At 70.5% G+C, this 56905-nt stretch carries 51 protein-coding genes, 1 tRNA gene and 2 pseudogenes (1 of these 54 only partly in view); 21 read left to right on the forward strand and 33 right to left on the reverse strand.

All coding sequences use genetic code 11. The features are described 5' to 3' along the window. From ABZ910_RS25110 to ABZ910_RS25135, 6 genes are all read left to right on the forward strand, one after another. A protein-coding gene (locus ABZ910_RS25110) for a phosphatidylglycerol lysyltransferase domain-containing protein (protein ID WP_361369035.1) crosses the window boundary here: on the forward strand, window positions 1-166 show its final stretch. The gene continues 1721 nt to the left of window position 1, outside the view; only the last 166 of its 1887 coding nucleotides appear in the window; the start codon falls outside the window, past its left edge; its stop codon occupies window positions 164-166. Between the two features lie 96 nt (window positions 167-262). Further along, window positions 263-1171, forward strand: a complete 909-nt coding sequence (gene folP, locus ABZ910_RS25115; RefSeq protein ID WP_361369037.1) for a dihydropteroate synthase — start codon at window positions 263-265, stop codon at window positions 1169-1171. Continuing rightward, complete coding sequence (locus tag ABZ910_RS25120) at window positions 1168-1671, forward strand: nuclear transport factor 2 family protein (protein WP_361369039.1); 504 nt, start codon at window positions 1168-1170, stop codon at window positions 1669-1671. The genes folP and ABZ910_RS25120 overlap by 4 nt, the downstream gene beginning before the upstream one ends. Window positions 1672-1920: 249 nt before the next feature. Next, entirely contained in the window at window positions 1921-2280 is a 360-nt protein-coding gene (gene folB / locus ABZ910_RS25125; protein WP_361369041.1) for a dihydroneopterin aldolase, read from the forward strand. Next, on the forward strand, window positions 2277-2888 hold the full coding sequence (gene folK, locus ABZ910_RS25130) for a 2-amino-4-hydroxy-6-hydroxymethyldihydropteridine diphosphokinase (RefSeq protein ID WP_361369043.1): 612 nt from the start codon (window positions 2277-2279) through the stop codon (window positions 2886-2888). Before folB ends, folK begins: the two co-directional genes overlap by 4 nt. Window positions 2889-2990: 102 nt before the next feature. Continuing rightward, entirely contained in the window at window positions 2991-3479 is a 489-nt protein-coding gene (locus tag ABZ910_RS25135; RefSeq protein ID WP_361369045.1) for a DUF3180 domain-containing protein, read from the forward strand. Between the two features lie 42 nt (window positions 3480-3521). On the opposite strand, the gene folE is transcribed toward ABZ910_RS25135, so the two are convergent. The 6 genes from folE to dacB all read right to left on the reverse strand — a co-directional run bounded on the left by folE (window position 3522) and on the right by dacB (window position 11093). Further along, on the reverse strand, window positions 3522-4127 hold the full coding sequence (gene folE, locus ABZ910_RS25140) for a GTP cyclohydrolase I FolE (RefSeq protein ID WP_361369046.1): 606 nt from the start codon (window positions 4125-4127) through the stop codon (window positions 3522-3524). Window positions 4128-4255: 128 nt separating this feature from the next. Next, entirely contained in the window at window positions 4256-6295 is a 2040-nt protein-coding gene (gene ftsH, locus ABZ910_RS25145) for an ATP-dependent zinc metalloprotease FtsH (protein WP_361369048.1), read from the reverse strand. 186 nt (window positions 6296-6481) lie between these two features. Continuing rightward, window positions 6482-7042: a hypoxanthine phosphoribosyltransferase gene (gene hpt / locus ABZ910_RS25150; RefSeq protein WP_361369050.1), complete on the reverse strand. Its 561-nt coding sequence runs from the start codon at window positions 7040-7042 to the stop codon at window positions 6482-6484. 76 nt (window positions 7043-7118) lie between these two features. Beyond that, window positions 7119-8144, reverse strand: a complete 1026-nt coding sequence (gene tilS / locus ABZ910_RS25155; RefSeq protein ID WP_361369052.1) for a tRNA lysidine(34) synthetase TilS — start codon at window positions 8142-8144, stop codon at window positions 7119-7121. Window positions 8145-8338: 194 nt separating this feature from the next. Continuing rightward, a complete protein-coding gene (locus ABZ910_RS25160; protein ID WP_361369054.1) occupies window positions 8339-9463 on the reverse strand; it encodes a zinc-dependent metalloprotease in 1125 nt (374 codons plus the stop codon). A 130-nt stretch (window positions 9464-9593) separates the two neighbouring features. After that, window positions 9594-11093, reverse strand: a complete 1500-nt coding sequence (gene dacB, locus ABZ910_RS25165; protein WP_361369155.1) for a D-alanyl-D-alanine carboxypeptidase/D-alanyl-D-alanine-endopeptidase — start codon at window positions 11091-11093, stop codon at window positions 9594-9596. 175 nt (window positions 11094-11268) lie between these two features. Between dacB and ABZ910_RS25170 the strand changes: the two genes are divergently transcribed. Next, window positions 11269-11760, forward strand: a complete 492-nt coding sequence (locus ABZ910_RS25170; protein ID WP_031115900.1) for an inorganic diphosphatase — start codon at window positions 11269-11271, stop codon at window positions 11758-11760. Window positions 11761-11889: 129 nt separating this feature from the next. Then, a complete protein-coding gene (locus ABZ910_RS25175; RefSeq protein WP_361369056.1) occupies window positions 11890-13560 on the forward strand; it encodes a threonine/serine exporter family protein in 1671 nt (556 codons plus the stop codon). 8 nt (window positions 13561-13568) lie between these two features. Here ABZ910_RS25175 and ABZ910_RS25180 read toward each other — a convergent pair whose 3' ends face one another. Together ABZ910_RS25180 and ABZ910_RS25185 are read right to left on the reverse strand one after the other, a co-directional pair. Beyond that, a complete protein-coding gene (locus ABZ910_RS25180) occupies window positions 13569-14600 on the reverse strand; it encodes a VTT domain-containing protein (protein ID WP_361369058.1) in 1032 nt (343 codons plus the stop codon). 167 nt (window positions 14601-14767) lie between these two features. Continuing rightward, window positions 14768-15529: a MerR family transcriptional regulator gene (locus ABZ910_RS25185; RefSeq protein WP_361369060.1), complete on the reverse strand. Its 762-nt coding sequence runs from the start codon at window positions 15527-15529 to the stop codon at window positions 14768-14770. 125 nt (window positions 15530-15654) lie between these two features. Between ABZ910_RS25185 and ABZ910_RS25190 the strand changes: the two genes are divergently transcribed. After that, window positions 15655-16938, forward strand: coding sequence for an ion channel protein (locus tag ABZ910_RS25190; protein ID WP_361369061.1), 1284 nt, complete (start codon window positions 15655-15657; stop codon window positions 16936-16938). Between the two features lie 36 nt (window positions 16939-16974). Then, complete coding sequence (locus ABZ910_RS25195; RefSeq protein ID WP_361369063.1) at window positions 16975-18387, forward strand: glutamate decarboxylase; 1413 nt, start codon at window positions 16975-16977, stop codon at window positions 18385-18387. 162 nt (window positions 18388-18549) lie between these two features. Here ABZ910_RS25195 and ABZ910_RS25200 read toward each other — a convergent pair whose 3' ends face one another. Together ABZ910_RS25200 and ABZ910_RS25205 are read right to left on the reverse strand one after the other, a co-directional pair. Next, entirely contained in the window at window positions 18550-20010 is a 1461-nt protein-coding gene (locus ABZ910_RS25200; protein WP_361369065.1) for an aldehyde dehydrogenase family protein, read from the reverse strand. Window positions 20011-20090: 80 nt separating this feature from the next. Next, the gene (locus tag ABZ910_RS25205; protein ID WP_361369157.1) at window positions 20091-20915 is read right to left on the reverse strand and encodes a helix-turn-helix transcriptional regulator; all 825 of its coding nucleotides are present in this window, start codon (window positions 20913-20915) and stop codon (window positions 20091-20093) included. A gap of 353 nt (window positions 20916-21268) precedes the next feature. On the opposite strand from ABZ910_RS25205, the gene ABZ910_RS25210 reads away from it, so the two are divergent. Beyond that, complete coding sequence (locus tag ABZ910_RS25210) at window positions 21269-21745, forward strand: ATP-binding protein (RefSeq protein ID WP_361369066.1); 477 nt, start codon at window positions 21269-21271, stop codon at window positions 21743-21745. 126 nt (window positions 21746-21871) lie between these two features. On the opposite strand, the gene ABZ910_RS25215 is transcribed toward ABZ910_RS25210, so the two are convergent. From ABZ910_RS25215 to ABZ910_RS25230, 4 genes are all read right to left on the reverse strand, one after another. Beyond that, window positions 21872-22138: a DUF397 domain-containing protein gene (locus ABZ910_RS25215; protein WP_361369068.1), complete on the reverse strand. Its 267-nt coding sequence runs from the start codon at window positions 22136-22138 to the stop codon at window positions 21872-21874. A 174-nt stretch (window positions 22139-22312) separates the two neighbouring features. Continuing rightward, window positions 22313-22777: an SRPBCC domain-containing protein gene (locus ABZ910_RS25220; protein WP_361369070.1), complete on the reverse strand. Its 465-nt coding sequence runs from the start codon at window positions 22775-22777 to the stop codon at window positions 22313-22315. Then, window positions 22774-23127, reverse strand: a complete 354-nt coding sequence (locus tag ABZ910_RS25225; protein WP_361369071.1) for a metalloregulator ArsR/SmtB family transcription factor — start codon at window positions 23125-23127, stop codon at window positions 22774-22776. The genes ABZ910_RS25220 and ABZ910_RS25225 overlap by 4 nt, the downstream gene beginning before the upstream one ends. A gap of 34 nt (window positions 23128-23161) precedes the next feature. Further along, window positions 23162-23533 carry a VOC family protein gene (locus ABZ910_RS25230; protein ID WP_361369072.1) on the reverse strand — a complete coding sequence of 124 codons (372 nt, stop codon included), beginning with the start codon at window positions 23531-23533 and terminating at the stop codon, window positions 23162-23164. A gap of 307 nt (window positions 23534-23840) precedes the next feature. On the opposite strand from ABZ910_RS25230, the gene ABZ910_RS25235 reads away from it, so the two are divergent. After that, window positions 23841-24296, forward strand: coding sequence for a hypothetical protein (locus tag ABZ910_RS25235; RefSeq protein WP_361369074.1), 456 nt, complete (start codon window positions 23841-23843; stop codon window positions 24294-24296). Between the two features lie 201 nt (window positions 24297-24497). Beyond that, on the forward strand, window positions 24498-25028 hold the full coding sequence (locus tag ABZ910_RS25240; protein WP_361369159.1) for a DUF4232 domain-containing protein: 531 nt from the start codon (window positions 24498-24500) through the stop codon (window positions 25026-25028). Window positions 25029-25083: 55 nt separating this feature from the next. Here ABZ910_RS25240 and ABZ910_RS25245 read toward each other — a convergent pair whose 3' ends face one another. After that, a complete protein-coding gene (locus ABZ910_RS25245) occupies window positions 25084-26229 on the reverse strand; it encodes a DUF2786 domain-containing protein (protein ID WP_361369076.1) in 1146 nt (381 codons plus the stop codon). A 173-nt stretch (window positions 26230-26402) separates the two neighbouring features. On the opposite strand from ABZ910_RS25245, the gene ABZ910_RS25250 reads away from it, so the two are divergent. Next, complete coding sequence (locus ABZ910_RS25250; protein ID WP_361369078.1) at window positions 26403-28091, forward strand: bifunctional 3'-5' exonuclease/DNA polymerase; 1689 nt, start codon at window positions 26403-26405, stop codon at window positions 28089-28091. Between the two features lie 65 nt (window positions 28092-28156). Here ABZ910_RS25250 and ABZ910_RS25255 read toward each other — a convergent pair whose 3' ends face one another. The 12 genes from ABZ910_RS25255 to bldG all read right to left on the reverse strand — a co-directional run bounded on the left by ABZ910_RS25255 (window position 28157) and on the right by bldG (window position 46001). Beyond that, on the reverse strand, window positions 28157-29488 hold the full coding sequence (locus tag ABZ910_RS25255) for an MFS transporter (RefSeq protein ID WP_361369079.1): 1332 nt from the start codon (window positions 29486-29488) through the stop codon (window positions 28157-28159). A gap of 135 nt (window positions 29489-29623) precedes the next feature. Continuing rightward, window positions 29624-29700, reverse strand: a tRNA-Thr gene (locus tag ABZ910_RS25260). Window positions 29701-29817: 117 nt separating this feature from the next. Further along, window positions 29818-31425, reverse strand: a complete 1608-nt coding sequence (locus ABZ910_RS25265) for an alpha/beta hydrolase (RefSeq protein WP_361369081.1) — start codon at window positions 31423-31425, stop codon at window positions 29818-29820. 167 nt (window positions 31426-31592) lie between these two features. After that, window positions 31593-32798: a DNA polymerase III subunit delta' gene (locus ABZ910_RS25270; RefSeq protein ID WP_361369083.1), complete on the reverse strand. Its 1206-nt coding sequence runs from the start codon at window positions 32796-32798 to the stop codon at window positions 31593-31595. 85 nt (window positions 32799-32883) lie between these two features. Then, window positions 32884-36114: a dTMP kinase gene (tmk, locus tag ABZ910_RS25275; RefSeq protein WP_361369085.1), complete on the reverse strand. Its 3231-nt coding sequence runs from the start codon at window positions 36112-36114 to the stop codon at window positions 32884-32886. A 114-nt stretch (window positions 36115-36228) separates the two neighbouring features. Then, entirely contained in the window at window positions 36229-39084 is a 2856-nt protein-coding gene (topA, locus tag ABZ910_RS25280; protein WP_361369087.1) for a type I DNA topoisomerase, read from the reverse strand. Window positions 39085-39328: 244 nt separating this feature from the next. Beyond that, window positions 39329-39526 carry a hypothetical protein gene (locus ABZ910_RS25285; RefSeq protein ID WP_361369089.1) on the reverse strand — a complete coding sequence of 66 codons (198 nt, stop codon included), beginning with the start codon at window positions 39524-39526 and terminating at the stop codon, window positions 39329-39331. Window positions 39527-39835: 309 nt separating this feature from the next. After that, the gene (locus ABZ910_RS25290) at window positions 39836-41356 is read right to left on the reverse strand and encodes a class I SAM-dependent methyltransferase (protein ID WP_361369090.1); all 1521 of its coding nucleotides are present in this window, start codon (window positions 41354-41356) and stop codon (window positions 39836-39838) included. 145 nt (window positions 41357-41501) lie between these two features. Then, window positions 41502-42065, reverse strand: a complete 564-nt coding sequence (locus ABZ910_RS25295) for a small secreted protein (RefSeq protein WP_361369092.1) — start codon at window positions 42063-42065, stop codon at window positions 41502-41504. 212 nt (window positions 42066-42277) lie between these two features. Next, window positions 42278-44683, reverse strand: coding sequence for a sodium-translocating pyrophosphatase (locus ABZ910_RS25300; RefSeq protein WP_361369094.1), 2406 nt, complete (start codon window positions 44681-44683; stop codon window positions 42278-42280). 332 nt (window positions 44684-45015) lie between these two features. Further along, window positions 45016-45447, reverse strand: a complete 432-nt coding sequence (locus tag ABZ910_RS25305) for an ATP-binding protein (protein WP_361369095.1) — start codon at window positions 45445-45447, stop codon at window positions 45016-45018. Between the two features lie 212 nt (window positions 45448-45659). Continuing rightward, a complete protein-coding gene (bldG, locus tag ABZ910_RS25310) occupies window positions 45660-46001 on the reverse strand; it encodes an anti-sigma factor antagonist BldG (RefSeq protein ID WP_003975386.1) in 342 nt (113 codons plus the stop codon). Between the two features lie 82 nt (window positions 46002-46083). On the opposite strand from bldG, the gene ABZ910_RS25315 reads away from it, so the two are divergent. Next, window positions 46084-48705 (forward strand): DEAD/DEAH box helicase, encoded by a 2622-nt coding sequence (locus tag ABZ910_RS25315; protein ID WP_361369097.1) that lies wholly within the window; start codon window positions 46084-46086, stop codon window positions 48703-48705. Here ABZ910_RS25315 and ABZ910_RS25320 read toward each other — a convergent pair. The 6 genes and pseudogenes from ABZ910_RS25320 to ABZ910_RS25345 all read right to left on the reverse strand — a co-directional run. Next, a pseudogene (locus tag ABZ910_RS25320) lies at window positions 48677-49069 on the reverse strand (Rv3654c family TadE-like protein); the annotation flags it as partial. The gene ABZ910_RS25315 and the pseudogene ABZ910_RS25320 overlap by 29 nt on opposite strands. Further along, complete coding sequence (locus ABZ910_RS25325; protein WP_361369098.1) at window positions 49066-49398, reverse strand: TadE family type IV pilus minor pilin; 333 nt, start codon at window positions 49396-49398, stop codon at window positions 49066-49068. The pseudogene ABZ910_RS25320 and the gene ABZ910_RS25325, both read right to left, overlap by 4 nt. Window positions 49399-49420: 22 nt before the next feature. Continuing rightward, window positions 49421-49648 (reverse strand): DUF4244 domain-containing protein, encoded by a 228-nt coding sequence (locus ABZ910_RS25330; protein WP_361369100.1) that lies wholly within the window; start codon window positions 49646-49648, stop codon window positions 49421-49423. Between the two features lie 78 nt (window positions 49649-49726). Then, window positions 49727-50512 carry a type II secretion system F family protein gene (locus tag ABZ910_RS25335; protein ID WP_361369102.1) on the reverse strand — a complete coding sequence of 262 codons (786 nt, stop codon included), beginning with the start codon at window positions 50510-50512 and terminating at the stop codon, window positions 49727-49729. Continuing rightward, window positions 50509-51381, reverse strand: coding sequence for a type II secretion system F family protein (locus ABZ910_RS25340; protein WP_361369161.1), 873 nt, complete (start codon window positions 51379-51381; stop codon window positions 50509-50511). The genes ABZ910_RS25335 and ABZ910_RS25340 overlap by 4 nt, the downstream gene beginning before the upstream one ends. Further along, window positions 51371-51748 (reverse strand): annotated as a pseudogene (locus ABZ910_RS25345) (ATPase, T2SS/T4P/T4SS family); the annotation flags it as partial. The pseudogene ABZ910_RS25345 and the gene ABZ910_RS25340, both read right to left, overlap by 11 nt. 58 nt (window positions 51749-51806) lie before the next feature. Here ABZ910_RS25345 and ABZ910_RS25350 point away from each other — a divergent pair. The 6 genes from ABZ910_RS25350 to ABZ910_RS25375 all read left to right on the forward strand — a co-directional run bounded on the left by ABZ910_RS25350 (window position 51807) and on the right by ABZ910_RS25375 (window position 56810). Then, window positions 51807-53348: a recombinase family protein gene (locus ABZ910_RS25350; protein WP_361369104.1), complete on the forward strand. Its 1542-nt coding sequence runs from the start codon at window positions 51807-51809 to the stop codon at window positions 53346-53348. Between the two features lie 160 nt (window positions 53349-53508). After that, window positions 53509-53688 carry a hypothetical protein gene (locus ABZ910_RS25355; RefSeq protein WP_361369106.1) on the forward strand — a complete coding sequence of 60 codons (180 nt, stop codon included), beginning with the start codon at window positions 53509-53511 and terminating at the stop codon, window positions 53686-53688. A 264-nt stretch (window positions 53689-53952) separates the two neighbouring features. Beyond that, entirely contained in the window at window positions 53953-54354 is a 402-nt protein-coding gene (locus ABZ910_RS25360) for a hypothetical protein (RefSeq protein ID WP_361369108.1), read from the forward strand. Window positions 54355-54817: 463 nt separating this feature from the next. Further along, a complete protein-coding gene (locus ABZ910_RS25365; RefSeq protein WP_361369110.1) occupies window positions 54818-54994 on the forward strand; it encodes a hypothetical protein in 177 nt (58 codons plus the stop codon). Window positions 54995-54996: 2 nt separating this feature from the next. Next, window positions 54997-55245 (forward strand): hypothetical protein, encoded by a 249-nt coding sequence (locus tag ABZ910_RS25370; RefSeq protein ID WP_361369112.1) that lies wholly within the window; start codon window positions 54997-54999, stop codon window positions 55243-55245. A gap of 239 nt (window positions 55246-55484) precedes the next feature. Next, complete coding sequence (locus ABZ910_RS25375; protein ID WP_361369113.1) at window positions 55485-56810, forward strand: phage major capsid protein; 1326 nt, start codon at window positions 55485-55487, stop codon at window positions 56808-56810. The last annotated feature ends 95 nt before the right edge of the window (window positions 56811-56905 follow it).

A 56905-nucleotide genomic window follows, 5' to 3' on the forward strand; every position in this document is an offset into this window, starting at 1 on the left:
CGTCAACCTCGCCCTCCCCCTCCCCCGCTTCCTGCGCCGCCGCCTCTCCACCGGCCGCCCGTGCGCCCACGTGCCGACAGAAGGGCACGTACGCGCGACGGAGGGCTCCGTACCGGAGACGGAGGGTGACACGCGGGAGTCGGAACAGGGCATACGGGCGGCGTGACCCGGCCGGCGGGCGGCACGCTTCGGACGCCTGGACCGCAGCCCCCCGCCCGGCCCGCGCGCTCTCGCGCCCCGGCCCGGGGCCTACGCTGAACTTATGAGCAACAAGAGCGGGCGCGGCCGAGTGGCGGGCCTTCCGGCATGGGATCGCTGTGCGGTCATGGGCGTCGTGAACGTGACCCCCGACTCCTTCTCCGACGGCGGCCGCTGGTTCGACACGACAGCCGCCTGCAAGCACGGCCTCGATCTGGTCGCCGAGGGCGCGGACCTGATCGACGTGGGCGGTGAGTCGACCCGCCCCGGCGCCACCCGTGTCGACGAGGCCGAGGAACTGCGCCGCGTCATCCCCGTCGTCCGCGGCCTCGCGGCCGAGGGCGTCACCGTCTCCGTGGACACCATGCGCGCCTCGGTCGCCGAGCAGTCCCTCGCCGCCGGCGCCGCCCTCGTCAACGACGTCAGCGGCGGCCTCGCCGACCCGGCGATGATCCCCGTGGTCGCGGCCGCCGGCGCCCCCTTCGTCGTCATGCACTGGCGCGGCTTCCTCGAGGGCGGCAACGTCCCGGGCCGGTACGACGACGTCGTCGGCGAGGTCCTCGACGAGCTGCACGCGCGCGTGGAGGCCATCCTGGAGGGCGGCATCGCCCCCGACCGCATCATCGTCGACCCCGGCCTCGGCTTCTCCAAGGAGGCCGAACACGACCTGGCCCTGCTCGCCCACCTCGACCGCCTGCACGCCCTGGGGCACCCGCTGCTCGTCGCGGCGTCCCGCAAGCGGTTCCTCGGCCGGGTCCTGGCCGGGCCCGAGGGAGCGCCCCCGCCGGCCCGGGAGCGCGACGCCGCCACGGCCGCCGTCTCCGCGCTCGCGGCGCACGCCGGAGCGTGGGCGGTACGCGTCCATGAGGTGCGCGCCACGGCGGACGCCGTACGGGTCGCACGGGCGGTGGAGGAGGCGCGCGCGGCGCAGCCTGGCGCACCGGGCGCGCACGCCCCCGAAGGAGCCCGGTGACCGCCCCGCACACCGATGTCGAACAGGTCGAGCTCGCCAACCGGGCCTTCTACGAGGCGATGGAGCAGGGCGACTTCGAAGAGCTGTCCTCGCTCTGGCTCACCCCGTCCGACCTGGGCGTCGACGAGGAGTACCACGACCCGGCCGACGCCGGCGTGGTCTCGTGCGTGCACCCGGGCTGGCCGGTGCTCACCGGCCGCGGCGAGGTCCTCCGGTCGTACGCGCTGATCATGGCGAACACCGACTACATCCAGTTCTTCCTCACCGATGTGCATGTCTCCGTCACCGGCGACACCGCCCTGGTGACCTGCACCGAGAACATCCTCAGCGGCGGCCCGGCCCCCGAGCGCGGCCAGGAGCTCGGCCCCCTCGTCGGCCAGCTCGTCGTCGCCACGAACGTGTTCCGCCGCACCCCCGTCGGCTGGAAGATGTGGTCGCACCACGCGTCCCCCGTTCTGGCCGAAAACGGTGAGGACGAGGACAACGACACACCTGCCTGAGTGGGTAGACGGCCCGCAGGGACCAAGAAGTGGTTGGAATCACGAACACCCGGGTAAGTGCGGCTACCGACCCATGAGCCGCCGGGTTCGCCAGGGGAAACGAGCGATGAACCCTCCTGGCCCCGGGCCGGACCCACGCCCCCGGGGCCCGGTCCTGTCAGTGCCCGCAGGTAGATTCGTGTATGGCAGACGTGCCGTACGCAGGCGGTACGAATCGGCCGTCAACGACGATTGCAGGAGTGATTTCGCGTGGATCGTGTCGCGCTGCGCGGCCTGAAGGCTCGCGGGCACCACGGTGTGTTCCCCAAGGAACGCGAGGAAGGCCAGACCTTCATCGTGGATCTGGTCCTCGGCCTGGACACCCGAGCGGCCGCGGCCGACGACGACCTGACGAAGACCGTGCACTACGGCATCGTGGCCGAGGAGGTCGTGGCCGTCGTCGAGGGCGAGCCGGTGAACCTCATCGAGACCCTCGCCGAGCGCATCGCACAGACCTGCCTGAAGCACGAAGGCGTCCAGGAGATCGAGGTCTGCGTCCACAAGCCGGACGCCCCGATCACGGTCCCCTTCGACGACGTGACCGTCACCATCACCCGGAGCCGAGTATGACTGCCTCGTTCACCGAGGGTCACAGCGACCCGACCGTACAGCCGGTGCCCGCCTCCGTCGTCGAGAAGGTCGACGCCGCCGATACGACGCTGCAGAACCCCAAACGGGCCGTCGTCTCCCTCGGCTCCAACCTCGGCAACCGCCTGGAGACCCTCCAGGGCGCCATCGACGCCCTGGAGGACACCCCGGGCGTGCGCATCAAGGCCGTCTCCCCGGTGTACGAGACGGAGCCGTGGGGCGTCGAGCCCGGCAGCCAGCCGTCGTACTACAACGCGGTCGTGGTCCTGAAGACCACGCTCCCCCCGTCCTCCCTCCTGGAGCGGGCGCACGCGGTCGAGGAGGCCTTCCACCGCGTACGGGACGAGCACTGGGGCCCGCGCACCCTCGACGTCGACATCGTCGCGTACGCCGACGTCGTCTCCGAGGACCCGCACCTCACCCTCCCCCACCCGCGCGCCCACGAGCGCGCCTTCGTGCTGGCCCCCTGGTACGACGTGGACCCGCAGGCGCTGCTGCCCGGCCGGGGTTCGGTGTCGGATCTGCTCGGCGTCGTCACCCGCGCCGGTGTGGCGGCCCGCATGGACCTGGAACTCCGGCTGCCCGAGTAGTCGTTAAGGTCGACACGACCACTGCGAGACGACAACAGGACGGACGGGCCCACGGACGTGGGCCCTTCACCACGCCCGGTCCGGGGGAGCTGAAGGAACACCGTGAAAGAGCTGCGCATCAGGCTGCTGGTCGGCGTGTTCGTCATGGCGGGGGTGCTGTCCTGGGCGGCCGCCCGCCTGTGGAACGCGGTGGGGTCGCTCCCCAGCGTGCCCCTGGCCGCCCCCATCGTGCTCGCCCTGATCGCCGTGGTCCTGTTCTCCACGGCGCTCTCGCTGCGCGCCCGGCTGAAGGCCCAACGCGAGCGTCGGCCCGACGCCAAGGGGGTCGACCCGATGATGGCCGCCCGCGCGGTCGTCTTCGGCCAGGCCAGCGCCCTGGTCGCCGCCCTCGTCTCCGGCATGTACGCCGGGGCGACGGTCTTCCTCCTGGAGCTCCTCGACCTCCCGGCCCGCCGGGACCAGGCCTTCTACGCCGGGTTCTCGGTCGTGTCCGGCATCGCCGTCATAGCGGCCGCCCTCTTCCTGGAGCGGGTGTGCCGACTCCCCGAGGACGACGACAAGGACCACCCGGGGGCGGAACCGGCGGCGTGATCCAGCGCCCCCGCTCGCCCGCCCCCGACGGTCATCGGGTGATCAGCGCGCCAGTATCAGGCTCATCGCCTCGGAGCGGGTCGTAGCGTCCCGCAGCTGGCCGCGCACCGCCGACGTGGTGGTCTTGGCGCCGGGCTTGCGGATGCCGCGCACCGACATGCACATGTGCTCGGCCTCGACGACGACGATCGCGCCCCGGGCGTCCAGGATCTCCATGAGGGAGTCCGCGATCTGGGTGGTGAGCCGTTCCTGCACCTGCGGACGGCGGGCGAAGACGTCCACCAGGCGTGCCAGCTTCGACAGGCCCGTGATCTTGCCGGTCTCGGCCGGGATGTAGCCGACGTGCGCCACGCCGTGGAACGGCAGGAGGTGGTGCTCACAGAGGCTGACGATCTCGATGTCCTTCACCAGGACCATCTCGTCGTGCCCCAGGTCGAACGTCGTCGTCAGGACGTCCTCGGGTTCCTGCCGAAGCCCCGCCAGAAGCTCCCGGTACGCCCGTGCCACCCGCGCCGGCGTCTCCCGCAGACCCTCGCGCTCCGGGTCCTCCCCGACTGCGATCAGGAGTTCGCGTACGGCGTTCTCGGCTCGCTTCTCGTCGAACTCGCCGATGATTCCTTCGCCGTCCAGCGTCACCGGGTCGGTCATGTGGTGCCTCGTTCCGTGTTCCGGGGTCTCTCACGTGCGGGTATGCGGAAATGCCGCGCCCCCCAGGCTAGAACCTGGGGGGCGCGGCATACATTCCGAGCCGGGTATCAGCACCCGGGCCGGCGGGGTCAGCTCTCGGTGCGGTCCTCGGGGGACTTCTCCGTCAGCGGAGTGGCCTCCGTCGCTGTGGACTTCACCGTGCTGATCGCGGGCGTGACGCCGTTCGCACCGTTGGTCAGTGCCAGCTCCTTCGGGGAGAGCACCGGCGGGCGGGTCGACGGCGTACGGCGCGAGGAGCCGGTCCACGCAGGCCGCGGCGGGCGCTTGACGATCGGGGCGAAGATCTCGGCGATCTCCTCCTTGCCGAGCGTCTCCTTCTCCAGGAGGGCCAGAACGAGGTTGTCGAGGACGTCGCGGTTCTCGACCAGGATCTCCCAGGCCTCGTTGTGCGCGTTCTCGATGAGCTTCTTGACTTCCTCGTCCACCAGAGCGGCGACCTCTTCCGAGTAGTCGCGCTGGTGAGCCATCTCACGTCCGAGGAACGGCTCGGTGTTGTCGCCACCGAACTTGATCGCACCCAGGCGCTCGGTCATGCCGTACTGGGTGACCATCGCGCGGGCCGTGGTGGTGGCCTTCTCGATGTCGTTCGCGGCGCCCGTGGTCGGGTCGTGGAAGACCAGCTCCTCGGCCGCGCGGCCGCCCAGCATGTAGGCCAGCTGGTCCAGCATCTCGTTGCGGGTCGTGGAGTACTTGTCCTCGTCCGGCAGCACCATCGTGTAACCGAGGGCGCGGCCGCGGGACAGAATCGTGATCTTGTGGACCGGGTCGGAGTTCGGGGAGGCCGCCGCGACCAGGGCGTGACCGCCCTCGTGGTACGCGGTGATCTTCTTCTCCTTGTCCGACATGATCCGGGTCCGCTTCTGCGGGCCCGCGACCACACGGTCGATCGCCTCGTCCAGCATCTGGTTGTCGACCAGCTTCTTGTCGCTGCGGGCCGTGAGCAGCGCCGCCTCGTTCAGCACGTTCGACAGGTCGGCACCGGTGAAGCCCGGCGTGCGGCGGGCGACCGCGGCCAGGTCGACGTCCGGGGCGACCGGCTTGCCCTTCTGGTGGACCTTGAGGATCTCCAGACGGCCCTGCATGTCCGGGCGGTCGACCGCGATCTGGCGGTCGAAGCGGCCGGGGCGCAGCAGCGCCGGGTCGAGGATGTCGGGACGGTTGGTCGCGGCGATGAGGATCACACCGCCCTTGACGTCGAAGCCGTCCATCTCGACGAGCAGCTGGTTCAGCGTCTGCTCGCGCTCGTCGTGACCACCGCCGAGGCCGGCGCCGCGGTGGCGGCCGACCGCGTCGATCTCGTCGACGAAGACGATCGCCGGGGCGTTCGCCTTGGCCTGCTCGAACAGGTCACGGACCCGGGAGGCACCGACACCGACGAACATCTCGACGAAGTCGGAACCGGAGATCGAGTAGAAGGGGACCCCCGCCTCGCCGGCGACAGCGCGCGCGAGCAGGGTCTTACCGGTGCCGGGCGGGCCGTAGAGCAGCACACCCTTGGGGATCTTGGCACCGACGGCCTGGAACTTGGCCGGCTCCTGCAGGAACTCCTTGATCTCGTGGAGCTCCTCGACGGCCTCGTCGGCACCCGCGACGTCCGAGAAGGTCGTCTTGGGGGTGTCCTTGGTGATGAGCTTGGCCTTGGACTTGCCGAAGTTCATGACCCGGGAGCCGCCGCCCTGCATCTGATTCATCAGGAACAGGAAGACGACCACGATGAGGACGAAGGGCAGCAGGGAGAGCAGAACGCCGACGAACGGGTTCTGCTTGGACGGCGAGACGGTGTAGCCGTCCGGGATCTGCTTGTCCTGGTACTTGTTCTGGAGCGTGCCGGCGATGGTCACGCCCTGGTCGCCGATGTAGCTCGCCTGGATCTTCGAGCTGCCGTCGACCTTCACACCGTTCTTGAGCGTGACCTTGACGGTCTGCTCGTCACCGGTGGTCAGCTTCGCCGACTCCACCTTGTTGTCGTTGATCGCGGCAATGACCTGGCCGGTGTCCACCGTCTTGTAGCCGCCGGACGAGCCGACGACCTGCATCAACACGACCACGGCAAGGACGGCCAGCACGATCCACATGACCGGCCCACGGAAGTATCGCTTCACGTCCATCCATACGGAGCGGTGTCGCCCCGTCCCTCCTGCCATAGTGAGTTTGATAAGACAGTTCTTCTGACGGTACCCCAGCATCGTGGCGCGAAGCGGCACGGACGGCTGGCAATCCCGTCTCTGCATGCTTCAACGGCGCAGAACCCGCTGGGGTTCCCGATCGTCCGACGGGCTTGGGCCCTCCGGGACTCAGCCGCCGTAGACGTGGGGCGCGAGCGTACCCACGAACGGCAGGTTGCGGTACTTCTCCGCGTAATCCAGGCCGTAGCCGACCACGAACTCGTTCGGGATGTCGAAGCCGACCCACTCGACGTCGATGGCGACCTTGGCGGCCTCGGGCTTGCGCAGCAGCGTGCACACCTTCAGGGAGGCGGGCTCGCGGGAGCCGAGGTTGGACAGCAGCCAGGACAGGGTCAGGCCGGAGTCGATGATGTCCTCGACGATCAGGACGTGCTTGCCCTTGATGTCGGTGTCGAGGTCCTTGAGGATCCGCACGACGCCGGAGGACTGGGTGCCCGCGCCGTACGAGGACACGGCCATCCAGTCCATGGTGACGGGGGTGGACAGCGCTCGGGCGAGGTCGGCCATGACCATGACCGCGCCCTTGAGCACGCCCACGATCAGCAGGTCCTTGCCCGCGTACTCCGCGTCGATCTTCGCGGCCAGCTCGGCCAGCTTCGCGTCGATCTCTTCCTTGGTGATGAGCACCTGCTGGAGGCCGGCACCCATGTCTTTCGCGTCCACCCGCATCACTTTCGGTCGTCCCGCACTTACGGCCACGGGCTGCCCGCTCCGCCGTCGGGGGTCCCTCCGGAGGATCGGGATTTCAGCCTTGCCGAATCACCAGTCTGCCACCCTGACGCTGGGCGACGACTTTGCCGGGGAGATTGATGGCCCCCTGACCGCGCCAGCCGGTGATCAGCCGGTCGACTTCCTCGATGTGGCGGGCGAACAGCGAACCGGCCGGGGCGCCGGCCTCGATGGCGGCGCGGCGCAGGATGCGGCGGCGCACGGCGGGCGGCAGCGCGAACAGCTTGGCGCACTCCAGCAGGCCGGTCGCGTCGCGGACGGCGACCTCGGCCTGGCCGGCCCAGGCGTCGAGGGCGTCGGCGTCGTCGCGGGAGAGCTGGGCCGTGCGGGCGAGGGCCTCGACGACGCCCTTGCCGAGGGCCTTCTCCAGGGCGGGCAGGCCCTCGTGGCGGAGCCGGGAGCGGGTGTAGGCGGGGTCGGCGTTGTGTGGGTCGTCCCACACCGGGAGCGACTGGACCATGCAGGCCTTGCGGGCGGTCTGCCGGTCGAGGTGCAGGAAGGGACGGCGATAGCGGCCTTCGGCCCCCGAGACCGCGGCCATGCCGGACAGGGAGCGGATGCCGGAGCCGCGGGCGAGACCCAGCAGGACGGTTTCGGCCTGGTCGTCCCGCGTATGACCGAGCAGGATCGCGGTGGCGCCGTGGCGGGCGGCGGCGGCGTCGAGAGCGGCGTAGCGGGCGTCGCGGGCGGCGGCTTCGGGCCCGCCGTCGCGGCCCACGGTCACGGCGGTGGACTCGACCGGGTCGAGACCGAGTTCACGCAGGCGCAGGACCACTTCCTCGGCGCGCACGTCGGAACCGGACTGGAGGCCGTGGTCGACGGTGATGCCGCCGGCGCGGATGCCGAGCTTGGGGGCTTCGAAGGCGAGGGCGGAGGCCAGTGCCATGGAGTCGGCGCCGCCGGAGCACGCCGCGAGGACGAGCGGGAGCGGGGGGCGCTCGGGCGCGGCGCCCGAAGCGGTGGGGTTGTGTTCGCTGAGGATGTCGTGAAGGACGCGGCGGACCGCCAGGCGTATCGCCGCGACCGCAGGATGGGGACCCATGTCCGGTTCCCTTCATGAAGTTTTCGGGGGGTGGAGGCCCGAGGTCGGTCACTCAGAGTGTGTAGATGGTGACAGAAGCGGGCCGTTCCACGAGCATTGCACGCCTATCCATGGCTCACGGTCCCTCGGACGGGTGATTGGAGGGGCGTTCCCCTGCCGTCGGCCGGATTCGGTTCACGACGTCCGCGTACGGTTCACGACTCCGTCCTGCGATGCACCCGCGCGATCCAGTCCGCCGGTTTGGCGATCTCCGCCTTCGTCGGCAGGGTGTTCGGGGAGGTCCACACGCGGTTGAAGCCGTCCATGCCGACCTGGTCGACGACGGCTCGTACGAAGCGCTCCCCGTCCCGGTACTGCCTGAGTTTGGCATCCAGACCGAGCAGCTTGCGCAGGGCCATGTCCAGGCGGGAGGCACCCTTGGCGCGACGCTGCTGGAACTTCTCGCGGATCTCGGCGACGCTCGGCACGACGTCCGGGCCGACCCCGTCCATCACGAAGTCGGCGTGGCCCTCCAGCAGGGACATCACGGCGGTGAGGCGGCCCAGGATCTCGCGCTGGGCCGGCGTCTGCACGAGCTCCACGAACGAGCGGCCGCCGTTGTCCTCCTCGCCCTCGGGGCGCCCGCCGGCCAGCGACTGGGCGGCTTCGCGGATGCGTTCCAGGACGGTCATCGGGTCGACGTCGGTCTCCGCCAGGAACGACTGGATCTCGCCCTCGAGGTGGTCGCGCAGCCAGGGCACCGCGGTGAACTGGGTGCGGTGCGTCTCCTCGTGCAGGCACACCCACAGGCGGAAGTCGTGGGGCTCGACGTCGAGTTCGCGCTCCACGTGGACGATGTTCGGCGCGACGAGCAGCAGCCGGCCGCCGCCGTTCCCACCCGTCGGCAGGTCGCGGGCGGCGGGGGCGAAGGTCTCGTACTGGCCGAGGACGCGGGAGGACAGGAAGGACAGCAGCATGCCGAGCTCCACGCCGGTGACCTTGCCGCCGACGGCGCCGAGGACCGCGTTGCCGGGGCTGCCGCCGCGCCGCTCCTGCATCTTGTCGAGCAGCGGTTTGAGGATCTCCCGGAAGCCGGCGACGTTCGCCCGGACCCAGCCGGGGCGGTCGACGACGAGGACGGGGGTGTCGTGGGTGGCCTCGGTGCCCATCCGGGTGAACTCCCGGACGTGCTCCTCCGAGGTCTTGGCGTGCCGACGCAGCTCGGCGACGACGGCCCGGGCCTCGTCGCGGCTGACCTCGGGGCCCGGTCGTACGAGCCGTGTCGCGGTCGCCACCGCGAGATTCCAGTCGACCATCTCGGTGCCACCGATGCTCGTCATGCGTCAACCGTACGTGAGCGTTCCCGCTGGGGGCAGGCCGTCGGGGCCGGTGGGGCCAGGGGCGCGTCGCGAGGCGTGAGCGCCTCTGACGGCGCGCCCCGCGGCGCCCCTGGCCGCTGGTGGTGGGCGGCTACCGGCAGCCGCAGGCGGCCAGCTCGGTGGCCGTGCGGTCCAGAGCCGTCTGCGCCGCTATCGGGTTCGCCGTGCCCGATGCCAGGAAGGCGAACGCCAGGAGGCGGCCGTCGTGGTCGACCACCGTCCCCGCCAGGGAGTTGACGCCCGTCAGCGTGCCCGTCTTCGCCCGTACTAGGCCCCCCGCGCCGTCCGTGTAACGGGTGGCGAGGGTGCCGGTGAAGGCGGCCACGGGCAGCCCCGTGAGGACGGGGCGCAGGCCGGGGCGGTCCGGGTCGCCGGCCTTGACCAGGAGGGCGGTGAGGAGGTCCGCCGTCAGCCGGTCGTCGCGGTTCATGCCGCTGCCGTCGTGGAACCGGGCGCCGGACACGGGAAGGCCCAGCTTCTTCAGCTGGGCGGCGATCGCCGCCGCTCCGCCGTCGAAGCTCGCGGGGCGGCCGGTCGCGGCGGCCGTCTGGCGGGCCAGCGCCTCGGCGATGTCGTTGTCGCTGTTGGTCAGCATGCGCTCGACCAGGGCGGAAAGCGGGGGCGAGGAGACGGTGGCGAGGGTGGCGGCGCCCTTGGTGGCCTTGGAGGGGCCGGGGGGCGTCGCCTTGATCCCGGCGTCCTTGAGGAAGCCCGTGAACCTCCGGGCCGCGTCCGCCGCCGGGTCGGCCACCCGGGCCGCCGGGCCGTGGAAGGAGTCGTCCGTGCGGCCCTCGTCCGCCGACAGGGCACTGACCGGGGCGAGGTTGTCGTTGACGCCGACGGGGTGGAGTGCGGGCCCGGCGTACAGGGAGGTGTCGTACGACAGGGTCGCCTGGTGGATGCCGCGTCGCCGCAGTGCCTTCGCCGTGCGGTCCGCCAGCGTGCGCAGGCTCGCCCAGCCGTCGGCGTGCTCGTGCGCCGTGAGGGTGGGGTCGCCGGCGCCGACCAGCACGATCTTCCTGGTGCCGGGTTCGAGGGCGACCCGGGTGGTGAGGCGGTGGTCCGGGCCGAGCGCGGAGAGGGCGGCGACCGCCGTGGCGATCTTCGTGGTGGAGGCGGGCGTCAGGCCCTTGCCGGCGCCCGTGCCGTACAGCCGCCTGCCGGTCGCCACGTCGACGACGGCCGCCGTGTGGGAGCCGCCGAGCGCCGGGGCGTTCAGAAGCGGCCCCAGGACATCCGCGAGCGGCTTTCCGCCCGACACCGGCTTCGGGGGGCTCGCGGCCCGGCCGAGGCCGGCCAGGACGGCGGCGGCGCTGGGGACGGGCCGTGACATGCCGGGCTCCGTGCCGAAATCGGCGTCGTGATCTGCGCCACCCACCCGCTCCAGGGCGGCGGCCCGGTCCCGCTCGGCCGTACGCTGGCCGGTGACGTCCCAGGGGCCGACGGCGCCCACCACACCGGCGGCCAGCGCCATACCGGCGGTGGCGGCCACCGCGGTGTACTGCCAGGTCCTCGCGGCCGAACCCCCGGGAAGCCGCGTGAGCTGCGGTTTCACGGCCCGGGTCAGCCATGCGACCGGCGGTCTCGCCATCGCTGCGGCCCGTGCCAGACGCGGTCGTACGGCTTCGGCGATCCGCACCGCATGCGGTCTCACGGCTCGCCAAGGCCCCAGCTCCGGCACGACCACCAGCCCCTTTCGCGATCACACACCTGCGTGAGGGACACTTAACCACCAGAACTATGTGTTGATCATGGAGGAGCCACCGGTGGAGTTCGACGTCACGATCGAGATCCCTAAGGGTTCGCGGAACAAGTACGAGGTGGACCACGAGACCGGCCGGATCCGCCTGGACCGTCGCCTCTTCACCTCGACCGCCTACCCGACCGACTACGGCTTCGTCGAGAACACTCTCGGCGAGGACGGCGACCCGCTGGACGCGCTGGTCATCCTGGACGAGCCGACCTTCCCGGGCTGCCTCATCAAGTGCCGTGCGATCGGCATGTTCCGGATGACGGACGAGGCGGGCGGCGACGACAAGCTGCTGTGCGTTCCGGCCACCGACCCGCGTGTGGAGCACCTGCGCGACATCCACCACGTGTCGGAGTTCGACCGCCTGGAGATCCAGCACTTCTTCGAGGTCTACAAGGACCTGGAGCCGGGCAAGTCGGTCGAGGGCGCCAACTGGGTCGGCCGCACGGACGCCGAGGCGGAGATCGAGCGGTCGTACAAGCGCTTCAAGGAGCAGGGCGGTCACTGACCCCCACAGACCCTTTTCGCAAACGGGCCGCGCTCCTCGATGGGGGGAACGCGGCCCGTTTGCGTGTCCACGTGCACACCACGCGCATACTGATGCGTAAAGAATGTTCGTTCAGGGAGCGTTGCGAAAGTGACGGAGGCGGAGGACCGCAAGCCTCGGTCGGACGAGGCGAAGGGCACGTTCGATTCCGAGATCACGTCCGAGTTCGCCATTCCGGAGGGACTGGTCGTCCCTAAGTCCGGTGGCGAGCCCGAGACGACGTCGGAATTCACCGTGCCGGAGGGGCTCGACACCCGGCAGCCCCCGGTGGTCGAGCCGGAGAGCTCGGCGTTCAGCATGCCGAGCACCTACAGCACCCAGGACGCCCCGGTCGCGATCACACAGACGACCAACATCCTGGCCATCAACCTGACCAAGGACGCGCCCTGGCAGGACCGCATGCGCACGATGCTGCGCATGCCGGTGGCGGAGCGGCCGGCTCCGGAGCTGGTGCACAAGGTCGAGGAGGGCGGCCCCGCCGTCCCGCGCGTGCTCGACCTGACCCTGCGTATCGGGGAGTTGCTGCTCGCGGGCGGTGAGGGCGCCGAGGACGTGGAGACCGCGATGTTCGCGGTCTGCCGGTCGTACGGGCTGGACCGCTGCGAGCCGAACGTCACCTTCACGCTGCTGTCGATCTCGTACCAGCCGTCCCTGGTGGACGACCCGGTGACGGCGTCCCGGACGGTGCGCCGGCGCGGCACCGACTACACACGCCTCGCGGCCGTCTTCCAGCTGGTCGACGACCTGACGGACGCGGAGACGCACATCTCGCTGGAGGAGGCCTACCGGCGGCTCGCGGAGATACGCCGTAACCGGCACCCCTACCCCGGCTGGGCGCTCACCGGGGCGACCGGGCTGCTGGCCGGTTCGGCCTCCATCCTCGTCGGCGGTGACGTGGTCGTGTTCGTGGCGGCCGCGCTGGGCGCGATGCTCGGCGACCGGCTGGCGTGGCTGTTCGCCGGACGCGGGATGCCGGAGTTCTACCAGTTCACGGTGGCCGCGATGCCGCCGGCCGCGATCGGGGTGGCGCTCTCGCTCGCCGAGGCCGACGTCAAGGCGTCCGCGGTCGTCACCGGTGGACTCTTCGCGCTGCTGCCCGGACGGGCGCTGGTGGCGGGCGTGCAGGACGGCCTGACCGGCTTCTACATCACCGCGGCCGCGCGCCTGCTGGAGGTCATGTACTTCTTCGTCGGCATCGTCGTCGGGGTGCTGCTCGTCCTGTACTTCGGCGTGAAGGTGGGCAGCACGCTCAACCCGGACGCCGCGCTGGACATCCCGCAGCGGCCGCTGCTGCAGATCGCGGCGTCGATCCTGCTGTCGCTGGCCTTCGCCGTGCTGCTCCAGCAGGAGCGGGTCACCGTGCTGCCCGTGGCGCTCGGCGGCGGTGTCGCGTGGTCGGTGTACGGCGCGATGCACTTCGTCGCCAACATCTCGCCCGTGCCGTCCACGGCGGTGGCGGCCGGGCTGGTGGGACTGTTCGGACAGCTGCTGTCGCGGTACCAGTTCGCGTCCGCGCTGCCGTACACGACCGCCGCCATCGGGCCGCTGCTGCCCGGTTCGGCGACCTACTTCGGGCTGCTGTCCATCGCGCAGAACAGGGTCGACGAGGGGCTCGTGTCACTGGCCACGGCCGCCTCGCTCGCCATGGCCATCGCGATCGGCGTCAACCTCGGTTCGGAGATCTCGCGGCTGTTCCTGCGGGTTCCCGGCGCCGAACGGGCCGCCGGGCGCAAGGCCGCGAAGCGCACGAGGGGTTTCTGAGGCCGGACCTACTGACGGCCGTACGGGTACTGCTGCGGGTAGCCACCCTGCTGCTGGGACCCGTACGGCTGCTGCTGGTCGTATCCCTGCGGGTACTGCTGCGGCTGCTGAGGCTGCTGCTGCGGGTACTGCTGCCCGTAAGGCTGCTGCTGCGGCTGTCCGTAAGGCTGCTGCTGCTGCGGCTGCTGCCCGTAGTGCCGGCCGTAGCCGTCGTCGGATCCGGACTCGTAGGACGGCTGCTGCGGACGGCCGCCGTACGGCTGCTGCTGCGACTGCTCGTACGGACGCTGCTGGGGCTGCTGCGGACGGCCGTACGGCTGCTGCTGCCGGGGCTGCTCGTGCGTCGGCTCGATGCGGCGCAGCTGGGTCGTGGCGTCGTCCATGGCCGGGGCCTCGGGCTGCCGGGCCGTCGGGTTCTTCCTCTCCTTGGAGCGCGCCCGCAGGAACTCGATGATGATCGGGATCACCGAGACGAGGACGATCAGGATGAGGATCGCCTCGATGTTCTTCTTGACGAAGTCGATGTTGCCCAGCCAGGAGCCGAGCAGGGTCACGCCCGCGCCCCACATCGTGCCGCCGATGACGTTGAAGAGCAGGAACGAGCGGTACTTCATGCCGCTGACGCCGGCGATGATCGGCGTGAACGTGCGCACCACGGGCACGAAGCGGGCCAGGACCAGGGACTTCGGGCCGTACTTCTCGAAGAACTCGTGCGCCTTGGTGACGTTCTCCTGCTTGAAGAGGCGGGAGTCCGGCCGGTTGAACAGGCTCGGTCCGACCTTCTTGCCGAACATGTAGCCCGCCTGGTCGCCGAGGACCGCGGCGAGGCAGATGAGACCGACCGCACCCCACAGCGGGAAGTCCAGCTGGTGGGAGGTGATCAGCAGGCCGCAGGTGAACAGCAGCGAGTCACCGGGCAGGAAGAAGCCGATGAGCAGGCCGGACTCGGCGAAGACGACGAGGAGCAGGCCCCAGATGCCGTAGGTGTCGAGTAGGTAGTTGGGATCCATCCAACTCGGGCCGAGGGCGAGCGTCGTCACGGTTCCGGGCTCCTGAGGGGTGAAGGCGGCTGCGGTGGCCGGGTGAGCCGCACAAAGCTACCAACGCATTGTGACCGCCTCGGGTTCCACCGGTGTCTCCAGGATGCACGGGGGGCCGACGGCGTCAAAGCCGGGGCCCGCCCGGCAAGCAGGCCCGCGCGGTGGGACTACGCCGTGTGACGGGCGGCGTTCGCCAGGATCGCCTCCCTCAGGTAGGCGGCCAGGCCCGGCCTGATCTGCTCGTACGTGGAGGCGAACCGTTCGTCCGCCACGTACATCTCGGCGAGCCCCTGGTGGATCTCGTACGTGCAGTCGTAGAAGTTGCGGCTGATCTGCCGTCGGTGCTGCTCGGCCAGCTCCATCGCCGACTCGGACGCGGGGTCGACCTCGGCGTCCATGAGGGCGGCGAAGGCGTTCGTGTTGCCCGCGCCCTCGGCCTTGATGCGCAGCCAGTCCTCCTTCGTGTACGAGGCGACCCTGCGCTGCGACTGCCGGTACGGCTCGGTGTCGCCCCAGCGGCGCCGGGACTCCTCCTCGTACCGGTCGGGGTCGTACGCCCCGAACACCTCGAACTTCTCCTCCGGCGTGAGGTCGATGCCCATCCTGCGTGCCTCCATGGCGTGCTCCACGGCCGCGGCCATCTTCTGCAGCTTCTCGATCCGGGCGGTCAACAGCTCGTGCCGGCGGCGCAGGTGTGCGCGCGGGTCCGCGTCCGGGTCGTCGAGCAGGGCCGCGACCTCCTCGAGCGGAAAGCCGAGCTCCCGGTAGAACAGGATCTGCTGCAGCCGGTCGAGGTCGGCGTCGCTGTAGCGCCGGTGGCCCGCGTGGCTGCGCTCGCTCGGGGCGAGCAGGCCGATGTCGTCGTAGTGGTGCAGTGTGCGCACCGTCACTCCGGCGAATCCGGCGACCTGTCCCACGGAGTGGCTCACGTCTCCGCTCCCTTCTCGGTACGCCTCCACGCTGCGGCCTCACGCCACGTGAGGTGCAAGTCCCGTACGGCCGTGCGGCGCGCACTCGAGATGTTGCGCCCGTTTTGCCCGCTTATCGTGGGCCCGTGGCCCAGGACACCGCGCCGCAGGCGCCCACCGCTCCGGGGACTCCGGCGCGGGCCCTGCTGCCGCTGATCCTGCCCGCCCTGGTCGTGGGAGTGGCGGCCGCCCTGCTCTTGATCGGGGTCAGCACGGCGGCCGAGGAGCTCCAGCACGTGCTGTGGCAGAACCTGCCCGACGCGCTGGGCATCGGCCGCTACTCCGTGCTGTGGATGTTCGTCATGCTCATCGCGACCGGCATCGCGGTCGGCCTGGTGGTGTGGAAAGTGCCGGGCCACGCCGGACCCGACCCGGCGACCCTCGGGCTCGACGCACCCACCTTCCCGCCCGTCGTCGTGCCGGGCCTGCTGCTGGCCACCGTCCTGATGCTGGCGGGCGGCCCGAGCCTCGGCCCGGAGAACCCGATCATCGCCGTGAACGTGGCGCTCGCGGTATGGCTCGGCACCAGGCTCGTCCCCCGGCTTCGGGGCGCGCCGTGGGCCGCGCTGGCGGAGTCGGCGACCATCGGCGCGCTGTTCGGTACGCCGGTGGCGGCGGCGCTGGTCATCTCGGAGGCGCTGGCCGGGCATCTCATGCGGGGGCGGCTGTGGGACAACGTCTTCGCGCCCCTGGCGGCGGGGGCGGCCGGCGCCCTCACGACCGCGCTGGTGGCCCGTCCGAACTTCGATCTCGGTCTGCCCCGGCTCGACCGCACGGACGGGGGCGACCTGCTGGCGGCGGTCGTCGTCGCGACGGCCGCCGCGCTGCTCGGCATGTGCGCCATCTACGCCTTCCCCTACGTCCACCGCGCCTTCCAGCGGCTGCGGCACCCGATGCTGATGCTTCCCGCGGGCGGAGTGGTCCTGGGCGGGCTGGCCGCGCTGGGCGGCCATCTCACGCTGTTCAAGGGGCTGGAGGAGGTCGCGACGCTGGCCCGCAGTCCGGACGGCTGGACGGCGGGGCAGTTCGCCACGATGGCCGTGGTGAAGCTGGCCGCGATGCTGGTCGCCGCGTCCTGCGGATTCCGGGGCGGCCGGATCTTCCCGTCCGTCTTCGTCGGCTGCGCCCTCGGCCTGTGTGCGCACGCCCTGGTGCCCGGCGTCCAGCCGGCGGTGGGCGTGGCGGCGGGCGTCCTCGGCACGCTCCTGGCCATCACCCGGCAGGGCTGGGTGAGCCTCTTCACCGCCGCCGTACTCGTCGCGTCCCCCACGATCCTGACCCTGTTGTGCATCGCCTCGCTGCCGGCCTGGCTGCTGGTGACGGGCCGCCCGCAGATGCAACTGCGGTTCGACGGGGCACCCGTCCGATAACCGCCCGGCCGCTCCCGACCCCCAGGAGGTACCTCCATGCCGCTCCACAAAGGCCCCCAGGAGCACGACGAAAGACCCATGTCCGTCAACCCGTTCTTCGGGGAGGCCAACCCGATCACCGGCATGACCGAGGCCCCGCCCACGCACCGGCTCCCGGACGGCCCGACGGCGCCGACGACGGCCGCCCAGGTGGTGCACGACGAGCTGATGCTGGACGGCAACGCCCGGCTGAACCTGGCCACCTTCGTCACCACCTGGATGGAGCCGCAGGCCGGGCAGCTGATGGCCGAGTGCCGGGACAAGAACATGATCGACAAGGACGAGTACCCGCGCACCGCCGAGCTGGAGCGGCGCTGCGTGGCCATGCTCGCCGACCTGTGGAACGCGCCCGATCCGGCGGCCGTCGTGGGGTGTTCGACGACCGGCTCCAGCGAGGCGTGCATGCTCGCCGGCATGGCGCTGAAGCGGCGCTGGGCCCACCGCAACGCCGACCGCTACCCGGGCCGTGACGCGCGGCCCAACCTGGTGATGGGGGTCAACGTCCAGGTCTGCTGGGACAAGTTCTGCAACTTCTGGGAGGTCGAGGCCCGCCAGGTCCCCATGGAGGGCGACCGCTACCACCTGGACCCCGAGGCCGCGGCCGCGCTGTGCGACGAGAACACCATCGGGGTCGTCGGCATCCTCGGCTCCACCTTCGACGGGTCGTACGAGCCCATCGCCGAGCTGTGCGCGGCCCTGGACGACCTCCAGGAACGCACGGGGCTGGACATCCCCGTGCACGTGGACGGCGCGTCCGGTGCCATGATCGCGCCGTTCCTCGACGAGGATCTGCAGTGGGACTTCCGGCTGCCGCGCGTGGCGTCGATCAACACCTCGGGGCACAAGTACGGCCTGGTCTATCCCGGCGTCGGCTGGGCGCTGTGGCGGGACAAGGAGGCGCTGCCCGAGGAGCTCGTCTTCCGCGTGAACTACCTGGGCGGCAACATGCCGACCTTCGCACTCAACTTCTCCCGGCCGGGCGCCCAGGTGGTCGCGCAGTACTACACCTTCCTGCGGCTGGGCCGCGAGGGCTTCCGCGCCGTACAGCAGTCCACCCGGGACGTCGCGCGCAACGTCGCCGAACGGATCGAGGAACTGGGCGACTTCCGGCTGCTGACCCGGGGCGACCAGCTGCCGGTGTTCGCCTTCACCACCACCCCGGACGTGACGGCGTACGACGTCTTCGACGTGTCCCAGCGGATGCGCGAGTGCGGCTGGCTGGTGCCCGCGTACACCTTCCCGCCCAACCGGGAGGACCTGTCGGTGCTCCGGATCGTGTGCCGCAACGGCTTCTCCACCGACCTCGCCGATCTGTTCGTCCAGGACCTGGCCCGCGCGCTGCCGGAACTGCGCCGCCAGCCGCATCCGCTGCCCCGGGACAAGGAAGCGGCGACCGGGTTCCACCACTAGGGACGGCGCATCAGGCTGCCTGTTCTGCCTGCTCCATGGTCACCGGGGTGCGTCCGGGAGCGGGAAGGTGTCGTCGAGGCGTACACGCCGCGGGCCCTCGCGGTCGTCTTCCGTCCGCAAGGGCCCGACACAGCCGAGAACTTCAGATACAGCGGAGAACTTCTAGAACGGGAACGGGCTGCGCCCGTGCTGCACCGAGATCCACTTCGTCGTGGTGAACGCGTCCAGCATCGTCTCGCCGTTCAGACGGCCGATGCCGGAGTGCTTCTCGCCGCCGAAGGGGACGATCGGCTCGTCGTGGACCGTGCCGTCGTTCACGTGGAACATGCCGGTGTCGATCTGCTTGGCGAAGTTCACGCCGCGCTCGATGTCGCCGGTGTGGACGGCGCCGCTCAGGCCGTACGGGCTGTCGTTGACGATGCGGACGGCCTCCTCCTCGCTGTCGAAGGGGAGGAGGAAGACGACCGGGCCGAAGACCTCCTGCCGCAGCAGCGCCGAGTCGGCGGGGACGTCCGTCAGGACGGACGGCGCGACCAGGTTGTCGGTGGTCGTGCCGTGCACCAGGGCGGTCGCGCCCTCGGCGATCGCCTGCTCGACGACGGCCGAAACGGCGTCCGCCTGCGAGGAGTTGATGACCGGGCCGATCACGGTGGCCGGGTCGCTCGGGTCGCCCGTCTTCATGCCGCGCACCTTGGCGGTGAACTTCTCGGTGAAATCGTCCGCGACCGAGCGGTGCACGAGCACCCGGTTCGCGGCCATGCAGGCCTGCCCCTGGTGGACGAACCGGCTGAAGACCGCCGCGTCGACGGCGTAGTCGATGTCGGCGTCGTCGAGGACCACCAGCGCGTTGTTGCCGCCGAGTTCGAGGACCGAGCGCTTGAAGTGCGAGGCGCAGACGGTGGCGACGTGGCGGCCGACCTTGTCGGAGCCGGTGAAGGAGATGACCTTCGGGATCGGGTGCTCGATGAAGGTGTCGCCGATCTCCGCGATGTCGGTGACGACGACGTTGAGCAGGCCGGCCGGGAGGCCCGCGTCCTCGAAGATCTTCGCGACCAGGGTGCCGCCGGTGATCGGGGTGTTCTGGTGCGGCTTGAGGACCACGCCGTTGCCGAGCGCGAGGGCCGGGGCGACCGACTTGATCGAGAGGAGGAAGGGCACGTTGAACGGGCTGATGACGCCGACGACGCCGACCGGGACGCGGTAGACGCGGTTCTCCTTGCCGTCGATCGGCGACGGGACGATCTTGCCCTCGGCGCTGAGCGCCAGGTGGATCGCCTCGCGCAGGAACTCCTTGGTGATGTGGAGCTCGAACGCCGCCTTCATGCGCGTGCCGCCCTGCTCGGCGACCATCACCTCGGCGATCTCCTGCTCGCGCTCCTCGACCAGCCGCAACGCCTTCTCGAAGACGGCCCGGCGGGCGTACGGATTGGTCGCCGCCCACTGCTTCTGGGCACGGGCCGCCGCCTGGTAGGCCTGATCCACCTCGTCGATCGTGGCTATGGTGATGGACGCCAGCTTCTCGCCGTCGTACGGATTGAAGTCGATGATGTCCCAGGAGCCGGTGCCCGGGCGCCACTCGCCGTCGATGTACTGCTGAGCCAGGTCGGTGAAGTAGGACGACATGTGACCCCTCAATCCCTAGCAGACGCCCGATCGACTCTGATCGGCTCCAAGGCATGATGATCCGTCATCGTACTTGTGTTTCAAGAGAGTTGAAGGAGTCCGCGCAGGAGATCTCGGCTCTCCGCGGGGCCGGGGCTGTCCTGCTGGAGCTCCTTCAGCGCCTTCTCGTACTGGGTGACGTCCTCGCGCTTGTCCAGGTACAGCGCGCTGGTGAGCTGCTCCAGGTAGACGACGTCCGACAGGTCGGACTCCGGGAAGCTGAGGATCGTGAACGCGCCGGACTCGCCGGAGTGGCCGCCGAAGCTGAACGGCATGATCTGCAGGCGCACGTTGGGCCGCTCGGAGATGTCGATCAGGTGCTGGAGCTGCTCGCGCATCACCTCGCGGTCGCCGTACGGGCGGCGCAGGGCGGCCTCGTCCAGGACGACGTGGAACTCCGGCGCGTTCGCGGAGTCCAGATGCTTCTGCCGCTCCAGGCGCAGCGCCACGCGCCGTTCCACGTCCGCGTCGCTCGCGCCCTTCATACCGCGCCGGACGACCGCGCGGGCGTACGCCTCGGTCTGCAACAGGCCGTGCACGAACTGGACTTCGTACGCGCGGATGAGGTGGGCCGCGCCTTCCAGGCCGACATAGGTGGGGAACCAGCTCGGCAGCACGTCCGAGTAACTGTGCCACCAGCCCGCGACGTTGGCCTCGCGGGCGAGGGAGAGGAGCGACTTGCGCTCCATCTCGTCCGTGATGCCGTACAACGTCAGCAGATCCTCGACGTCCCTCGTCTTGAAGCTCACCCGGCCCAGCTCCATCCGGCTGATCTTCGACTCGGATGCGCGGATCGAGTAGCCCGCCGCCTCACGCGTGATCCCCCGTGCTTCCCGCAGCCGCCTGAGTTGCGAGCCGAGCAGCATGCGCCGCACCACCGATCCGGGCTCTCCCGCGCTCACGTTTCGCCAGCCTCCCCAACCGATTCCGATGCCGCAGTCTGCCACTAAAACACTTCGAGCAGTACTCGTCCGGTTACGGAAACGGAAGGACGACGAAGTTTCCGTGCAGGTAGACGCAAGAAGAAGGTGAGCCACGTACATGAAGGGTGACGGAAAAAGGCCCAGAAGCGGTACGAGAGGGTCCAATTCGGCCGCGTGCACGTGCATCTGCCCTTGCATCTGCTGTGCGCATCCGAAACCATGGTCCCGCGCCACCGCTGCATCGCAACGACCGCGAATTCCCGGGAGTGCCTCGCATGGGGACGAATGGATCGACCATGCTCGAGCCGTTACGGCAGGGCCTTCCGCCACTGGACCCCACCACCGTGTCCAACGCCGCCTCCTGCGCCCTGCCCGCCCGCTACGAAGCGGTGCGCGAGGCCCGGGGATTCACCCGCAGAACGCTCGACGAGTGGGACGTCGGCGACCGCTTCGACGACATCTGCCTGGTCGTCTCCGAGCTGGTCACCAACGCCCTGCGGCACGCACTGCCGGGCGACGGCGGCCATCTGCAGCAGCAGACTCCCGCCGTACGCCTTCACCTGCTGTGCTGGAGCGACCGGCTGGTGTGCGCGGTACGCGACCCCAGCCACGACACCCCGGTCGCCCGCACCTCGGAGGACTTCTCGGCGGAGTCGGGCCGCGGCCTGCTCCTCGTCGGCTCCTTCAGCGACAGCTGGGGCTGGTACCCGCTCGCGGGCAACCTGGACGGCAAGGTCGTCTGGTCGTTGTTCCGGCTCCCGCCGGCAAAGTAGCGGAATACGGCACCTTCTGACACCGCGCTTCTACGCGCGTTCCCGTGGGCGGCGTACGAGGCCGGTGGGTGGCCGTGTTCCGACGGCTGCCGGTTCGCCTGCTCGGCCGTCCGTCGGCACTTCGGCTCAGCCGGCTATCAGGTGGTCGAACTCGCCGTCCTTGACGCCGAGCAGCATCGCCTCGATCTCCGCGCGCGTGTAGACCAGCGCGGGGCCGTCCGGGAAGCGGGAGTTGCGCACGGCCACGTCACCGCCGGGCAGCCGGGCGAACTCCACGCAGGAGCCCTGCGAGTTGCTGTGCCTGCTCTTCTGCCAGGCCACGTCCAACTGCGTGGCGGCCATGCCGTTGTACACCTCGTACCCCCCGTACACGCCCTCAACGTCGCGGTCCACAGGTCGCTCCCCGGTGGTGCACTGGCTGATGTGGCCATTGTTGCTGCGGTCAATTGATGATGCTGTGGTCAACTGACCCGGATCATAGCGGCGTTCACATGCAGATGCATGAGCAGATGCACGTGCACGCGCGGTGTTCCTCCGGTTACAGCCTTGACAGCCTCGCCGACTCTCCTACCTGAGCCGTTCCAGCGTGTGCCCCAGAGCTCGCAAGACATGCCCGCGCCAGCCCCCGTTCATGATCGTCCGCGCCGTCATCTGCGCCGGATCGTCCGGATCGAATCCCTCGTGCACCAGGAAGAGACGCGTTCCGCGCCCCTCCTGCTCCAGGGTCCACGTGATGGTCCAGTCCACGGGATTGGCCGGATCCGCATCCGCCCACCGGACGGACAGCATCCGCCCGTCGTCGTAGGCGAGAACCCGCACGTCCACGACGCCGGAGAAGCGGGAGTTCGGGCGCGGCACCGAGGTCATCCGGTACCGGTGCCCGACCTCCAGGCGGAAGTCCTCGGCGCCCGGCATCTGCCACTGCGCGAGCAGCTCGGGCTCGGTCAGGGCGCGCCAGACCTTGGCCGGCGGGTGGGGCAGGAACTGGTCGACGCGGATGACGGTGAGGTCGTCCTCGGGATCGGTGGTCATGCCGGATCCTCGTCGGGCATACGGTCGAGGAGCGCGCCGAGCCCCTTCAGGCGGTCGCGCCAGAACCGCTCGTACGGATGGAGCCAGTCCTGAACGTCTGCGAGCGGGGCCGCCTCGAGGCGGTAGATGCGCTGCCGGCCGGAGCGCTGCTCGGAGACGAGGCCGGCCTCCCGGAGCACCCTGAGGTGTTCCGAGAGGCTGGGGCGGCGCATGTCGAAGTGGTCGGCCAGGTCCTGGACGGGCTGCGGCCCCCGCTCACGCAGCAGCCGCAGGACCTCGCGGCGCGTGGCGTTGGCGAGCGCGGCGAAGACGCGGTCCTCCGCGGCGGCTCCGACCCCGGTCGTGGTCATCCGTCCCTTCCTGCCTGCCTGACTGCGCACCTGCCTACGAACGAGCCTCCGTGAGCAGCATCAGGCGGTTGCCGTCGGGGTCACGGAAGGAGGCCATCCGGCCCCACGGGAGGTCGTCCGGACCCTGTACGGCGACACCGGCCTCGGCGAGCCGCGCAGAGTCGGCGTCGACGTCGGTCGTGACCAACATGATCCCCCGGGTCGAGCCGGGCTCGAAATCGCCCATGCCGGGACCGGACAGCGTGAAGACGGTCTGCGCACCCTTGGGAGCGACCTGGAGCCACCGACCCTGGGGCATGTCGAGGTCGGCGGTGACCTCGAAGCCGAGGACGTCCCGGTAGAAGCGCAGGGCACGGTCCTGGTCGGTGACAGGGAGCGTGACGAACGAGGCGTGGGTGATGTTCATGCCGACGACCATAGGTAGGCGATTGCCTACGCGTCAAACGTAGGGAGTTTCCTACCTGTGTCGTGAAGATGTGGGGGAGGGACCGGATTCCCGTCCGACGTACGGAAGTCCTCCCGATGAGTCACTGGTAGCTTGCTGCGGTCGTTCCGGACGACGGGCGGCCGGCAGACGGCCGACAGAGGGCAGACCGGCTACAGCTTGGGAGCTTCCAGTGACTTCGGCGACTACCAGGATGGCGACTTCGAGGACGGCGACCCGAAGGGTTGCGCCTACGAGGGCGGCGGCTACGAGGGTGCGCGTCGCGGCCATGGCCGCGGGTCTGGCGGGCGCGCTCGCGCTGACCGCGTGCAGTGGTGGCGGTGACTCCAAGGGCGACTCCTCGTCCGGTCCCGGTGCCTCCACGACCGCGACCGCGAGGGCCGGTGGCAGCGGTGCACCGACGTCCGCCGCCGGCTCCCTGCAGGGCAGCTGGCTCGCCACGACCGGTGGCAAGGCCGTGGCCCTGGTGATCACCGGCAAGCGGGCCGGGCTCTTCGCGACCGGCGGGACCGTGTGCAGCGGCACCGCGGGCGACGAGGCGGGCATGCGGATGCTCCACCTGACCTGCACCAACGGCAGCAAGGACCGGGCAAGCGGAATGGTCGGCTCCGTGAACGGGGCGAGCATGCAGGTCAACTGGTCCGGCAAGCTGGGCAAGGAGACCTTCACCAAGGCCGAGGGCGGGAAGCTGCCTTCGGGGCTGCCGACGACGGGCCTCGGGTAGCCGACGGGACTCGGGCCGCAGTCGGGCCGCAGAGCGACAGGCCCCGAGCCGTAGAGGTCGTAGGCGTCGTAAAAAGCCTTGTGGGGCGCACGCGTAGTAAACAGAGGGGCGCGCAACCGGGTGTCCGCGCCACGCGTGATGATGCTTGAACACCGTCATGACCTCGACGGCCTCGACGACCTCGACAGGACACCCACGCACATGCGCGTCATTCCGCTCACCGTCACCGCCCTCACCGCCGCCCTCGTCCTGACCGCCTGCGACGGCGGCGGTGGCAGTGGGAACGGTGGCAGCGGCAACACCAAGGACAGATCGGCCTGCAAGATCGGCTCGGTCTCGGTACAGATCGGTTCGGCGAGCGTGGCCCCGGCCGCCGGCGACACGGGCGAGGTGCCCGTCAGCATCACCAACCAGAGCGCCCCGTGCACCCTGAACGAGTTCCCCGGCGTCGGCCTCCACCAGGGCGGCAGCGCGGCGACCCTTCCGGCCCTGAAGGGCGCGAAGCCGCAGAAGCTGAAGCTCGCCAAGGGCGACTCCGCGTCGTTCACCATCACCTATGTGCGCGGCAAGGCGGGCGACAAGGCGAGCCTGGACGCCAAGACCGTGCGGATCGGCCTGCCCGGCTCCGACGCCACCCAGTCCTTCCCTTGGTCGTACGGCCCGGTCGCCGGCACGGGCTCCGCCGACCACCCGAACGCCTCCGTCAGCGCCTTCCAGCAGCCGGGCGACTAGCCGACACGACAAGCGGGCGCGACCGGCCGCCGACCGGGCCGTCGCCCGCCAGGGCTCACTCCAGGCGGGGGCGGGCCCTGACCTGTGCCCGGTCCGCCGCCTGCATGCCTTCCGTCCAGCCCGCCGCGTCGCTCACCCCGCGCAGGCGGGCCGTGGTGGTCTCCGGGAACATGCGCTCCGCGCGGTCGGTGACGGCCACTTCGCGGGTCGCCAGGACCGGGAGCAGGTCCTGGGTGACCTGGGTCTCGGCGGCGGCCGCGAGGCGGTCGCCGACGCGGTGGGCGTAGGCCGCCAGGAAGGACTGCCGGAAGGTCTTGGTCCGCTTGCGGCCGCCCGCCCTCTGAACCGCCTCCGCCTTCGTCATCGCGTGCGTGGCCTGCACGAGGAGCGAGGTGTAGAGGAGTTCGACCACCTCGAGGTCGGGCTCGAAGCCGACGATCGTGGAGAAGCCGAGGGGTTCGTTCCACACGGCACGGCAGTGGTTCGCGGTGGCGACCGCGTCCAGCAGCACCGCCTTGGCCTGCTCGTACGGCGACTCGACACCGATCCGGCAGGCGCCCGGGGCGTCCGGCGCGGGCGCCTGGGCCGCGAGCAGCGCCTCGTCGATGCTGTGCCGGGCCATCAGCTCCTGCGCCTTGGCGCTCAGCGCCTCCGCCTCGTCCGGATACCCGGTCGCCTCCGCCTTGGCGAGCAGCGCACGGATGCGGGTCAGCATGCGGGAGGCGGCCTGGTGCCCCGCGCGCGCGGGCGCCTGTCCGCTCGCGTGCGGCCGCGCGTTCGAGGGCTCCTCCAGCGGCTCCAGGACGGGCAGGCGCAGCAGCAGTCGGTACAGCTCCAGTACGGCGGTCGCGTGCGAGAAGCGGTCGGCCCCGCGTGCGGGAGCGGCCGGGAGGGCGGCGAGCTGATCGGTCCAGCGGCGCCCGCGCGGACGGTCGCCCGGCACCTGGGCACGGATCAGCTCCGCGGCCAGGCGGACGTGTTCGTCGTCCAGTTCGCGCCGCACGATCCGTACGACGTCGGCGGGCTGCCAACCGCGCCGCCAGGCCGCCGCCACGAACTCCTCGCCCCGCCGCGCGAGTTCGGCGTCCGCGGCGGGGTCGGCCGCGAGGAGGGACGCGCCCGTGTCGAGGCCGGAATCGGTGTCGTCGTAGAGGGCGGCCTGAAAGGCTCGCTCCACGGTCGTGGTCGTACTGCTGCTCACCCGTCGATCGTGTCACGTACCGCCGACAACGGTCCGCCACTGTCCACAGCCTGTGGAAAACATTGAGGCAGACCCGACCGCACGTCTGGTCGCCGGACCGGCCCGCTGGACCCACTGAAGGATAAAACAGCAGGTCACCATGCATTGTCAGTCCTGCCTGCCAGACTCACGACATGGCCGAACGATGGGCAATCGCTCCGGCCGAGGACGGCGGCGTGGAGCTCGCCCCCCTCGGTCCGGACGGGCTGCCCGTCGGGCCGGTGCGGCGAGAGCCCGATCTCGCCGGGGCGGTACGGGACCGACCGGAGGTGACGCGCTGGGTGTGGCGGTCGACCCCCGAGGTCTATCCGCGTCTGCTCGCCACGGGGGTGCGAGTGGAGCGGTGCTACGACGTCGAGGACGCCGAGACACTCCTGCTCGGCCACGAGGGGCGATGCGGCGAGCCACGCTCGGCGGCCGCCGCTCTGGCCCGGCTGCGCGGCGGCCCCGTACCGCCCGATCCTCCGCTGCGCTCCGCCGAACCGGGCGCGCAGTCCCCGCTGTTCGAGCCGCAGGGCACCACCCGCCTGCCGCTCGCCGACCTCCTCGACGTCTATGCCGAACAGCAGCGACGGCACGACCGGACCGCCCACCCCGACCGGATGCGGCTGCTGACCGCCGCCGAGTCGGCGGGCATGCTCGTGGCGGCCGAGATGAACCGCTCGGGCCTGCCCTGGAGCGCGGACGTCCACCGGGAGCTGCTGCGCGGCCTGCTCGGCGAGCGGTACGCGGGCGGGGGTGAGCCGCGTCGCCTCGCCGAGCTGGCGGACGAGGTGTCGGCCGCGTTCGGCCACCGGGTGCGACCGGATCTGCCCGCCGACGTGGTCAAGGCCTTCGCGCGGGCCGGGATCAAGGTCGGCTCCACCCGCCGATGGGAGATCGAGTCCCTCGACCACCCGGCCGTGAAGCCACTGCTGGAGTACAAGAAGCTTTACCGGATCTGGGTGGCGCACGGCTGGTCCTGGCTGCAGGACTGGGTGCGGGACGGGCGGTTCCGGCCGGAGTTCCTCGCGGGCGGGACGGTCACGGGACGCTGGGTGACCAACGGCGGGGGTGCGCTGCAGATCCCCAAGGTGATCCGGCGGGCCGTGGTCGCCGACCCGGGCTGGCGGCTGGTGGTGGCCGACGCCGACCAGATGGAGCCCCGCGTCCTGGCGGCGATCTCCCGCGACCCCGGCCTGATGGAGGTGGCGGGGCGCGAGAGCGACCTCTACCAGTCCGTCTCCGACCGCGCCTTCTCCGGCGACCGGACCCAGGCCAAGCTCGCGGTGCTCGGCGCGGTCTACGGCCAGACCTCCGGCGACGGTCTGAAGAACCTCGCCGCGCTCAGACGCCGCTTTCCCAAGGCGGTGGCGTACGTCGACGAGGCGGCCCGGGCCGGCGAGGAGGGACGCCTGGTGCGGACGTGGCTGGGGCGCACATGCCCGCCGGTCGCCGGGGCGGGTGAGGACGCGGCGGAGGAAGCGGGCATCCCGGTGGGGAACGACGAGCCCGACGGCCGCCCATGGACACCGGGTTACGCCTCTACCAACGCTCGCGCCCGCGGCCGCTTCGCCCGCAACTTCGTCGTCCAGGGCAGCGCCGCCGACTGGGCCCTGCTGCTGCTCGCGGCACTGCGGCGGACCTGTGCGGACCTGGCGGCCGAGCTGGTCTTCTTCCAGCACGACGAGGTGATCGTGCACTGCCCGAAGGAGGAGGCCGAGACGGTCGTCGCCGCGATCCGCGCGGCGGCGGACCTCGCGGGGCGGCTGACGTTCGGCGAGACACCGGTGCGGTTTCCGTTCACCACGGCGGTGGTGGAGTGCTATGCGGACGCCAAGTGACGAGGGGGCTCGTGACAAGGCTGGTGAACGGGGCGAGTGACAGGGCTGGTTGAGACCTGGCCGGCTCAGCCCGCGGAGTCGAGGCGCCCCGCCTGACTGCCAGTCACCGATACACCCTCGTCCGCGACGGCCTCGCCCCCGACGGGCCGGGCCTCCCCCACCCGGGGCGCCCGTCGCACCGTACGGTTGCCCGCGGTCAGCAGCGCGAGCAGCAGGAGCCAGCCCGAGAACAGCAGCACCACGCGGTCCGCGCCCAGGGCGGAGACCAGGGCGCCGCCGACCAGCGTGCCGATCGACATCGCGCCGAAGACGAGCGTGGAAACGGCGCTGGTGACCCGGCCCTGGAGGGCGTCCGGGGTGATGGACAGCTGGTAGCTGGTGAGCGCCACCGTACAGACGGGCCTGACCAGTGACTCCAGGGCCGCCACCACGCCCAGCAGCAGCGGATCGGAGGCCACGGCGTACAGCGGGAAGGCGAGCGCCACGACGCCCATGGCGATCACTGCGATCCGGCCGAGCGGGAAGCGCCTGATGATCCGGTCCGAGAGCGCCGAGCCGACCAGCGCGCCCACGGCGGCACCGCTGAAGATGAGGCCGATCTCGGTGGAGTCGGCGCCGACGCCCTTCGCCAGCATGATGATGACCAGGTATCCGGCGCCATAACGCAGGTTGTCGGCGGCCTGGACGAACGTCAGGAAGCGGATCACCGGCTGCCGCCCGACCCAGCCCACCCCGTGCCGTATCTCCTCCGTCAGCGCACGGAGTGTCAACGCCGGGCGTTCACCGGCTTTCTCGCGCTCCTGCTGGAACTCGGCGCGGACGAACCGCAGGGAGACCGCCGAGACCAGGAACGAGAGCCCGTCCACGAGGAACGGCACGACCCGGCCCAGCCCGTACAGCGCACCGGCGATCGACGCGCCCACGATGCGCAGCGTGCTGGACATCGACTGGAAGAGGCCCAGGGCGGCCGGAAGCTGCTCCGCAGCCACCACGTTGGGCAGCGCCGCGGTGTCGGCGACCTGGAAGAAGGTGCCCAGGACGCCGGTCGCCAGGGCGACGACGTACAGGTGGGCCATGGTGAGCCGGTCTCCCCACAGGGCCACGACGACGCTGAGGACCAGCAGCCCCCGCCCCACCTCGCACCAGATCATCGTGACCTTGCGGTTCCACCGGTCCACGAGCGCACCGGCCACCAGGCCGAAGACCAGGAAGGACACGGTGTTCAGCCCCATCACCAGCCCGGCCTGCGTGGGCGTGCCGGAGAGGGCCAGCACCACGAGGGGCAGCGCGAACAGCTGCATCTGATTGCCCAGGCTGGAGACGAGCTGCCCGCTCAGGAGCAGCGAGAAGTCACGGTTGCGCAGAACTCCGCCCCGCGTCCCACCGGACGTACTCATGCCGCGCCCCCCTCGTCGCGGAGACACCGTACGGCTTAAGTACCGCCCCCGGCAGGCCATTTCACCGGCCGCCACCCGTCCCACTGCGGGCGAACGCAAGAAACCCCAGGTCGAATTCTCGACCTGGGGTTCCAGTGGAGCCGCCTTCGGGATTCGAACCCGAGACCTACGCATTACGAGTGCGTTGCTCTGGCCATCTGAGCTAAGGCGGCACGCCGTGCGCACTGTGGTGCGATCGGCAACGTCGGTAAGTCTACACAGTTTCCGGGAGTGCTTCGTACCACCCCGGAGAGGAGGCCTCCGGGGTGGGATCGGGACGGGTCGTAGGGCTATGAGCAGCGCTTTCCCTCGGCTGGTGGGGTGCCCTTGAGCAGGTAGGAGTCGATCGCGGTGTCGATGCAGCGGCTGCCGCGGCCGTAGGCGGTGTGGCCGTCGCCGACGTAGGTGAGGAGGCGGCCCGAAGAGAGCTGGCGGGCGAGGGACTGGGCCCAGGAGTAGGGGGTCGCCGGGTCGCGGGTGGTGCCCACGACCACGATGGGGGAGGCACCCTTGGCCTCGATGCGGTGGGGTTGGCCGGTGGGCTTCACCGGCCAGTACGCGCAGTTCAGGGAGGCCCAGACCAAGCCCTCGCCGAAGACGGGGGACGCCTTCTTGAAAGCGGGGAGCGACTTCTCGACCTGCTCGGGGGTGCTGAAGGCCGGCGGGAGGTCGAGGCAGTTCACGGCCGCGTTGGCGGCCATGAGGTTCGCGTAGTGGCCGGAAGCGTCGCGCTCGTAGTAACTGTCGGACAGGACGAGGAGGCCGGCGCCGTCGTTCTCCTTCATCGCCGAGGTCAGGGCCTCGCGCAGCCGCGGCCAGGTCGACTCGTCGTACATCGCCGCGACCACGCCGGTGGTGGCGAGCGCCTCACCGACCTTGCGCCCGTCCCGGTCGCCGGCGGGAATGGGGTGGGCGTCGAGCTTACGGAAGAAGGCGTCGAGCCGGTCGCCGACCTGAGCGGGTGTCGTGCCCTTGCCGCCGAGCGGGCAGTCGGGCTGCCGTACGCAGTCCTTCGCGAAGGCCTGGAACGCCGTCTCGAAGCCCGCCGCCTGCTGCAGGTTCAGCTCGCGGGAGGGCAGCGTCGGATCCATCGCGCCGTCGAGGACCATGCGGCCCACCCGGTCCGGGAACAGCCCGGCGTACGTCGCCCCGAGGAACGTCCCGTAGGACGCCCCCACGTAGTTCAGCTTCGAGTCCCCCAGCACCGCCCGCAGGATGTCCATGTCGCGGGCCGCCTCGACGGTGGAGACGTGGCGCAGCAGCGCGGCCGACTTCGCGCCGCAGCCCTCCGCGAACTTCCGGTACGCCGCGACCAGCGCGTCCGTCTCCTTCTGGTCGTCGGGCGTGACGTCCGCCTGCGTGTACGTGTCCATCTGCCGCCCGCCGAGGCATTCGACGGGCTCGCTGCCGGCGACGCCGCGGGGGTCCATCGCGACCATCTCGTAGTGGGCGCGGACCTTCGCGGGGTAGGCGAGGCCGGCGTACTTCTGCAGGTATTCGATCGCCGAGCCGCCCGGACCGCCCGGGTTGACGAGGAGCGAGGCCGGCGGCTGGTCCTTGGCCTTGGCGTTCTTGCCGGTGGCCTTCTTGCGGGCGACGGCGAGCCGGACGTCGCCCGAGGCGGGCTTGGCGTAGTCCAGCGGCGCCTTCATCGTGGCGCACTCGAAACCGGCGACTTTGCAGCTGCGCCACGTGAGTTTCTGCGTGTAGTACGGCGAGAGCGCGGACGGGGTCGAGCGGGGCAGCGCGGCGAGCGCCGCCTGCGCCGCGTTGCCGGCCGACATCGTCGCGCTGCCGGGGGAGCAGGCGGACACGAGCAGGGCGGCGGCGGCCGCGAGGACGGTGACGGTGATGCGGGCCGTGGCCTGGTTCTGGCGGGTGGTTCGCCTCATGTGCATCAGGCGAGCGTAACGCTGTGCGACCACCCGGACGCTCTACGTGTGGGGTATGGCTCGTACGGAGGACGGCGTCAACCGACGCTGCCGTTGTCACATCAACCGTTCGTGTCACCGTCGGCGTCGACCGGCGGCATCACCAGTCGACGTCGACCGGCGGTGGCTCCGGCTCAGCCCGCTCTCAGCGCCATCGTCATCGCCTCCACCGCCAGCAGGGGCGCCACATTGCGGTCGAGGGCCTCGCGGCAGCCGGAGATCGCCTCGATACGGCGCAGGGTCGCCTCCGGGGAGCTGCCGCGGGCCAGCCGCTCCAGGGCGTCCTCGGCGTCCGCGTTGGCGATCGCCACACGGGAGCCGAGCTGGAGGGCGAGGACGTCGCGGTAGAAGCCGGTGAGCTCGCTCAGGGCCACGTCGAGGCTGTCGCGCTGCGTCCGTGTTCTGCGGCGCTTCTGCATGTCCTCCAGGTCCTTCATCACACCCGCCGTGCCGCGCGGCAGGCGCCCGCCCTGGGCCGCGCCCAGCGCCGCCTTCAGCTCCTCGGCCTCCTTGCCGTCCATCTCCTCGGCGAGCTGCTTGGCGTCCTCCGCGGCCGCGTCGACCAGCTGCTGGGCCGCCTTGAGGCAGGCGCCGACCTCGTCGAGGCGCAGCGGCAGCTTCAGCACGGAGGCGCGGCGCTCGCGGGCGGCCGGGTCGGTGGCCAGGCGGCGGGCCCGGTCGACGTGGCCCTGGGTGGCGCGGGCCGCGGCCATCGCCACACCCGGCTCGATGCCCTCACGCCGTACGAGCATGTCGGCGACGGCGTCGACCGACGGCGTGCTCAGGTTCAGGTGGCGGCAGCGGGAGCGGATGGTGGGCAGCACGTCCTCGATCGAGGGGGCGCACAGGAGCCAGACCGTGCGGGGGGCGGGCTCTTCCACGGCCTTGAGGACGGCGTTGGCCGACTTCTCGTTCAGCCGCTCGGCGTCCTCGACGAGGATGATCTGCCAGCGGCCGTTCGCCGGGGACGTGAACGACTTGCGGACGGTGTCCCGCATGTCCTTGACGAGGATCTCGGCACCGACGGCGGCCACCGTGGTGACGTCCGCGTGGGTGCCGACCAGCGCCGTGTGGCAACCGTCGCAGAAGCCGCAGCCGGGGGCTCCGCCGAGAGCGCGGTCGGGGCTCACGCACTGCAGGGCGGCGGCGAAGGCGCGCGCCGTCTGGTTGCGGCCTGCTCCGGGCGGGCCCGTGAACAGCCATGCGTGCGTCATCTTCGACGCCTCCGGCGGCGGCGCGTCCGCCCCCGCCGCGGTGACGAGGGCGTCGGCATCCCGAGCGGCCGCGTCGAGCAGCTCACTCACCCTCTGCTGCCCGACGAGGTCGTCCCATACGGTCATGGGTCACGCCGCCCTTCCGTCACACGTCACGTTCCGGGATCCATTGTGCGGGTGCCCACTGACATCCCCGACCGGTCGAGAGGCGTCAGCCCCTGTGCCCCCGGCCGTCGCCCTCGTCGTGGTCCGGCTCGTCGTACGAACCCAGCAGCTCGTCCGCCAGCGACGGCAGGTCGTCCAGCGGTGTCTCCTCGGCCCAGTCGGGCCGCGGCCGCCGCTGGGCCGCGGCGTCGGCGTCGACGCGCGGCATCTCCCGCGTACGGTCCTCGGCACCGTCGGAGTTCCCGGGGAGCGGCTCCTTGCGGAAGAACCCCGGCGGCACCCGGTCCACCGGCCGCTCGTCCCGTACGGGAGGCAGCACCGCCGTCTCGTCGGCCGCGTCCGAAGGCACCTGGGGCAGCACCGCCGTCTCGTCCGACGCCCCCTGGGGCGCGGGCGGCTTCGGCAGCTTCGCCGTCACCTCGGAGGCGGACTCCCGGGCCGGGCGGCGCCGGCCGCCCCGCTCCTCGCCACCGCGCTGCTCAAACCCGCGCTGCTCAACCCCGCGCTGCTCGCCGTCCCGCTCCTCGCGCACCGGGCGCAGCACCGCGGTCTCGTCCGCCCCGGGCCGCACCACGGGTGTCGGCACGGTCGATGCCTCCGGTGTCACACCGGTGGCCGTCGGCCGCGGTGCCGCGGGCCTGCGGGCCGCCACATCGGCCTCGGCCGCCGCCTCCGCCGCCTGCCGACGCGCGTCCTCGGCCCGCAGCAGCGCCTCCTCGGCCTTCCGCTGCTTCTCCAGCCGCCGCTCCTCGGCCTCGGCACGCAGCCGGGACTCCTCCTCGGCCTGCCGGCGCCGCAGGTCTTCCTCGGCCCTGCGCCGCGCCTCCTCGGCGGCCCGGACCTGCTCCTCCGCGAGCAGCCTGGCCTGCTCCTCCTCGGCACGACGACGCGCTTCCTCGGCCCGCTGCCGGGCCTCCTCCGCCTGCCGCTCGGCCTCGCGCCGCTGCGCCTCCTCCAGCTCGCGCTGCTGACGTTCCTCCTCCTCGGCGCGCAGCCGGGCGAGCTGCTCCTGGCGCTCGCGCTCCAGGCGCTCCTCCTCGGCCTTGCGGGCGGCCTCCTCCTCGGCCCTGCGGCGGGCTTCCTCCTCGGCGGCCTTGCGCGCCTCCTCCTGGGCCTTCACCTCGGCCGCGGACAGCGGCAGCACGGTGTCGAGCCGGTGCCGGATCACCGTCGTGACGGACTCGGGCTCCTGGCCCGCGTCCACGACGAGGTACCGGCCGGGGTCGGACGCGGCCAGCGTCAGGAAACCGGACCGCACGCGCGCGTGGAACTCGGCGGGCTCCGACTCCAGGCGGTCCGGGGCCTCCGTGAACCGCTCGCGGGCGGCCTCCGGCGAGACGTCCAGCAGGACGGTCAGGTGCGGGACGAGCCCGTCGGTCGCCCAGCGGTTGATCCGGGCGATCTCGGTCGGGGACAGGTCACGGCCGGCGCCCTGGTAGGCGACCGACGAGTCGATGTACCGGTCGGAGATGACGACGGCGCCCCGCTCCAGCGCGGGCCGGACGACCGTGTCCACGTGCTCGGCACGGTCGGCGGCGTACAGCAGCGCCTCCGCGCGGTGGGACAGTCCCGCCGACGACACGTCGAGCAGGATCGAGCGCAGGCGCTTGCCCACGGGCGTGGCCCCCGGCTCGCGCGTGAGCACGACCTCGTGGCCCTTGTCCCGGATCCACTCGGCGAGGGCCTCGGCCTGGGTGGACTTCCCGGCGCCGTCGCCGCCCTCCAGGGCGATGAAGAAACCGTTCGTCGCGGGCGCCTGCACGGGATCGTCGCCGCCGAGCAGCGCGTCGCGCAGGTCGTGCCGCAGCGGCACACCGGAGCGGTCGTCGACCTTGGCCAGCACCAGCGCGGCCACCGGCAGCAGCAGCGCGCCGACCAGCATCAGCGTGAAGGAGGCGCCGCCGTGCGCGAACACGAACTTGCCGTTCTGCAGCCGGTGCGGCCCGATGAGCGCCGCCACCAGGGGCGCGATCAGCGCGCCGAGCGCCACGAAGACCCGTACGACCGCGTGCAGGTGCTCCGTCATGCGCGCCCGCCGGTAGTCCTCGGCCTCCTGGTCGAGAAGCGTGTGCCCGGTGTTGGCGGCGATGCCCGCGCCGACTCCGGCGAGGGCGGCGATCAGCAGGACGCTGCTGACGTCCGGGTCCAGTCCGGCGGCGAGCAGAGCGACACCGGTGAAGGCGATCACCAGCGCCAGCAGCCTGCGGCGCGAGAGCGAGGGCAGCACGGCGGGGGCCGTACGGATGCCGACGGCGACGCCGCCGGTCAGCGCGAGCACCAGCAGCCCGTACAGCACCGGGCCGCCCCCCAGGTCCGTGGCGAGCAGCACGGACACGGCGACGGCGGCGGCGATCGCCCCGGCGACGGCGGCACAGGCCAGGACGAGCAGCGGAACAGCCCCCGTACGGCCCTTGTCGACGCCGGTGCCCGTCTTGGGGCGGCGCAGTCCCTCGAGCGGGGACCGCGCGCGCGGGGTGCGCGTGCCGGGCAGTTCGAGGGAGGTCACCACGGACAGGGACGCGGCGAAGAGTCCGGCGGCCACGTACGAGCCGAGGGCCGCCTGGTGCTGGGCGAACCAGGCGATCCCGGTGCCGAGCAGGTTGTTGAGAAGCGCCGCGACGACGAGGGTGGCGGCCGCGAGGGGGATCGCCACGAAGCCCGTACGCAGCGACAGGCGGCGCAGGGCGTCGAGGTGGTCGGGCAGCGGCCGTACCGTCGCGCCCTCCGGGGGCGGGGTGGGCAGCAGCGCGGGGGCCGCGCTCTCCCGGCACACCGTCCACAGGCGCTCGGCGACGCCGATGACGAAGGCGGTCACCAGGACGACGGCCAGCGCGTTGTCCGGCACCCAGTCGATCCACAGCGGGGCGACGATCAGCAGGGCGGCCCGCAGCGCGTCGGCGCCGGCCATGGTCCAGCGGCGCTCGAGCGGGCCGTCCTGGGAGGTCAGCGAGGTGAGCGGGCCGAGGAGTACGGCGCCGAAGAGCAGCGTCGCCAGGATGCGGGCCCCGAAGACGGCCGCCACCGCGAACGCCACGCCCCGGTAGCCGCCGCCGAACGAACCCTGGGCGATCGCCGCCTGGAGGGCGAGGACGACCAGCACCAGCAGCGCTAGGACGTCCCCGACGCCGCTCACCAGCTGTGCGCTCCACAACCGCTTCAGCTGCGGTCGGCGCAGCAGGGCGCGGACCGCCCGCTCGCGGGAGTCCGCCAGCAGGGCGTCGTCGGGTGCGGTGTCCGGTGGGGTGTGGGGGGCCGTTGGCTGCTCGGCTCGCGTCATGCGTTCAGCCTATCGGCAGCCACCGACACACAGCTCCGATCGCGCGAACGCGCGCACGCCCCGGCATCGCGGTGATGCCGGGGCGTGGATGCCTCGGGAACGAGCGTGTGCACCTCAGAAGGGAGGCTGCTCCTCCGTCGCCGTCTTCGAAGCCGCCGCCGTCTTCTTGGCAGCGGTCTTCTTCGCGGCCGCGGTGGTCTTCTTCGCCGTGGTCTTCTTGGCGGCGGTCTTCTTGGCCGGAGCCGCCTTCTTCGCGGGGGCCTTCTTCGCGGTCGCCTTCTTGGCAGGCGCCTTCTTCGCCGTCTTCTTGGCGGGCCCCTTCGCGCGCTTCTCGGCGAGCAGCTCGAAGCCGCGCTCGGGGGTGATCTCCTCGACGCTGTCGCCGGAGCGCAGGGTCGCGTTGGTCTCCCCGTCGGTGACGTACGGCCCGAAGCGACCGTCCTTGACGACGACCGGCTTCCCGCTGACCGGGTCCTCGCCGAGCTCCCTCAGCGGCGGCTTGGCGGCCGCGCGGCCCCGCTGCTTGGGCTGGGCGTAGATCGCCAGCGCCTCCTCCAGCGTGACCGAGAAGATCTGGTCCTCGGCGGTGAGCGAGCGCGAGTCCGTGCCCTTCTTCAGGTACGGCCCGTAGCGCCCGTTCTGCGCGGTGATCTCGACGCCCTCGGCGTCGGTGCCGACGATGCGCGGCAGCGACATCAGCAGCAGCGCGTCGTCGAGCGTCACCGTGTCCAGCGACATCGACTTGAACAGCGAGGCGGTGCGCGGCTTGACGGCGTTCTTGCCCGTCTTCGGGGTGCCCTCGGGGAGGATCTCCGTGACGTACGGGCCGTAGCGGCCGTCCTTGGCGACGATCGGGCGGCCGGTCTCCGGGTCGGTGCCCAGCGGGCGCTCACCGCTCGGCTTGGCGAGGAGTTCCTCGGCCAGCTCGACGGTCAGCTCGTCCGGCGCGAGGTCGATCGGGATGTCGGAGCGCTGGTGCTGCTCGGTGTCCTTCTCGCCGCGCTCGATGTACGGGCCGTAGCGCCCGACCCGCAGCACGATGTCGTGGCCCACGGGGAACGACGACACCTCGCGCGCGTCGATCGCGCCCAGGTCGGTCACCAGCTCCTTGAGGCCGCCCAGGTGGTCCCCGTCGCCGTTGCCGGCGTCGGCGGCGGCGCCGCCCTCACCCGTGCCCTCGCCGAAGTAGAACCGCTTCAGCCACGGCACGGACTGGGCCTCACCACGCGCGATGCGGTCGAGGTCGTCCTCCATCTTGGCGGTGAAGCTGTAGTCGACGAGCCGCCCGAAGTGCTTCTCCAGGAGATTGACGACGGCGAAGGACAGGAAGGACGGCACGAGGGCCGTGCCCTTCTTGAAGACGTAGCCGCGGTCGAGGATCGTGCCGATGATCGACGCGTACGTCGACGGGCGGCCGATCTCGCGCTCCTCGAGCTCCTTGACCAGGCTGGCCTCGGTGTAGCGGGCCGGGGGCTTGGTGGCGTGCCCGTCGACCGTGATCCGCTCGGCGCTCAGCGGGTCGCCCTCGCTGACCTGCGGCAGCCGGCGCTCGCGGTCGTCCAGCTCGGCGTTCGGGTCGTCGGCGCCCTCCACGTAGGCCTTCAGGAAGCCGTGGAAGGTGATCGTCTTGCCGGACGCGCTGAACTCGACGGTGCGCCCGTCGGCGGCGGTGCCACCGATCTTCACGGTGACCGAGTTCCCGGTCGCGTCCTTCATCTGGGAGGCGACGGTCCGCTTCCAGATCAGCTCGTAGAGCCGGAACTGGTCGCCGGTCAGGCCGGTCTCCGCGGGGGTGCGGAAACGATCACCCGAGGGGCGGATCGCCTCGTGCGCCTCCTGCGCGTTCTTGACCTTTCCGGCGTACGAACGCGGCTGGTCCGGCAGGTAGTGGCCGCCGTAGAGCTGCGTGACCTGCGCACGGGCCGCGGCGACGGCGGTGTCGCTCAGCGTCGTGGAGTCCGTACGCATGTACGTGATGTAGCCGTTCTCGTACAGCTTCTGGGCGACCTGCATGGTCGCCTTCGCGCCGAAGCCGAGCTTGCGGCTGGCCTCCTGCTGGAGCGTCGTCGTACGGAACGGGGCGTACGGCGAGCGGCGGTACGGCTTGGACTCGACGGAGCGCACCGCGAACCGGGTGTCCTCCAGGGCGGCCGCGAGGGCGCGGGCGTTCGTCTCGTCCAGGTGGAGGAGGTTCGCGCTCTTCAGCTGCCCCAGCGAGTCGAAGTCACGGCCCTGTGCGACCCGCTTGCCGTCGACGGTCTGGATGCGGGCGACCAGGGTCGACGGGTCGCTCGGGTCACCGGCGCGGCCGGTCGAGAAGGTGCCCGTCAGGTCCCAGTACTCGGCGGAGCGGAACGCGATGCGCTCGCGCTCCCGCTCGACGACGAGCCGGGTGGCGACGGACTGGACACGGCCGGCCGACAGGCGCGGCATGACCTTCTTCCACAGGACCGGCGAGACCTCGTAGCCGTAGAGGCGGTCGAGGATGCGGCGGGTCTCCTGGGCGTCGACGAGCTTCTTGTTGAGCTCGCGCGGGTTGGCGACGGCCTCGCGGATCGCGTCCTTGGTGATCTCGTGGAACACCATCCGCTTGACGGGGATCTTCGGCTTGAGGACCTCCTGGAGGTGCCAGGCGATGGCCTCGCCCTCCCGGTCCTCATCGGTGGCGAGGAAGAGCTCGTCGGAGTCCTTCAGCAGGTCCTTGAGCTTCTTGACCTGCGACTTCTTGTCAGCGTTGACCACATAGATCGGCTGGAAGTCGTGCTCGACGTCCACGCCGAGACGGCGGACCTCGCCCGTGTACTTCTCCGGCACCTCCGCGGCACCGTTCGGGAGGTCGCGGATGTGCCCGACGCTCGCTTCGACGACGTAGCCGGGGCCGAGGTAGCCCTTGATCGTCTTCGCCTTGGCGGGCGACTCGACGATGACGAGTCGGCGGCCGCCGTGTGCGGTGTCGCTGGTCGGGGACAACTTCGCTCTTCTCTCCGGTCGAGGCTGGGCCTCCCCGGGCCTTCATCCCGGGGTCGGATGGTGGTGACGCTGCGGAGTGTGACGGTACATCCCGCCCCCGTGTCAAACGGGAAAAGCCCACAACGGCCACTCGAACGGTAACCCGACTACCGCCATTCCTGCCGCCCGGAGTCCCCGGCGGCCTTTCCGGCCCTGTCCGGAGGGTGACGCTCCCCTTACTCGTACGACAGCACACGCGCCGTCCTCAGATGTGGAGGAAGCAGTACGCCCCGAGCCCCAGCGAGATCACCGCGGCGACGCCCGCGAGGGTCGCCGCCGCGGCCTGGTTCACGCCCTGGGCGACGGGCTCGCCGAGCCGGACCCGAGCACCGGTCCACACCAGCAGTGCGCCTCCGAACAGGGCGAACACCATCCCCGCGAAGATCGCCGGTCCGCTCTCCATGGCTCCGTGCGCCCCTTTCCCACCGTCGTGTCTGCCCAGCGCGGGGAGACTGCCACCCGTGGGAATCGGGCGGGCGAACCCGAGGTGAACGCGGGGCCGACCCCCCTTCGCACACCTCTTCGAGCGACGCGGTGACCGCGCCGGATGCCGATTTTTTTTCCGGCCGTATTTTTTTCGGCCGCTTTCCAGCCCTGTCACATCAGGCGCGTCGGCCTCACTGAACTCATACGACTCATGCGGTTCATGGGACTCATGTGGCTCATACGACCCATGCGGCTCACCCCGCTCACCGGGCGCACGTGGCTCCGGTCACCCGGCCGGTTCCAGGAACCCCTGTTCCACCAGGAGCCGGATCTGCGCGGGCGTACGGTCGCGGAGCACCACCGGGTCCTCGCCCACGAGCTGGGCGATGGCGTCCAGGATGCGCCCCGCGCTCAGCGTGCCGTCGCACACACCCGCGAACCCGGCACCGATCGTGTCCACCCTGGTGGCCCGGCGCATCCCGCGGTTCTGGCGCAGCACGACATGCTCCGGATCCTCGGCACCGGGCAGCCCGACCTGCTCCTGGACCACCTCGGGGGCGAGCTTGAAGCGGCCGTCGAGCAGGGCCGCGTCGTCGTGCTCCCGGAGGTAGTCGAGGCGGGCGAAGTGCGCCCGGACCGTGCCACCGAGCGGCTGTTCGATCGGGTGCGGCCACTCCTCCACGGTGACCGACGGCACGGCGGCCCCGGTCCTGCGGAGCGTGATCCACCCGAAGCCCACCGCCCTGACCTTGCGCGCCTCGAACTCGTCGAGCCACGCGTCGTACCGCGCCTGGTACTCGACCGGGTCCCCGCGGTGGTCGCCCGCGTCCCGGAGCCACAGCTCGGCGTACTGCGTGACGTCCTGCACCTCGCGCTGCACGACCCAGGCGTCGCACCCGCGCGGGATCCAGGACCGCAGCCTGTCCTGCCAGTCCTCCCCCTCCACGTGCTGCCAGTTGGCGAGGAAGTGCGCGAACCCGCCGTCGTTCAGACGCTCACCGGCCCCCCGGACGAGCGAGCGGCACAGATCGTCCCCGCCCATTCCGCCGTCGCGGTACGTCAGGCGCCCGCTCGGCGAGATCACGAACGGGGGGTTCGACACGATCAGGTCGTACGTCTCCTCGTCCTTGACCGGCTCGAAGAGCGAACCGTCGCGCAGCTCGGCGGCCGGCGCGCCGGACAGGGCGAGCGTGAGGGAGGTGATGTGCAGCGCGCGCGGGTTGACGTCGGTCGCCGTCACGCGCGTGGCGTGCTGCGCGGCGTGCAGCGCCTGGATCCCGGAGCCGGTGCCGAGATCGAGCGCCGAGGCGACGGGCGTACGGACCGTGATGCCCGCGAGGGTCGTGGACGCGCCGCCGACGCCGAGGACGACCCCTTCGGCACGGCTCCCGATGCCGCCCGCGCCGCCCACCGCGCACCCGAGGTCGGACACGATGAACCAGTCCTCGCCGCCGGGTCCGCCATACGGCCGGACGTCCACCGTCGCGGCGACCTCGTCCGCGCCGACCCGCACCAGCCAGCCGACTTCCAGGCACTCCTCGACGGGCAGGACGTCCGCCACGCGCGCGTAGGGCACGGGCTGCTGCAGCAGGAACAGCCGTACGAGCGTCTCCAGCGGTGTGTCCCCGCGGGTCGCCCGGAGTGCGGGCACGGTCTCGCTGCGGGCCAGCGCCGTGTACGCGGGGGCACCGAGCAGATCGAGCAGCCCGTCGGCGGTGAAGGAGGCGCCGAGCAGCGCCTCACGCAGCCGGGCGGCGAGGTCGGGGCGATCGGAGGACGGCAGGGGGGACAGGGTGGCGTTACTCACGCCCCCCATTGTGTCCGCTCCCACCGACAACGCACGTACCTCGTCTGACGCCGACGTACGTACGCCGTCCGCCGCCGATGACCACGCGTCCTCCCGACGGCGGACGACGGCTGACGCACGCGCGCGTACCGGACGTTCTCCGGGGTCAGCCCGTCGGGGCGGGCGTCGCCTTGCAGCTCGCCTGCTTGGCCATCGCCTGGCCGACCTCACCCGCTTCGAGGTTCTTCAGCGCGTCGTTGCCGGTCTGGCTCAGCTTGTCCAGCCGGGTCGCCACGTCCTTGAGACCGTCGGCGAACTTGCCCTGGTCCTTGGTGTTGAGCTGCTCCATCTGCTTCTTCAGCGCGGCGTACTGCGCCGAGATGCCGTTGAGCTCCGTGACGGCGGCCTGCTGCTTCTTCGCGCCGTTGTCGACGTTGGGCGCCCCGGCCGACTTCACGGCGGCGCCGATCGCCTTGTAGGCGTCCGACATGTCCTGGAAGGCCTGTGCATCGGTCTTCCGCACGTCCGCAGGCGCGCTGTTGTCCGAGGTCTGCTTCTGGATCGCGGCGTTGGCGGCCGCGATCTTCTTCGCCTGCGGCTGTACCGCGTTGCAGACCGTCTTGGCCCAGGCATCCAGCTTGTCGTTGTTGCCGCTGCCGTTGCTGCAACCCGTCAGCGCCAGCACGAGTACCGCACCGCCGGACAGTGCGGCCGCGAGGTTCTTGTTCACCGGATAGGTCCCTTCCGTGGCTCTCGGCCCACGGACCCTACACGTCGTATGCAAGACACCTGCATGTCAGGCATCCATTAAGACACCTTTTGAGACCATTTGCACCAAGAGAGATAAGGCTCACGGTGAGGCACGCACACACACGAACGGGCGGACGGCACGTCAACACGCGCCGTCCGCCCGCCCGTTGGATCAGGCCTCCGTAAGACGGCCTACGAAACCACCGCGGGATCGGCCGACTTGGTCACCCGTTCGGCGTTCTCGTCGTCGCCCACCGCGATGCCGCGCCGCTTGGAGATGTACACCGCCGTGACGATGACGACCAGGGCGACGACCGCGATCAGGATCCGAACGCCGACGCTCTTGTCGTTGCCGTAGGAGAACTTGATGACCGCCGGGGCGATGAGCAGCGACACCAGGTTCATGACCTTCAGCAGCGGGTTGATCGCCGGTCCGGCCGTGTCCTTGAAGGGGTCGCCGACCGTGTCGCCGATCACCGTGGCCGCGTGGGCCTCGCTGCCCTTGCCGCCGTGATGCCCGTCCTCGACGAGCTTCTTGGCGTTGTCCCAGGCACCGCCGGAGTTGGCGAGGAACACGGCCATCAGCGTGCCCGCGCCGATCGCGCCCGCGAGATAGGCGCCGAGCGCGCCGACGCCGAGCGTGAAGCCGATGAAGATCGGCGCCATCACGGCGAGCAGACCCGGTGTGGCCAGCTCCCGCAGCGCGTCCTTGGTGCAGATGTCGACGACCTTGCCGTACTCGGGCTTCTCCGTGTAGTCCATGATCCCGGGCTTCTCGCGGAACTGCCGCCTCACCTCGAACACCACGGCGCCCGCCGACCGCGACACGGCGTTGATCGCCAGCCCCGAGAAGAGGAAGACGACCGCCGCGCCCGCGACGAGCCCGACGAGGTTGCTGGGCTGCGAGATGTCCAGCGACAGGCTCAGCGGCGCACCCGGACCGGTCAGCTTCGCGCCCACCTCCTGCGCTCCGGTGGTGATCGCGTCGCGGTACGACCCGAAGAGCGCCGATGCCGCCAGGACGGCGGTGGCGATCGCGATGCCCTTGGTGATGGCCTTGGTGGTGTTGCCGACGGCGTCCAGGTTGGTGAGCACCTGGGCGCCCGCGCCCTCGACGTCGCCGGACATCTCCGCGATGCCCTGCGCGTTGTCGGAGACCGGACCGAAGGTGTCCATGGCGACGATCACGCCGACCGTGGTGAGCAGGCCCGTGCCGGCCAGCGCCACGGCGAACAGCGCCAGCATGATCGACGTACCGCCGAGCAGGAACGCCCCGTACACGCCGAGGCCGATCAGCAGAGCGGTGTAGACGGCCGACTCCAGGCCCAGCGAGATGCCGGACAGGACGACGGTGGCCGGACCCGTGAGGGAGGTCTTGCCGATGTCCCGCACCGGGCGGCGGTTGGTCTCGGTGAAGTAGCCGGTCAGCTGCTGGATGACGGCGGCGAGCAGGATGCCGATGGCCACCGCGACCACCGCGAGGATCCGCGGGTCGCCGCTCTTGGCCTTGATCGCCGCGTCGGTGACGCCGGAGAGGTCCGCGTACTTCCCCGGAAGGTAGACGAAGACCGCGACCGCGACGAGCACGAGCGAGATCACCGCGGAGATGAAGAAGCCGCGGTTGATCGCGGTCATGCCACTGCGGTCGGCCCGGCGCGGGGCGACCGCGAAGATGCCGATCATGGCGGTGAGCACACCGATCGCCGGCACGAGCAGCGGGAAGGCGAGTCCGAAGTCGCCGAAGGCCGCCTTGCCGAGGATCAGCGCGGCGACCAGGGTCACGGCGTACGACTCGAAGAGGTCCGCCGCCATACCGGCGCAGTCGCCGACGTTGTCGCCCACGTTGTCGGCGATGGTCGCGGCATTGCGCGGATCGTCCTCCGGAATGCCCTGCTCGACCTTGCCGACCAGGTCGGCGCCGACGTCGGCGGCCTTGGTGAAGATGCCGCCGCCGACACGCATGAACATCGCGATCAGGGCGGCCCCAAGGCCGAAGCCTTCGAGCACCTTCGGCGCATCGGCCGCGTACACGAGCACCACACAGGCGGCGCCGAGCAGGCCGAGCCCCACCGTGAACATGCCGACGACGCCGCCCGTGCGGAAAGCGATCTTCATGGCTTTGTGCGCGACGGCGGTGAGATCCTTTTCGGGTTCGCCTTCCGCCGGGGTGGCTTCCCGGGCCGCCGCGGCGACCCGCACATTGCTGCGTACGGCGAGCCACATGCCGATATAGCCGGTGGCCGCCGAGAACACCGCGCCGATCAGGAAGAACACCGATCGTCCGGCACGCTGATTCCAGTCGTCCGCGGGCAGCAGCAGGAGCAGGAAGAACACGACCACGGCGAATACGCCGAGCGTGCGCAGCTGCCGGCCCAGATAGGCGTTCGCGCCTTCCTGTACCGCCGCCGCGATCTTCTTCATGCTGTCGGTGCCCTCGCCCGCCGCGAGCACTTGGCGCACCAGGATCCCGGCGACCGCGAGCGCCGCCAGCGCGACGACCGCGATGACCGCGACCAGGATGCGGTTGTCGTGGGTCAGGACTGCGGATGCGAAGGTTGTGGGATGACCCAACTGATGAGGGGTAGAAAGCCCCGCCATTCGTCCTCCTTGACGCTTGGGCTGAGCTCAAGATGTGGACGGATTCTAGGTACCGGAACCTGATCAAAACAGTGCGCGGTAAACGGAATTGGCCTTCGCGTGCTCTTCAGCAAATGATCGGCGTCAAGCCACAGAACCCGAAAGCGGTAATGCCTCAAAGGCATTGACGCCCGCATTGACGCTTGATCAAATGATCGGCGATTGATCGTGAATTCATTCACGAATTACCGCGCCGGGCGGACAGCAAGCGGACAGTCATACGAAAGGCCCTGCTCAGCAGGGCCTTCGAAGATCACGCGGGATGGTACGGCGAGGTGGTGCGGCAGGCCGATTCAGCCGAGCGCCACGGCCGGCGGTGTGGTCGGCCAGGTCATGCGGATCAGTCCGCCGTGCTCCCCGGCGGCGACCTCCACGTCGTCGACGAGGCCGCTGATGACCGCGAGGCCCATCTCGTCCTCCTCGGCCTCCGCGTCCTCGGCGGCGCCGCCGGGCACCCCGTCGCCGGGGGCCGAATGCGGCGCCTCGTCGCCGACCTCGATGGAGAACTGCTTCTCCTCCTCGATCAGCGCCACCTTCACCGGCGCCGCGATGCCGGCGCTCTGGTGCAGGCCGACGGCACGGCTGCAGGCCTCGCCGACGGCGAGCCGGACCTCGTCGAGGACGGCCTCGTCCACCCCGGCCCTGCGCGCCACCGCCGCCGCCACCAGTCGGGCGGTCCTGACGTGCTCGGGCAGCGCGCTGAAGCGGAGTTCAACGGTGGCCATGCGTCCCCCTCGGAACTACGGGTGAACTGTCGGAGGGCCGGGCCGCCGACAGCCCTGACCCCCCTGGTGAACTTCTTCCGCTCCGGACCGCCCATCGGTCGCATCCGAGCCGGACGAACCAGACGAATCCGAATCGGCCGAACGGGGCCCGAAGCGTGACTGCCGACCGGGCCGGGCCGTTCGGCAGCCCGGGACCGGTCGGCAGCCCGGGGTCAGTCGGTGGCCGCCACCGCTTCCTCGACCGAGGTGTGGATCGGGAACACCTTGGTGAGGCCGGTGATGCGGAAGATCTTGAGAATGCGCTCCTGGTTGCACACCAGGCGCAGGGAGCCCTCGTGGGCACGCACCCGCTTCAGGCCGCCGACCAGTACGCCGAGCCCGGTGGAGTCGAGGAAGTCCACGCCCTCCATGTCGACGACGAGGTGGAAACTCCCGTCGTTCACCAGCTCGACCAACTGTTCGCGCAGCTTGGGCGCGGTATATACGTCGATTTCGCCACCGACCTCGACGACCGTACGATCGCCGACGGTACGGGTCGACAGGGACAGGTCCACGGATCCTCCAGCACCTTGCTATCGAGCGGTCGCCCCTCGGGACACCTCGGCTTGCGGGCCCCGGAGCGCTACGCCAGCCGCGATGGCATTCAATCACTTACCGGCAGCCATGCACGACGCCTTGGCCCCATTGTCCGTCACGCCGGTGACACACTCGATGCCGATGGCCAAGAATCACCGATCGGATCGACCCCCGACGGACCCCGCATCCAGCTTCTCTCCGGGCACGGTCCTGGACCGGCTCGCCTCGGGACCGAGCCGGGCTTCCCGCATCACTCATACGGAGCACTTGCCCCCGCGCGTGGGCCGCCATGCCGTCTGGCCGGACCGGATTCGACCGGAGGTGATCGCGGCCGTGCAGGCGTACGGCATCGAGCATCCCTGGGCCCATCAGGCACGGGCGGCCGAGCACGCCCTGGACGGCGACTCCGTGGTGGTCGCCACGGGCACGGCGTCCGGCAAGTCCCTGGCGTACCTCGTGCCGGTCCTCTCGACGCTCCTGGACGGCTCGGAGGCCCCGAACGGCCGCGGCGCCACCGCGCTGTACCTGTCCCCCACCAAAGCCCTGGCAGCGGACCAGTGCAGGTCGGTGAAGGAACTTTCACAACCCCTGGGCAACGCGGCGCGCCCCGCCGTCTACGACGGCGACACGCCCGTCGAGGAACGCGAGTGGATCCGCCAGTACGCGAACTACGTCCTCACCAACCCGGACATGCTCCACCTGGGCATATTGCCCTCACACGCGCGCTGGTCCTCCTTCCTGAAGTCGCTCAAGTACGTCATCGTCGACGAGTGCCACACCTACCGGGGCGTCTTCGGCTCGCACGTCGCCCAGGTGCTGCGCCGACTGCGCCGACTGTGCGCGCGCTACGGTTCCTCGCCGGTGTTCCTGCTGGCCTCCGCGACCACCGCCGAGCCCTCCGTGGCCGCCGGCCGTCTCACCGGCCTGCCGGTGGTCGAGGTCGCCGACGACGCCTCCCCGCGCGGGGAACTGGTCTTCGCCCTCTGGGAGCCCCCGCTCACCGAGCTGCACGGCGAGAAGGGCGCACCCGTCCGGCGTACCGCCACCGCCGAGTCGGCCGACCTGCTGACCGATCTCACCGTGCAGGGCGTACGCTCGGTCGCCTTCGTACGTTCCCGGCGCGGCGCCGAGCTGATCTCGGTGATCGCCCAGGAACGCCTCGCCGAGGTCGACCGCTCCCTGGCCCGGCGCGTGGCGGCCTACCGCGGCGGCTACCTCCCCGAGGAGCGCCGCGCCCTGGAACGCGCCCTGCACTCCGGCGAGCTCCTGGGCCTCGCCGCGACCACCGCCCTGGAGCTCGGCGTCGACGTCTCCGGGCTGGACGCCGTGGTGATCGCCGGATATCCGGGCACGCGCGCGTCCCTGTGGCAGCAGGCCGGCCGGGCCGGGCGCTCGGGCCAGGGCGCCCTGGCCGTGCTGGTCGCCCGCGACGACCCGCTGGACACCTTCCTGGTCCATCACCCCGAGGCCCTCTTCGACCAGCCGGTGGAGTCCACGGTCCTCGACCCCGACAACCCGTACGTCCTGGCCCCCCACCTGTGCGCGGCCGCCGCGGAACTCCCGCTGACCGACCAGGACCTGGACCTGTTCGGCCCCGCCACCACGGAGCTGCTGCCGCAGCTGGAGGCCGCGAAGCTGCTGCGCCGCAGGACGAAGGCCTGGCACTGGACGCGCCGGGAGCGCGCCGCCGACCTCGCCGACATCCGCGGCGTCGGCGGACCGCCCGTGCAGGTCGTGGAGGAAGGAACGGGCCGCCTGCTGGGCACGGTGGACGAGAGCGCCTCGCACTCGGCGGTGCACGAGGGAGCTGTGCACCTGCACCAGGGCCGTACGTACCTGGTGCGCTCCCTCGACCTGGAGCAGTCGGTCGCCCTGGTCGAGCAGGCCGACCCGCCGTACACGACGATCGCCCGCGACACGACCTCGGTCTCCGTCCTGGAGACGGACATCGAGATCCCCTGGGGGGCGGGACGGCTGTGCTACGGCTCGGTGGAAGTCACCAGCCAGGTCGTCTCCTTCCTGCGTCGTCGCGTCATCACCGGCGAGGTCATGGGCGAGTCGAAGCTCGACCTCCCTCCTCGTACGCTGCGCACGCGCGCGGTGTGGTGGACGGTCACCGAGGACCAGCTGGAGGAGGCCGGGATCAACCCCGAGATCCTCGGCGGCTCCCTGCACGCCGCCGAACACGCCTCGATCGGCATGCTCCCCCTCTTCGCCACCTGCGACCGCTGGGACATCGGCGGCGTATCGATCCCGCTGCACCCGGACACCCTCCTCCCGACGGTCTTCGTGTACGACGGCCAGCCCGGCGGCGCGGGGTTCGCGGAGCGCGCCTTCCACGCCGCCCGGGACTGGCTCGCCGCCACCCGCCAGGCCATCGCCTCCTGCGAGTGCGACGCCGGCTGCCCGTCCTGCGTCCAGTCCCCCAAGTGCGGCAACGGGAACGAACCCCTGCACAAGCGCGGAGCGGTCCGCCTGCTCACGGTGCTGCTGCGGGGGGCGCCAGAGGAGACGGCCGCGGAGAAGCCGGCCGCGGAGGCGCCTGCCGCCACGGTGCCGGTGGAGACACCGATGGAGACACCCGCCGAGACGCCGATGACGACACCGGTGGAGACGCCGACGCGGAGTCCTGCGGCAGAGGAGCCTGCGAGGCCGGCTCCGCAGGGCCCGCCCGCGCCCTGACCTCCGCCGCGAACGGGCCTCTGCCCGATGCCGCCGTCACGTCGGAGATCTCGCCGACGATCACGCAGCGCACCAGCCGCCTGCCCTGCGCCCTCGCCACCCGCCCGGCGCGGGCGCAGGCCGCCTCGGTGCCCTCGGACCAGTGGTCCGCGGCCGCGAGCGCCGCGAGATCCGCACCGCCCGCCGCACGGTGCCGGGACACGACGGCCTGCCCCAGGCCGAGCACGACCCCGAACACCACGCACAGGACGGCGATCGCACCGACGCTCCAGACGGTGGCGGACCCTTGATCGGAGAGCCGACCCGAAAAGCAGTGCCTCAGGCCGGGGAAGCGGCGACTCAGGCCCGGAAAGCGGTGACTCATGAGCCCACCTCCCCCACTGTCTCCTCCGCCGCAGCAACGGCCTCCTCGCGCACCTCGAAGGGCAGACCGTGCAGCATCGGCGGCTTCGCCACGACCGTGACGCGTACCTGGTCCGCCTCTCGGGTGACCGTGATCCTCGCGCCGTGCGGTGCCGCCTCCCGAGTGACCGCCACGACCGCCTCGGCCGGATCCTGGCGTGCCGCCGCCCGGGCGCCCGCGCGTGCCGCGTCCACGCACTGGATCTGCGCGGTCACCACGAACAACCCACCGACCAGCGCCATCGTGAACGCCACCAGCACGGGCAGCACCACCGCGGCCTCCGCCGTCACGAACCCTCCGTCCGCCCCTCGCTCACATCCGCGCACTGAGGGCTCGCTTCACGATGTCCTGCAGTTCCGTCCTGACCTGCCCGCTCGTCACGACCTCGTAGAGCAGCAACGCGAATCCCACCGCCGCGACGATCCCCATCGCGTACTCGGAGGTGACCATCCCCCTGTCGCTCCCGCGCAGCCCCAGCACCCGCGCCCACACCTTCTTGGCCTGCTTGATCCGCTTGACCTTCCTGGCCTGTTCGGACATCTCAACTCCTTTGCTTTTCAGCCCTGTCGAACCGATAGATGAATCACTTCTGCCGCTTCCGACACCCGTCCGCCCCCGTCATCCACCACCCCCTCCCATCACCCCGCCCGCCAGCCCGATCACGACGGGCACGACGCCGATGGCGATGAACGCGGGCAGGAAGCACAGCCCCACCGGCGCGGTGACCATGACGGCCGCCCGGCGAGCCCGTGCCGTCGCCGTGCGCGCCCACTCCGCACGGGCATCCGCGGCGAGCCTGGCGACGGGAACGGCCGCGGGCAGCCCGGACTCGTCGGCCCGCCTCAGGAGTCGCGCCAGGGCTCCCGCGCCCGGCAACGAGGCCAACCGGCTCCAGGCGTCGGCCGGTTCACCGCCGAGCCGCAGCTCCGCCGAGCCCCGCGCCAGCCCCTCCCCCACGGGTCCGCCGAGCGCCTCTCCGACCGCTTGAGCCGCGAGCACCGGCCCCGCTCCGGCCGCGATGCAGGCCGCCAGGAGGTCGGCGGCGAGCGGGAGTCGGCGAGCGGCCGCCGCGGCATCGACCTCCGCCGCCTGCCCGGAGTCCCCCTGCCGACGTCGCCAGTGCCACAGCCCCGCGGCAGCGCCCAGCCCCACCACGACGCCGACGATGCCGCCGACCAGCACCCACCCGGCACCCACCACCCCGGCCACGGGCAGCCATCGCCGCGCGGCATCCCACACCGCGAACGCAGGCCTGCCCGCGGGCGTTTCCGGGACCACCAGCTCGGCCAGCCGTCGCCGCAGCCGGCGTTCACGCCGCGCCGCCACGAGCCGCCGTACGAGCCATCCGAGGGTCAGCGCCGCTCCCGCGGCCACCCCCAGCCTGTGGACGACCTCCGCGCTCACGCCGCCTCCGCTCCCCGCACGATCCGCGCCGCCCACCACGTCCCGGCGGCTTCGAGCACTCCCCCGACGACCAGGCAGCCCAGGCCGGCACCGGTGTGCAGCAGCACGTGCAGAGGGTCGGCGCCCATGGCCGTACCGAGGAGGAGACCCAGCACGGGCAGCGCCGCGAGCATCACCGCGGTCGCCCGGGCTCCCGCCAACTGGGCGCGCAGGTCGGCGCGTTGGTCCCGTTCCGCGCGCAGGGCCGCGTCGAGCCGGTCGAGGCCGGCCGCGAGCCCGGCACCCTGGTCCACGGCCACCCGCCAACACGCCGCGAGCCCCGACAGCCCTTCGGCGCCCGGCTGTCGGGCCGCCGTACCGAGCGCGCCCGGTACGTCCCCGCCGAACCGGGCGGCCGCGAGCACGGCGGCCTGCGCCTCCCCGAGGCCGCCGGAGTCCCGCTCCGCCCGCAGCAGCGCCTCGCCCGGCTGCCGCCCGGCGCGCACCTCCCCGGCGAGCGCCCCGCACAGGGCGATCACCGCATCGCCGCGCCGCTCCCGGGACCGTCGCGCTTCCCGCGCCCACCGCACCCGGCGCAGCACCGGCACCCCGGCCGCCCCCACGACGGCGGGGATCGGCGACGAACCCAGCAAGGCGAGCACCAGCCCCGCGACCAGCGACCACCACTCGCCCCGCAACCGACCCCGCAGGCGCCGCAGTTCACCGAGGGCCTGATCCCACGTGGGCGGTCCGGTCCCCACCACCCCTCCGCCCGCGAGCAGCAGCCGCGCCCGCCGCGCGCCGTAGTGCCGCCCGCCCGTCAGCCAGGCAGCCGCTCCGACGCACACGGCCCCGGCCGCCACCGAGACGTCGCCCATCTCACCCGTCATATGCATCACTTGCGTCCCTCCCGTCGCTTCCCTTGCCTGCGTCTCCGCCGCCCGTGTCTGCCTCGTCCGCGCCCTTGCGCAGCAGCCCCCGCAGCCGGTCCCACCCGCTCTCCCGCGCGAACGCCCGCGCGCCCCAGCGCAGCGCCGGCACCGTCCGCACCAGTCCGGAGGGACCCCGCTCCAGCACATGCACCTCGGCGATGCGCCGCCGGCCGGTCCGGTCCCGTACGAGGTGCAGCACCACCGACAGCGCGGCCGCCAACTGGCTGTGCAGCGCGGCCCGATCGAGCCCGGCGGCCGTGCCCAGGGCCTCCAGGCGGGCCGGGACGTCCGCGGCGGCGTTGGCGTGAACGGTGCCGCAGCCTCCCGAGTGCCTCTCCTAAACCTCCACGGGGTCTGGGAGTCCTTGCGCCCCAGGGGTAGCGATGAGCAAACCAACCGTCGTCATCTACGACCGCCTGTCCCGACTGTTCGCCGAAGAAGCACCCGACCACCGCATTACCGCCTGCAAGGCATACGCCGAACAGCGCGGGTGGGAAGTGGTGCACGTCGCCACTGACACGAACGTCAGCGGAGCAAGCCGACTGGAAGACCGCCCCGGAATGCGAGAGGTGCTTGCCTGGCTCCCGCGCGCTGACTACGTGCTGGCCGCAAAGCTGGACCGGTACGCCCGCAGCGTCTTGGAATTTCAGCGGCTCTTGCGCGCTGCTGAGTCCACCCGCACAACGATCATCACAGCCGATGGCGTTGTGTCGCCGGAAAACGCATCCATCATCATCAACGTCCTCGCTGCTTTCGCTGAGTACGAGAGAGACATGATTAAGGCTCGCATTACAGCGAGCAAGGAACATTTCCGCGCACGCGGGAACCACCTCGGAGGGTTGGCACCGTATGGCTACGCCGTAAGCGGACCCGTGAACAACAAGCGATGGATCATTGATGAACCGGCGGCAGCAATCCTGCGGACCTGCGCTGACAAGCTCATCAACCACGGCGCATCCCTGACCGGCCTTGCTCGTGACTTGAATGAGCGCGGCATCCTGCCCCCTGCGGATCACGCACGACAGCGGGACGGGCGGAAGCTGCGAAATCAGCGCTGGCACTCCACCACATTGCGGGATGCGCTTTACACACCTGCCGTCCGTGGCTGGCTTGTGCAGTCGGTACCTGGCGAAAAGCGCGGAGCGCTCACCAATCAGCCCGTCCTCGACGCCGAGGCAAAGCCGGTGTCGGCGGGGCCGGAACTCCTCGACGCTGAGACATGGTCGGCAGTGCGAGCGGTTATCGACGGCAAGGCAAAGGGACGGGGTAGCGAGCGAACCGGTAAGGCACTCCTCCTGCACGTAGCACTGTGCTCGGAGTGCGAAGGCCCCATGTACCGGCAGCGTCGTACCGTCCACGGAAAGGACTACGGCACTTACGTATGCCGGAACGGCGTGGGCAAGCGAGGAATTCACAAGCCCAACGTCATCATTGCCCGGCATCTTGAAGAGTTGGTCACCGTCGATTACCTAAAGCGGTTCGGCCGCCTGGCGCTCATGCGCTGGGCTGAACCTGACGGCAGTGCGATCCTGCAACTCTCCGAAGTAACAGAGCAGATTGAGCGATTGGCGGGGAATCTCGCGGGTCTTACCCCGAACGGCGCTGCGGCACGGGCAGTCATCGGGCAGCTAACAGCGCTGGAAAAGCGTCAGGCTGAACTACAGGAGGAGGCCGAACACGCTGAGGGCCGCTGGGTTGACGCTGGAGGCACCGTGGCGGACGAATGGGAGCGACGCGACGACGAGGGGCGACGGGGCTTGCTCGCAGACTTGGGCGCGCGCGTGATGGTGCGTCCGGCAACCCCAGGTGCCCCTAAGCGATTCGACCCGTCGCGAGCAGCCGTGGCTTTCCAGGGCCCGGCTTGGTGGCGTGATGAACCGGCGGCAGGTGCGCTTGCATCCATAGCCATGGACCTACTCGACTAGGTGCCCCACCTAAGCCCCTCTCAGCCCCGTTGGGTCCTTCCGGGCCCGGCGGGGCTTTCTCATGCCCGCAGGCGGCCGTACAGAGTCACACAGCGGCGCGGGAAGTGTCTGGGCCCCTGATAGTTCGTAAGGCACTGCGGACGGCAACAAGGGAGAGACCATGGGTGCCCGTGAGATTGGCGCGCTGCGCGCGTTGCTGCTGATGCTCGATGCTGCCGTTGACGGCAGGCAGGCTCTCTACGACCCGCTCATCAACGCACGGAACATCGCGAGAGAACTGGAACGGACGGCGACCAATCGGCAGCGTACGGCGCGTAAGCGCGCTCTCCTCGCTGCGTGAGAAAACCCCCTGCTCTGGGCTACGGCTCGGACAGGGGGTTTTCTGTTTCTGAGACGCCGCCTGCCTTCCGGAGTAACGGTCCATTCCTAGGAAGTGTTTGGCCCCCAGTTCAGGAGTAAGGGAAATTCCTCAGACTGCCGTTCTGGAGCAGTGACAGTTACCCAGACCGCCATTCCGGAGAATCCGACATTCCTCAGCCGGCCAACCCGGAGGATTTCCCGTTACTCAGGCACTCCCTCAGCCAAAGAAAACAGGAGTTTCACCATGGCCGGAGTCGACGTTGACTCGATTCTCAGCAAGCTTGCCGAGGCGGAGGGTTTGCTCCGTCCGATGACGAGAATCGACCCCACCTTTGAGCGTCTGTACGCGCTTGTGCGCGAGATAGAAGACCAGGTCATCATCGGTATCGCGCCTACTCGCTGTGGATCTCCCGAATGCAGCGAGAAACTGACCTACAGCGGCAAGGGGCGCCGCCCTGCGTACTGTTCTGTGCACTGCCGAAGCCGCGCTGAGTACCTGCGAAAGCTGGACGGCAAGGGCCCCAAGGGCGGACAGCGAGGAACGGCGGGTTTTCTCAATTCACCACAGCTAGAGAAGCCGATCAGGCGTCTGACCTGGCTAAATGGTGATAGTGGTGAAGTGGTGTTCAATTCCAATCCAACATAGAAAGCCTAGAGGGATACCGGAGTCGGCTCCACTTTCGCCACTCCCACCACGCTTCACCGCTCAGCCGCCTCCCCGCGCTGTAGAGCAAGCCAGCGAACCGGAATCCTGACCCGCAATAGCCGCAAGGCTCCGTAGGTAGTTCTGCGGGCTGCTGAGGGTTCCGCCAGGAATTCTCCCGCCAATGGCTTGCCCGAGCCCTTATGCGACCACCTGTGCTGCCGTTCATTACGTCAAGAGACTTGACAAGTCTTTACTTTACGGCCCGTGGATTCGGTGGCTTTTCCGTGGCCAGCAGGGAGTGTTTGGGCCCCAGTTCTAGTAGCGAGGGAAAGCACGTGTCCCCTTGCATTGCGCGTGATACGGCAACCCACGCCCAACTATCGGACCCCCTAGGAACAGGTCGACTCGCGGTTGCCGCCGTGGCGAGTCCCTGCGCCTAGGGGGTTTCTGCATTGGAGTCCATATGGTCCAGGAATCCCCGCTTGAGTACGCATCGAAAGTGCATCCCGGTGATGTCCGCTCGCAGATGATCAGCGCACTCGTAAAGCGCGGCATTCCGCTGGACGACGCGGAAAGGACGGTCACTCGGATTCTTGACGATCCGGAAACCCGTCGGATTTTCACCGGCGAGATCCTCTAGCCATGGCTCACCGTCTGGCAAATCTTGAGCGTGTCATTGACGACATGTCCGTGCGAGACCGCGCGATAGCGGCGCAAGTGTTCTTCACTTCGAAGCAACCTATTTTGCTTGCACTTGCGCGTGAACTGCTGGCCGCCAATGCGATCGAGGCGGCGCGATTCGCGGATATCAGCGCGGAGCTTACCCGTTCCCGCATTGCGGAAGCGGAGGCCGCAAGCGCCGATCTACCGGCGCCCGGCACAGGCGCATAAGGCGCCAGCACAAACGCAGCTGACAGCGCGTAGGGCGCCCGGTGGATTCGGGAGCGTCCGCGCGCTGCTCGCTGTCAAACCTGCCTTGAGAGATGGCCGGACCGATGGATTTCGGATTCCGGCCATCGCACTGCCCATTCCCACGCGGTCCGTGGATTCGGAAACCGCCGGGGCTCCGATGGGCTGCGCCTATGCGGGTCGCAATTCCCTGTTTTCATCTAGCTCAATTGGAGCCCCAAATGAACAAGCGTGAAATGGTCGAAGACCTGCGCGCCAAGCTGTCCGACACTACGGCGGAGATGCGCCGTATCATGGAAACTGCCAAGAAGTTCAACCGCGATATCTCGCACGGCGAACAGGTTCGTTTCAATGCGTCCGAGGCTGAAGCGCTGGCGCTACACGAGCGGATCGATGAGCTCGAAGGACAGATTGCCGCCGATGAGGCTGCCCGGCCGATGGCGCGTAAGTATGCGCCGAGAATCACCAGCGTCCGGGAGTCTGGAACTTACCGCCGTGACGGCGAATTCTCGTTTTTCCGGGATCTGCACGGCGCCCGTAATGGCGACTATGACGCCGCTGAACGCCTGCGCCGCAATGCTGCCGAACAGCGCGGCGTAACCACTGGAAGTAGCTCGGGCGGTTCGTTCGTCCCTCCCGCTTATCTGGTGGACCAGTGGATTGCGCTCGCAAGGCCGGGGCGCACTACCGCTGATCTCTGCTTTACGCAGGATCTCCCGCCGGGAACCGATCTGCTGAGCGTCCCTAAGCTCACCACCGGTTCTAGCGTCGCTGCTCAGAACGGCGAACTTACGGCACTGAGTCAGACCGATATCGCGACCACCAGCGTCACGAGCCCGGTTGTCACTCTGGGCGGTACGCAGCTCGTTTCTGTTCAAATGCTGGAGCAGAGCGCGGGAAGCGTTGACCAGGTGATTATGGCCGATCTCGCTGCCGAATACGGGCGCGCGCTGGATAACCAGGTACTGAACGGTACCGGGACGAATGGTCAGCTGACTGGTCTGCTTACGCTTTCCGGGACAACTTCGGTGACCTGGACGCAGGCCAGCCCGGCGGTAACTGGCTCCGGCCAGCTATGGGGCACTATCGCCAACACGATTTCCCAGATTCACGCCGCGCGCTTTGCGTCACCGGATTGCATCATCTTGCACCCGCGCCGCTGGGCGTGGATTGAAGCGGCTATCGACACCACCAACCGCCCGCTTATCGCTCCCTCGGCCCTTAACGGTCCGAATAACGCGCTGGGCGTTGCGGGTGCCGTTGCTGCCGAGGGACACGTGGGGACCCTTCAGGGGCTGCCGGTATTCACTGACCCTCTGATCCCGACCAACCTTGGTGCGGGTACTAACCAGGATGTGATCCTGGTGGCCCGTATGCAGGACGTGATGCGGTGGGAGTCGGTGCCTCGGTTCGAGACCTTCCCGCAGCCGTACGCGAATCAGATGGGCGTGCTCTTCCGCGCGTACGCCTATGGTGGTCTCGCGGCCCGCTATGCCCCTTCGGTCGGCAAGATCACGGGTACGGGTCTGGTGACCCCGACCTTCTAACAGCCGCCCGAGGAACAGCCCGGTACACAGCGACTTCCCTTGCTGCTGTGCCGGGCTGTTTTGCATTCCTCGACGCACAACCATTCACCCATCCC

The organism is Streptomyces sp. NPDC046805, assembly GCF_040645355.1.
Taxonomy (GTDB): domain Bacteria; phylum Actinomycetota; class Actinomycetes; order Streptomycetales; family Streptomycetaceae; genus Streptomyces.

Bases quoted from the DNA above. Each gene is read 5' to 3' on its own strand.
- folP (WP_361369037.1), top strand. From the start codon at position 263: ATGAGCAACAAGAGCGGGCGCGGCCGAGTGGCGGGCCTTCCGGCATGG.
- folK (WP_361369043.1), top strand. From the start codon at position 2,277: ATGACTGCCTCGTTCACCGAGGGTCACAGCGACCCGACCGTACAGCCG.
- folE (WP_361369046.1), bottom strand. From the start codon at position 4,127: ATGACCGACCCGGTGACGCTGGACGGCGAAGGAATCATCGGCGAGTTC.
- ftsH (WP_361369048.1), bottom strand. From the start codon at position 6,295: ATGGACGTGAAGCGATACTTCCGTGGGCCGGTCATGTGGATCGTGCTG.
- hpt (WP_361369050.1), bottom strand. From the start codon at position 7,042: ATGCGGGTGGACGCGAAAGACATGGGTGCCGGCCTCCAGCAGGTGCTC.
- tilS (WP_361369052.1), bottom strand. From the start codon at position 8,144: ATGGGTCCCCATCCTGCGGTCGCGGCGATACGCCTGGCGGTCCGCCGC.
- ABZ910_RS25160 (WP_361369054.1), bottom strand. From the start codon at position 9,463: ATGACGAGCATCGGTGGCACCGAGATGGTCGACTGGAATCTCGCGGTG.
- dacB (WP_361369155.1), bottom strand. From the start codon at position 11,093: ATGGCGAGACCGCCGGTCGCATGGCTGACCCGGGCCGTGAAACCGCAG.
- ABZ910_RS25195 (WP_361369063.1), top strand. From the start codon at position 16,975: ATGCCGCTCCACAAAGGCCCCCAGGAGCACGACGAAAGACCCATGTCC.
- ABZ910_RS25200 (WP_361369065.1), bottom strand. From the start codon at position 20,010: ATGTCGTCCTACTTCACCGACCTGGCTCAGCAGTACATCGACGGCGAG.
- ABZ910_RS25205 (WP_361369157.1), bottom strand. From the start codon at position 20,915: ATGCTGCTCGGCTCGCAACTCAGGCGGCTGCGGGAAGCACGGGGGATC.
- ABZ910_RS25210 (WP_361369066.1), top strand. From the start codon at position 21,269: ATGCTCGAGCCGTTACGGCAGGGCCTTCCGCCACTGGACCCCACCACC.
- ABZ910_RS25220 (WP_361369070.1), bottom strand. From the start codon at position 22,777: ATGACCACCGATCCCGAGGACGACCTCACCGTCATCCGCGTCGACCAG.
- ABZ910_RS25225 (WP_361369071.1), bottom strand. From the start codon at position 23,127: ATGACCACGACCGGGGTCGGAGCCGCCGCGGAGGACCGCGTCTTCGCC.
- ABZ910_RS25230 (WP_361369072.1), bottom strand. From the start codon at position 23,533: ATGAACATCACCCACGCCTCGTTCGTCACGCTCCCTGTCACCGACCAG.
- ABZ910_RS25235 (WP_361369074.1), top strand. From the start codon at position 23,841: ATGGCCGCGGGTCTGGCGGGCGCGCTCGCGCTGACCGCGTGCAGTGGT.
- ABZ910_RS25240 (WP_361369159.1), top strand. From the start codon at position 24,498: ATGCGCGTCATTCCGCTCACCGTCACCGCCCTCACCGCCGCCCTCGTC.
- ABZ910_RS25250 (WP_361369078.1), top strand. From the start codon at position 26,403: ATGGCCGAACGATGGGCAATCGCTCCGGCCGAGGACGGCGGCGTGGAG.
- ABZ910_RS25255 (WP_361369079.1), bottom strand. From the start codon at position 29,488: ATGAGTACGTCCGGTGGGACGCGGGGCGGAGTTCTGCGCAACCGTGAC.
- ABZ910_RS25265 (WP_361369081.1), bottom strand. From the start codon at position 31,425: ATGCACATGAGGCGAACCACCCGCCAGAACCAGGCCACGGCCCGCATC.
- ABZ910_RS25270 (WP_361369083.1), bottom strand. From the start codon at position 32,798: ATGACCGTATGGGACGACCTCGTCGGGCAGCAGAGGGTGAGTGAGCTG.
- tmk (WP_361369085.1), bottom strand. From the start codon at position 36,114: ATGACGCGAGCCGAGCAGCCAACGGCCCCCCACACCCCACCGGACACC.
- ABZ910_RS25285 (WP_361369089.1), bottom strand. From the start codon at position 39,526: ATGGAGAGCGGACCGGCGATCTTCGCGGGGATGGTGTTCGCCCTGTTC.
- ABZ910_RS25300 (WP_361369094.1), bottom strand. From the start codon at position 44,683: ATGGCGGGGCTTTCTACCCCTCATCAGTTGGGTCATCCCACAACCTTC.
- ABZ910_RS25305 (WP_361369095.1), bottom strand. From the start codon at position 45,447: ATGGCCACCGTTGAACTCCGCTTCAGCGCGCTGCCCGAGCACGTCAGG.
- ABZ910_RS25315 (WP_361369097.1), top strand. From the start codon at position 46,084: ATGGCATTCAATCACTTACCGGCAGCCATGCACGACGCCTTGGCCCCA.
- ABZ910_RS25330 (WP_361369100.1), bottom strand. From the start codon at position 49,648: ATGTCCGAACAGGCCAGGAAGGTCAAGCGGATCAAGCAGGCCAAGAAG.
- ABZ910_RS25340 (WP_361369161.1), bottom strand. From the start codon at position 51,381: ATGACGGGTGAGATGGGCGACGTCTCGGTGGCGGCCGGGGCCGTGTGC.
- ABZ910_RS25350 (WP_361369104.1), top strand. From the start codon at position 51,807: ATGAGCAAACCAACCGTCGTCATCTACGACCGCCTGTCCCGACTGTTC.
- ABZ910_RS25355 (WP_361369106.1), top strand. From the start codon at position 53,509: ATGGGTGCCCGTGAGATTGGCGCGCTGCGCGCGTTGCTGCTGATGCTC.
- ABZ910_RS25360 (WP_361369108.1), top strand. From the start codon at position 53,953: ATGGCCGGAGTCGACGTTGACTCGATTCTCAGCAAGCTTGCCGAGGCG.
- ABZ910_RS25365 (WP_361369110.1), top strand. From the start codon at position 54,818: ATGGTCCAGGAATCCCCGCTTGAGTACGCATCGAAAGTGCATCCCGGT.
- ABZ910_RS25370 (WP_361369112.1), top strand. From the start codon at position 54,997: ATGGCTCACCGTCTGGCAAATCTTGAGCGTGTCATTGACGACATGTCC.
- ABZ910_RS25375 (WP_361369113.1), top strand. From the start codon at position 55,485: ATGAACAAGCGTGAAATGGTCGAAGACCTGCGCGCCAAGCTGTCCGAC.